This is a genomic window from Ruegeria sediminis (genome assembly GCF_005938215.1).
In the GTDB taxonomy this organism is placed as follows: domain Bacteria; phylum Pseudomonadota; class Alphaproteobacteria; order Rhodobacterales; family Rhodobacteraceae; genus Ruegeria; species Ruegeria sediminis.
The window spans coordinates 222,988-278,643 of sequence record NZ_VCPD01000005.1 but is presented as its reverse complement, the minus strand read 5'-3'; the positions used below and the strand labels follow the sequence as shown (position 1 = coordinate 278,643).

General features: G+C 65.3%; 53 protein-coding genes (2 of these 53 cut by a window edge). 31 read left to right on the top strand and 22 right to left on the bottom strand.

The window, feature by feature from the left end:
* From FGK63_RS15560 to pyrH, 4 genes are all read right to left on the bottom strand, one after another.
* Positions 1 to 1,297, bottom strand: partial view of a cryptochrome/photolyase family protein gene (locus FGK63_RS15560; RefSeq protein ID WP_138843879.1) — the 5' portion only. The gene continues 140 nt to the left of window position 1, outside the view; 1,297 of the gene's 1,437 nt are visible here — the first part of the coding sequence; it begins with the start codon at positions 1,295 to 1,297; its stop codon lies beyond the left edge, outside the window.
* Between the two features lie 48 nt (positions 1,298 to 1,345).
* Positions 1,346 to 2,572 (bottom strand): aminotransferase class V-fold PLP-dependent enzyme, encoded by a 1,227-nt coding sequence (locus tag FGK63_RS15555; RefSeq protein WP_138843877.1) that lies wholly within the window; start codon positions 2,570 to 2,572, stop codon positions 1,346 to 1,348.
* Positions 2,573 to 2,864: 292 nt separating this feature from the next.
* Entirely contained in the window at positions 2,865 to 4,484 is a 1,620-nt protein-coding gene (locus FGK63_RS15550; protein ID WP_138843875.1) for a BCCT family transporter, read from the bottom strand.
* A 223-nt stretch (positions 4,485 to 4,707) separates the two neighbouring features.
* Complete coding sequence (gene pyrH / locus FGK63_RS15545) at positions 4,708 to 5,457, bottom strand: UMP kinase (protein ID WP_138843873.1); 750 nt, start codon at positions 5,455 to 5,457, stop codon at positions 4,708 to 4,710.
* A 98-nt stretch (positions 5,458 to 5,555) separates the two neighbouring features.
* On the opposite strand from pyrH, the gene miaA reads away from it, so the two are divergent.
* Positions 5,556 to 6,446 (top strand): tRNA (adenosine(37)-N6)-dimethylallyltransferase MiaA, encoded by an 891-nt coding sequence (miaA, locus tag FGK63_RS15540; RefSeq protein WP_246044050.1) that lies wholly within the window; start codon positions 5,556 to 5,558, stop codon positions 6,444 to 6,446.
* On the opposite strand, the gene FGK63_RS15535 is transcribed toward miaA, so the two are convergent.
* The gene (locus FGK63_RS15535; RefSeq protein WP_138843869.1) at positions 6,447 to 6,644 is read right to left on the bottom strand and encodes a hypothetical protein; all 198 of its coding nucleotides are present in this window, start codon (positions 6,642 to 6,644) and stop codon (positions 6,447 to 6,449) included.
* Positions 6,645 to 6,793: 149 nt separating this feature from the next.
* On the opposite strand from FGK63_RS15535, the gene FGK63_RS15530 reads away from it, so the two are divergent.
* The 4 genes from FGK63_RS15530 (at position 6,794) to FGK63_RS15515 (ending at position 13,063) form a co-directional block, all read left to right on the top strand.
* Positions 6,794 to 8,464, top strand: coding sequence for an ABC transporter substrate-binding protein (locus FGK63_RS15530; protein WP_138843867.1), 1,671 nt, complete (start codon positions 6,794 to 6,796; stop codon positions 8,462 to 8,464).
* 137 nt (positions 8,465 to 8,601) lie between these two features.
* Entirely contained in the window at positions 8,602 to 9,648 is a 1,047-nt protein-coding gene (locus FGK63_RS15525) for an ABC transporter permease (protein WP_138843865.1), read from the top strand.
* 17 nt (positions 9,649 to 9,665) lie between these two features.
* The gene (locus FGK63_RS15520; protein ID WP_138843863.1) at positions 9,666 to 10,880 is read left to right on the top strand and encodes an ABC transporter permease; all 1,215 of its coding nucleotides are present in this window, start codon (positions 9,666 to 9,668) and stop codon (positions 10,878 to 10,880) included.
* Positions 10,881 to 10,975: 95 nt separating this feature from the next.
* Positions 10,976 to 13,063: a dipeptide ABC transporter ATP-binding protein gene (locus tag FGK63_RS15515; RefSeq protein WP_138843861.1), complete on the top strand. Its 2,088-nt coding sequence runs from the start codon at positions 10,976 to 10,978 to the stop codon at positions 13,061 to 13,063.
* Between the two features lie 104 nt (positions 13,064 to 13,167).
* Here the strand turns inward: FGK63_RS15515 and FGK63_RS15510 are convergent, their stop codons facing one another.
* Positions 13,168 to 13,746, bottom strand: coding sequence for a lytic transglycosylase domain-containing protein (locus tag FGK63_RS15510; protein WP_138843859.1), 579 nt, complete (start codon positions 13,744 to 13,746; stop codon positions 13,168 to 13,170).
* A gap of 203 nt (positions 13,747 to 13,949) precedes the next feature.
* Between FGK63_RS15510 and ssb the strand changes: the two genes are divergently transcribed.
* Together ssb and FGK63_RS15500 are read left to right on the top strand one after the other, a co-directional pair.
* The gene (gene ssb / locus FGK63_RS15505) at positions 13,950 to 14,438 is read left to right on the top strand and encodes a single-stranded DNA-binding protein (RefSeq protein WP_138843857.1); all 489 of its coding nucleotides are present in this window, start codon (positions 13,950 to 13,952) and stop codon (positions 14,436 to 14,438) included.
* A gap of 18 nt (positions 14,439 to 14,456) precedes the next feature.
* Positions 14,457 to 15,527 carry a site-2 protease family protein gene (locus tag FGK63_RS15500; protein WP_138843855.1) on the top strand — a complete coding sequence of 357 codons (1,071 nt, stop codon included), beginning with the start codon at positions 14,457 to 14,459 and terminating at the stop codon, positions 15,525 to 15,527.
* Positions 15,528 to 15,538: 11 nt separating this feature from the next.
* Here the strand turns inward: FGK63_RS15500 and aroB are convergent, their stop codons facing one another.
* Both aroB and FGK63_RS15490 read right to left on the bottom strand, forming a co-directional pair.
* The gene (gene aroB / locus FGK63_RS15495) at positions 15,539 to 16,651 is read right to left on the bottom strand and encodes a 3-dehydroquinate synthase (RefSeq protein ID WP_138843853.1); all 1,113 of its coding nucleotides are present in this window, start codon (positions 16,649 to 16,651) and stop codon (positions 15,539 to 15,541) included.
* Positions 16,652 to 17,239: a shikimate kinase gene (locus tag FGK63_RS15490; protein WP_138843851.1), complete on the bottom strand. Its 588-nt coding sequence runs from the start codon at positions 17,237 to 17,239 to the stop codon at positions 16,652 to 16,654.
* A gap of 79 nt (positions 17,240 to 17,318) precedes the next feature.
* Here FGK63_RS15490 and FGK63_RS20800 point away from each other — a divergent pair, with 79 nt between their 5' ends.
* The 10 genes from FGK63_RS20800 (at position 17,319) to FGK63_RS15445 (ending at position 30,603) form a co-directional block, all read left to right on the top strand.
* On the top strand, positions 17,319 to 17,468 hold the full coding sequence (locus FGK63_RS20800; RefSeq protein ID WP_171052670.1) for a hypothetical protein: 150 nt from the start codon (positions 17,319 to 17,321) through the stop codon (positions 17,466 to 17,468).
* Entirely contained in the window at positions 17,458 to 18,978 is a 1,521-nt protein-coding gene (locus tag FGK63_RS15485) for a hypothetical protein (RefSeq protein ID WP_138843849.1), read from the top strand. Before FGK63_RS20800 ends, FGK63_RS15485 begins: the two co-directional genes overlap by 11 nt.
* Before the next feature lie 2 nt (positions 18,979 to 18,980).
* Positions 18,981 to 19,925 carry a site-specific tyrosine recombinase XerD gene (locus FGK63_RS15480; RefSeq protein ID WP_138843949.1) on the top strand — a complete coding sequence of 315 codons (945 nt, stop codon included), beginning with the start codon at positions 18,981 to 18,983 and terminating at the stop codon, positions 19,923 to 19,925.
* A 63-nt stretch (positions 19,926 to 19,988) separates the two neighbouring features.
* A complete protein-coding gene (locus FGK63_RS15475) occupies positions 19,989 to 21,296 on the top strand; it encodes an HlyC/CorC family transporter (RefSeq protein WP_138843847.1) in 1,308 nt (435 codons plus the stop codon).
* A complete protein-coding gene (locus FGK63_RS15470; protein WP_138843845.1) occupies positions 21,293 to 22,924 on the top strand; it encodes an MFS transporter in 1,632 nt (543 codons plus the stop codon). Before FGK63_RS15475 ends, FGK63_RS15470 begins: the two co-directional genes overlap by 4 nt.
* A gap of 82 nt (positions 22,925 to 23,006) precedes the next feature.
* Positions 23,007 to 25,424 (top strand): GcvT family protein, encoded by a 2,418-nt coding sequence (locus tag FGK63_RS15465; protein WP_138843843.1) that lies wholly within the window; start codon positions 23,007 to 23,009, stop codon positions 25,422 to 25,424.
* 31 nt (positions 25,425 to 25,455) lie between these two features.
* The gene (locus FGK63_RS15460; protein WP_171052669.1) at positions 25,456 to 26,067 is read left to right on the top strand and encodes a nucleotidyltransferase family protein; all 612 of its coding nucleotides are present in this window, start codon (positions 25,456 to 25,458) and stop codon (positions 26,065 to 26,067) included.
* An 860-nt stretch (positions 26,068 to 26,927) separates the two neighbouring features.
* Positions 26,928 to 28,364, top strand: a complete 1,437-nt coding sequence (locus FGK63_RS15455; RefSeq protein WP_138843839.1) for a DegQ family serine endoprotease — start codon at positions 26,928 to 26,930, stop codon at positions 28,362 to 28,364.
* Positions 28,365 to 28,526: 162 nt separating this feature from the next.
* Positions 28,527 to 29,207 (top strand): response regulator transcription factor, encoded by a 681-nt coding sequence (locus FGK63_RS15450; RefSeq protein ID WP_138843837.1) that lies wholly within the window; start codon positions 28,527 to 28,529, stop codon positions 29,205 to 29,207.
* Positions 29,200 to 30,603: a HAMP domain-containing sensor histidine kinase gene (locus FGK63_RS15445; RefSeq protein ID WP_138843835.1), complete on the top strand. Its 1,404-nt coding sequence runs from the start codon at positions 29,200 to 29,202 to the stop codon at positions 30,601 to 30,603. The genes FGK63_RS15450 and FGK63_RS15445 overlap by 8 nt, the downstream gene beginning before the upstream one ends.
* Before the next feature lie 19 nt (positions 30,604 to 30,622).
* Here FGK63_RS15445 and FGK63_RS15440 read toward each other — a convergent pair whose 3' ends face one another.
* Both FGK63_RS15440 and FGK63_RS15435 read right to left on the bottom strand, forming a co-directional pair.
* Positions 30,623 to 32,146, bottom strand: coding sequence for a CHAD domain-containing protein (locus FGK63_RS15440; RefSeq protein ID WP_138843833.1), 1,524 nt, complete (start codon positions 32,144 to 32,146; stop codon positions 30,623 to 30,625).
* 119 nt (positions 32,147 to 32,265) lie between these two features.
* Positions 32,266 to 33,489, bottom strand: coding sequence for a cytochrome P450 (locus tag FGK63_RS15435; RefSeq protein ID WP_138843832.1), 1,224 nt, complete (start codon positions 33,487 to 33,489; stop codon positions 32,266 to 32,268).
* A gap of 128 nt (positions 33,490 to 33,617) precedes the next feature.
* Between FGK63_RS15435 and FGK63_RS15430 the strand changes: the two genes are divergently transcribed.
* The gene (locus FGK63_RS15430) at positions 33,618 to 33,968 is read left to right on the top strand and encodes a TfoX/Sxy family protein (protein WP_138843830.1); all 351 of its coding nucleotides are present in this window, start codon (positions 33,618 to 33,620) and stop codon (positions 33,966 to 33,968) included.
* A gap of 68 nt (positions 33,969 to 34,036) precedes the next feature.
* On the opposite strand, the gene ndk is transcribed toward FGK63_RS15430, so the two are convergent.
* Positions 34,037 to 34,459, bottom strand: coding sequence for a nucleoside-diphosphate kinase (gene ndk / locus FGK63_RS15425; protein ID WP_138843828.1), 423 nt, complete (start codon positions 34,457 to 34,459; stop codon positions 34,037 to 34,039).
* Between the two features lie 142 nt (positions 34,460 to 34,601).
* On the opposite strand from ndk, the gene FGK63_RS15420 reads away from it, so the two are divergent.
* The 4 genes from FGK63_RS15420 to FGK63_RS15405 are packed head-to-tail and all read left to right on the top strand — an operon-like array spanning position 34,602 to position 38,179.
* Entirely contained in the window at positions 34,602 to 36,455 is a 1,854-nt protein-coding gene (locus FGK63_RS15420; RefSeq protein ID WP_138843826.1) for an ABC-F family ATP-binding cassette domain-containing protein, read from the top strand.
* A 35-nt stretch (positions 36,456 to 36,490) separates the two neighbouring features.
* On the top strand, positions 36,491 to 36,940 hold the full coding sequence (locus tag FGK63_RS15415) for a GNAT family N-acetyltransferase (protein WP_246044049.1): 450 nt from the start codon (positions 36,491 to 36,493) through the stop codon (positions 36,938 to 36,940).
* Positions 36,937 to 37,557: a MarC family protein gene (locus FGK63_RS15410; RefSeq protein WP_138843823.1), complete on the top strand. Its 621-nt coding sequence runs from the start codon at positions 36,937 to 36,939 to the stop codon at positions 37,555 to 37,557. Before FGK63_RS15415 ends, FGK63_RS15410 begins: the two co-directional genes overlap by 4 nt.
* Before the next feature lie 40 nt (positions 37,558 to 37,597).
* A complete protein-coding gene (locus FGK63_RS15405; protein ID WP_138843821.1) occupies positions 37,598 to 38,179 on the top strand; it encodes a retropepsin-like aspartic protease family protein in 582 nt (193 codons plus the stop codon).
* A gap of 7 nt (positions 38,180 to 38,186) precedes the next feature.
* Here the strand turns inward: FGK63_RS15405 and budA are convergent, their stop codons facing one another.
* The 4 genes from budA to FGK63_RS20795 are packed head-to-tail and all read right to left on the bottom strand — an operon-like array spanning position 38,187 to position 41,142.
* Positions 38,187 to 38,975, bottom strand: a complete 789-nt coding sequence (gene budA / locus FGK63_RS15400; protein WP_138843818.1) for an acetolactate decarboxylase — start codon at positions 38,973 to 38,975, stop codon at positions 38,187 to 38,189.
* A 48-nt stretch (positions 38,976 to 39,023) separates the two neighbouring features.
* On the bottom strand, positions 39,024 to 39,482 hold the full coding sequence (locus FGK63_RS15395; RefSeq protein ID WP_138843816.1) for a DNA polymerase III subunit chi: 459 nt from the start codon (positions 39,480 to 39,482) through the stop codon (positions 39,024 to 39,026).
* A 6-nt stretch (positions 39,483 to 39,488) separates the two neighbouring features.
* Positions 39,489 to 40,955 carry a leucyl aminopeptidase gene (locus FGK63_RS15390; RefSeq protein ID WP_138843814.1) on the bottom strand — a complete coding sequence of 489 codons (1,467 nt, stop codon included), beginning with the start codon at positions 40,953 to 40,955 and terminating at the stop codon, positions 39,489 to 39,491.
* 10 nt (positions 40,956 to 40,965) lie between these two features.
* Positions 40,966 to 41,142: a hypothetical protein gene (locus tag FGK63_RS20795; RefSeq protein ID WP_171052668.1), complete on the bottom strand. Its 177-nt coding sequence runs from the start codon at positions 41,140 to 41,142 to the stop codon at positions 40,966 to 40,968.
* A 42-nt stretch (positions 41,143 to 41,184) separates the two neighbouring features.
* On the opposite strand from FGK63_RS20795, the gene lptG reads away from it, so the two are divergent.
* From lptG to rsmA, 5 genes are read left to right on the top strand one after another with little or no spacing between them, the layout of a single operon-like run.
* Entirely contained in the window at positions 41,185 to 42,285 is a 1,101-nt protein-coding gene (lptG, locus tag FGK63_RS15385; RefSeq protein WP_138843812.1) for an LPS export ABC transporter permease LptG, read from the top strand.
* Positions 42,285 to 44,444 (top strand): LPS-assembly protein LptD, encoded by a 2,160-nt coding sequence (locus tag FGK63_RS15380; protein WP_138843810.1) that lies wholly within the window; start codon positions 42,285 to 42,287, stop codon positions 44,442 to 44,444. Before lptG ends, FGK63_RS15380 begins: the two co-directional genes overlap by 1 nt.
* A gap of 11 nt (positions 44,445 to 44,455) precedes the next feature.
* Positions 44,456 to 45,688 (top strand): peptidylprolyl isomerase, encoded by a 1,233-nt coding sequence (locus tag FGK63_RS15375; RefSeq protein ID WP_246044048.1) that lies wholly within the window; start codon positions 44,456 to 44,458, stop codon positions 45,686 to 45,688.
* A complete protein-coding gene (gene pdxA, locus FGK63_RS15370; RefSeq protein ID WP_138843809.1) occupies positions 45,685 to 46,647 on the top strand; it encodes a 4-hydroxythreonine-4-phosphate dehydrogenase PdxA in 963 nt (320 codons plus the stop codon). The genes FGK63_RS15375 and pdxA overlap by 4 nt, the downstream gene beginning before the upstream one ends.
* 7 nt (positions 46,648 to 46,654) lie before the next feature.
* Positions 46,655 to 47,497, top strand: a complete 843-nt coding sequence (rsmA, locus tag FGK63_RS15365; RefSeq protein ID WP_138843807.1) for a 16S rRNA (adenine(1518)-N(6)/adenine(1519)-N(6))-dimethyltransferase RsmA — start codon at positions 46,655 to 46,657, stop codon at positions 47,495 to 47,497.
* Positions 47,498 to 47,604: 107 nt separating this feature from the next.
* Here the strand turns inward: rsmA and FGK63_RS15360 are convergent, their stop codons facing one another.
* From FGK63_RS15360 to prfA, 3 genes are all read right to left on the bottom strand, one after another.
* Complete coding sequence (locus FGK63_RS15360) at positions 47,605 to 48,216, bottom strand: DUF4167 domain-containing protein (RefSeq protein WP_138843805.1); 612 nt, start codon at positions 48,214 to 48,216, stop codon at positions 47,605 to 47,607.
* Between the two features lie 238 nt (positions 48,217 to 48,454).
* Positions 48,455 to 49,300: a peptide chain release factor N(5)-glutamine methyltransferase gene (prmC, locus tag FGK63_RS15355; protein ID WP_138843803.1), complete on the bottom strand. Its 846-nt coding sequence runs from the start codon at positions 49,298 to 49,300 to the stop codon at positions 48,455 to 48,457.
* Positions 49,297 to 50,352 (bottom strand): peptide chain release factor 1, encoded by a 1,056-nt coding sequence (gene prfA, locus FGK63_RS15350; protein WP_138843801.1) that lies wholly within the window; start codon positions 50,350 to 50,352, stop codon positions 49,297 to 49,299. Before prfA ends, prmC begins: the two co-directional genes overlap by 4 nt.
* Positions 50,353 to 50,414: 62 nt before the next feature.
* Between prfA and FGK63_RS15345 the strand changes: the two genes are divergently transcribed.
* Positions 50,415 to 50,702, top strand: coding sequence for a hypothetical protein (locus tag FGK63_RS15345; RefSeq protein WP_138843799.1), 288 nt, complete (start codon positions 50,415 to 50,417; stop codon positions 50,700 to 50,702).
* On the opposite strand, the gene FGK63_RS15340 is transcribed toward FGK63_RS15345, so the two are convergent.
* Together FGK63_RS15340 and FGK63_RS15335 are read right to left on the bottom strand one after the other, a co-directional pair.
* Positions 50,637 to 51,053, bottom strand: coding sequence for a DUF1499 domain-containing protein (locus FGK63_RS15340; protein WP_138843797.1), 417 nt, complete (start codon positions 51,051 to 51,053; stop codon positions 50,637 to 50,639). The two genes, FGK63_RS15345 and FGK63_RS15340, sit on opposite strands and share 66 nt — an antisense overlap.
* A 4-nt stretch (positions 51,054 to 51,057) precedes the next feature.
* Positions 51,058 to 52,221, bottom strand: coding sequence for a M20 aminoacylase family protein (locus FGK63_RS15335; RefSeq protein WP_138843795.1), 1,164 nt, complete (start codon positions 52,219 to 52,221; stop codon positions 51,058 to 51,060).
* A gap of 66 nt (positions 52,222 to 52,287) precedes the next feature.
* On the opposite strand from FGK63_RS15335, the gene mazG reads away from it, so the two are divergent.
* From mazG to FGK63_RS15320, 3 genes are all read left to right on the top strand, one after another.
* The gene (gene mazG / locus FGK63_RS15330) at positions 52,288 to 53,154 is read left to right on the top strand and encodes a nucleoside triphosphate pyrophosphohydrolase (protein ID WP_138843793.1); all 867 of its coding nucleotides are present in this window, start codon (positions 52,288 to 52,290) and stop codon (positions 53,152 to 53,154) included.
* Positions 53,155 to 53,217: 63 nt separating this feature from the next.
* Positions 53,218 to 54,159, top strand: coding sequence for a nucleoside hydrolase (locus FGK63_RS15325; protein WP_138843791.1), 942 nt, complete (start codon positions 53,218 to 53,220; stop codon positions 54,157 to 54,159).
* Positions 54,156 to 54,605 (top strand): GNAT family N-acetyltransferase, encoded by a 450-nt coding sequence (locus tag FGK63_RS15320; protein ID WP_138843789.1) that lies wholly within the window; start codon positions 54,156 to 54,158, stop codon positions 54,603 to 54,605. The genes FGK63_RS15325 and FGK63_RS15320 overlap by 4 nt, the downstream gene beginning before the upstream one ends.
* Positions 54,606 to 54,608: 3 nt before the next feature.
* Here the strand turns inward: FGK63_RS15320 and FGK63_RS15315 are convergent, their stop codons facing one another.
* Both FGK63_RS15315 and FGK63_RS15310 read right to left on the bottom strand, forming a co-directional pair.
* Positions 54,609 to 55,127, bottom strand: a complete 519-nt coding sequence (locus FGK63_RS15315; RefSeq protein ID WP_171052666.1) for a GNAT family N-acetyltransferase — start codon at positions 55,125 to 55,127, stop codon at positions 54,609 to 54,611.
* Positions 55,120 to 55,656, bottom strand: partial view of a haloacid dehalogenase type II gene (locus FGK63_RS15310; protein ID WP_171052665.1) — the 3' portion only. The gene runs 150 nt beyond the window's last position; only the last 537 of its 687 coding nucleotides appear in the window; its start codon lies beyond the right edge, outside the window — the gene reads right to left on this strand; the stop codon is at positions 55,120 to 55,122. The genes FGK63_RS15315 and FGK63_RS15310 overlap by 8 nt, the downstream gene beginning before the upstream one ends.

The following is a 55,656-nucleotide window of genomic DNA, read 5'->3' as shown; positions in this document are numbered from 1 at the left end:
GCGCCGTTTCCGGCGGCGCATCCTGACCTTCCGCGATCCAGCGTCGGCGATAGGCTCCGTCCGGATCGAACTTCTTGGCCTGCGTCTCGGGATTGAAGATCCGGAAATAGGGGGCGGCGTCCGGCCCCGATCCCGCCACCCACTGCCAGCCCATCGCGTTCGCAGCCGGGTCCCAGTCGATCAGGCAGTCGGCGAACCAGTCCAGCCCGATTTTCCAATGCGTCATCAGATGCTTGGTAAGGTAACTTGCGACGATCATCCGGGTCCGGTTGTGCATCCGTCCGGTCACGTACATTTCGCGCAATCCGGCATCGACCATGGGAATGCCTGTCCCGGCCTGCCGCCATGCGGCCACGTTCGGATGATCGGCGTCGGTGTTCCATGGAAAATCATCCCATTCCGGCCTCCAGTTGCCGTTGAGCAGCGAAGGGGAATGGTACATCAGGTGATATGAGAACTCGCGCCAGACAAGCTGCCGCAAGAAAGCCTCGGCACCGGGTGCTCCGGTTTCCCTTGCGCGCATTCCGGCATGCCAGACCGTTCGCGGACCTATCTCTCCAAGCGACAGGTACTCGGAAAGGCCCGAGGTCACCGCAAGATCAGGTCTGTCCCGCAAGTCTTTATATCGGTTCACATTTTTATCAACGAAGTGGTCAAGCGCCGCACGGGCCGCAGCCTCTCCCGGCTGTACGTGCGGCCTCAGAACGCTCGCCCCCCGGCGCATTTCGCTGCCGAGCGCCCAATCGCCAGGGTCCTCGGTCCGAGGCCAGGTTTCCGGCGGGATCAGACGGCTTGGTTCCGTCGATGCCTCCGGCACTTCCTGGCTCCGCACCGCCCGCCAATAGGGTGAATACACCTTGAAAGGCCCGCCCGCTTTCGTCGCCACGGTCCAGGGTTCGAACAGAAGATGTCCGGGGGATGAGGCAACCTCGATCCCATCCTCCTTCAGCGCCGCCTTGATCCGCTTGTCCCGCTCGATCGACGCCGGGTCATAGGCGCGTGTCCAATGGACCGAACCCGCCCCCGTTTCGTCAACCAGATCGCGCAGCACCTCCAACGCTTTGCCCTTTCGCAGGATCAGCCGGCTACCGCGCGCGTGGAGTGCGCATGCAAACGCGTCAAGCCCAAGCCCCAACCGCCATTTCGGCGCGGCGCCAAGCGCCTCCACCACCTCGTCGCGGATGAAAACCGAGATCACCGGCCTGCCCGTGGCGGCGGCCGCCGCAAGGCCCGGATGGTCGGACAGGCGCAAGTCGCGCCGGAACCAGAAAATGATGGGTGCGTTATCCGCTTTCATCCGTGCCTCTCGTCTTTTCCCGCGATACGGCGCGGCAACGACAACGGATCACAAAACGCGGTCAAGCGCCCCAAGCAGCTGGTCCATCTCCGCCTCCGAGGTGTAATGCGTAAAGCTCAGCCGCAGCACGCCTTTTTCAGGATTGACGCCCATGGCCTGCAACGGCCGGACGGCATAGAAATCGCCGCCGCCCGCCATGATCCCGAACTTGGCAAGCTCGGCCGCAACAGGCTCGGCCGGCTGGGAAAGCGACAAGGCCACCGTCGACGCCCGCCGGTTCGCGTCCGAGGGGCCGATCAGCCGCACCTCGTTCCGGTCCTTAACCGCGTCCAGCAGCGGCTGCAGCAGCTTGACCTCATGCGCCCGCATCAGGTCATGCACGAACGCTCCGCGCTCGGCGGCGCCCGAGGTCGGTCCGCCGTGGTGGTCGCACAGCAGATCCACGTAATCCGCCATGCCCGCGCTTGCAGCGATCTGCGCATGATCCGGACCCGCGGGCGTGAACCGCTTGTAAAGCACGTCTCCATTGAAGAAATGCGCCTGGTTCGGCAGCAATTCTCCAAGATTTCGGCGGATCACCATGCAGCCCTGATGGGGGCCATAGGTCTTGTAGGACGAGAACAGGTAGACGTCCGGGCCAAGATCACCGACATTCGGAAACCCGTGCGGCGCATAGGACACCCCGTCCACGCAGACGAAGGCGCCTGCGGCATGAGCGATGGCCGTGATCTCGGTCACCGGGTTGATCTCGCCCACGACGTTCGAGCAATGGGGAAAGCACACCAGCCGGACCCTCTCGTCCAGCAGTTCCTCGAGGTCCAGCGGATCGAGCGCGCCTGTATCCGGGTCGATCTTCCACTCGCGTATCTCGATCCCGTCCCCGGCCAAGCGCCGCCACGGGCCCGAATTGGCCTCGTGATCCTGGTTGGTGACCACGATCGCCTCGCCGGGCTGCAGCCAGCCGCGGAAGGCCTGCGCCAGAACATAGGTGTTCTGCGTCGTTGATGGACCAAAGCTCAGTTCGTCGGTCGCAACGCCCAGCAGCGCCGCCATTCGCGCGCGGGCCTCGTCCATTTCCTCGCCGCCCAGACGGCTGGCCTCGTAGGGCGAATAAGGCTGAACCTTGCGCTGGGTGTAGAACCGGGTCAGGCGGTCGATCACCGGCTTGCAAGTGTAGGACCCGCCCGCGTTCTCGAAGAACGCCTGCCCCTGCAGCGTCGGTGCGGCGAAAGCCGGGAACTGGGCCCGAACGAAGTCTATGTCCAAGGTGCTCATGACGCGTCTCTCCTCAATCATGCTCAACGGCTCGGATCGATGCCCGCACATGGTCCGGACATCTCCGAAAACATGGCAGGTCTTCCAGCCGAGCCGCGGCCCCGCACAGGAGTGAGGGAACGTCGGCAGCCCTGCAGACCGGATTGGAACGGCCGGGACACCGGCAATGTGCCGACGGCGCGGGACAGGGTCAAGACGCTGATCCGCCGGCATGTCGATACCGATTGCGGCGGGGCAACGAAAAAGGCCCCGGAGGCGATCCGGGGCCTTTCCAACCGATTGCCGGCTCAGGTTAGCTCCGGCGTTTTTCGCGGGCAAGCCCGATGAAGATCGACACGCACATCAGGACCAGCACGATTGCAAACGGGAAACCGGTCGCGATGGCGGCCGCCTGAAGGGCGCCAAGCCCTCCGCCCAGCAGCAGCACGACGGCGATCGCGCCTTCCAGCACGCACCAGAACACGCGCTGCGCTGTGGGCGCGTCGGTCTTGCCGCCGGCGGTGATGGTGTCGATCACCAGCGAGCCCGAGTCGGAACTGGTGACGAAGAAGATCACCACCAGGATGATGCCGACGAAGGACAGCAGACCGGCCAGCGGGAAGGCTTCGAACATCTTGAACATCTTCAACTCCAGCGCCGCGTCCGACAGGCCCTGGCCGGTGCCCGACATCACCTGATCCAGAGCGGTGCCGCCGAAGACGCTCATCCATAGCGCGCCGACGACCGTCGGAATCAGGATCACGCAAGTGACGAACTCCCGCACGGTGCGCCCGCGCGAAATGCGCGCGATGAACATGCCGACGAAAGGCGACCACGATATCCACCAGGCCCAGTAGAAGGCCGTCCAGCCCTGCAGGAAGTTGGTATCCTCGCGGCCGACCCAGTTGGACAAGGCGGGCAGCGCGACGACGTAATCCACGAGGCCGTTGAAGAACCCGGTCAGGATCGCGACGGTCGGACCGACGATCAGCACGAGGATCAGCAGCGCTGCGGCAAGAACCATGTTGATCTCGGAAAGGCGCTTCACCCCCTTGTCCAGCCCCGCAACCACCGAAATCAGCGCGATGGCGGTGATCAGGATGATCAGCAACACCTTCATTCCGTCCGTCACCGGGACGTCGAACAGGTAGTTCAGTCCGGCCAGCGCCTGCGTCGCGCCAAGCCCCAGGGATGTCGCCAGGCCAAAGATGGTGGCGAACACGGCCAGAACGTCGACGATATGCCCCAGCGGGCCCCAGGTCGCCTCTCCGAAGATCGGGTAAAAGACCGAGCGCATGGTCAGCGGCAGGCCACGGTTGAAGCTGAAGAAGGCAAGCGCCAGCGCCACGACCGCGTAGATCGCCCAGGGGTGCAGCCCCCAATGGAAAATGGTGGCGGCCATCGCCAGATCCTTGGAGGCTTCGGTGTCGCCCAGACCCGCGCCCAGCGGCGCCCAGTCGGTCCGCACGCCACCCTCGCCCACGGCCACGCCGCCCAGCGAGGATCCGTAGTGCGAAATCGGCTCGGCAACGCCCCAGAACACCAGTCCGATCCCCATGCCTGCGGCAAACAGCATCGAGAACCAGCCCGCATAGCTGTAATCCGGCTTGGCATCCTCGCCGCCCAGCCGGATCGAGCCATAGGGCGTCACGATCAGCAGCAGCGAGAACACGACGAAGATGTTGCACGCGATCATGAACACCCAGTCGAACTTGCTGGTCAGCGTCGGGCGCAGCCATTCAAAGAATTCGGTCGACTGCTCACGAAACACCAGCGAAAAGAACACGAACGCTATGATGGTCAGTGCTGAAATTCCGAATACCGGATTGTGAACATCCAGACCCAAGATCTGAACGTTGTCCTGCCCGACCTCATACTCGGTTTCCACGGCATCCGGACCGGCCTCGTAGCCGGCTTCCACATTGTCGGACATTGTCCCTCCTCTTCCTTGTTTTGTTGCCTCCTATTCGGGCAAGGAAGGAATCGACAGCGCGATAAAATAGACCCAATGTTCTCCGAATCCGACCTCGGGGAAAGTTTCCCATCCAGGCCGCCTGCAGCCTTAAGGGTGCCGCCGCGGTTCAACCCGAAGTGGACAAACAAAAATGGCCGAAGCGCCAGGCGCCTCGGCCAAAAACCCATGTTTTAAAGGTGACTCAGCCCTGAACCTTTGTATAGGTCCCCTCTCCGGCCAGGATGCCGCGGAAACCGCCGGGCTCGTCCAGCGAGAACACGATGATAGGCAGGTTGTTGTCGCGCGCCAGCGCGATGGCCGAGGCGTCCATCACCCCGAGGCGCTTGGTCAGAACGTCGTCATAGCTGACGGTGTCATAGCGTTTCGCGTCGTCGAACTTGACCGGATCCTTGTCATAGACGCCGTCCACCTTGGTGCCCTTGAAGATCGCCTCGCAGCTCATCTCGTTGGCGCGCAGCGTCGCGGCGGTGTCGGTGGTGAAATAGGGGTTGCCCGTCCCGGCGGCAAAGATGCAGACCCGCTTCTTTTCCAGGTGACGCACGGCGCGGCGGCGGATGTAGGGCTCGCAGACCTGATCCATCGGAATGGCCGAGATCACGCGGGTAAAGACGCCAAGCCCTTCCAGCGCGGATTGCATGGCGAGGGCGTTCATGACCGTCGCCAGCATTCCCATGTAATCGGCGGTCGTCCGCTCCATCCCCTGCGCCGAGCCCGACAGGCCGCGGAAAATGTTGCCGCCGCCGATGACCATGCAGATCTCGACGCCCAGATCATGCACCGATTTCACCTCGGCGGCGATGCGCTGGACCGTCGGCGGATGCAGGCCGAATCCCTGATCCCCCATCAGCGCCTCACCCGATATCTTGAGCATGACCCGCTTGAACTTGGTCTGGGGCTGTTCCTTGGGGACTGGGGAAAGGGAAGTGGTCATGTTGCGCTCCGCTGCGGCACAGGTTTATTTTCCGGCGCAAAATGAAGCAAAAGCCCGGCAGGTTCAATGCGGGATGGTTCGGAACAAGGCAATCGCCCATGAATGCAAGCACTGCGACCCGGTTGCTGGACGGTCTGCCGCCCATTCCCGCCGACAAACCGGTGTTGATCGCCGGGCCGACCGCCTCGGGGAAATCCGCCCTGGCGCTCGAGATCGCCGAGCGACATGGCGGCGCGATCGTCAATGCCGATGCCAGTCAGATCTACGACTGCTGGCGCATCATCACTGCCCGCCCGACCGCCAAGGACGAAGCCCGCGCGCCGCATCGCCTCTACGGCCACGTCCCCTACGACGCGACCTATTCGACCGGCCACTGGCTGCGCGAGGCCGTTCCCCTTCTCTCGGACGGACCGAGGCCGATCATCGTGGGTGGAACCGGCCTATACTTCACCGCCCTGACCGAAGGCATGGCCGAAATCCCGCCCACACCCGCCGCAGTCAGGGCCGAAGCGGATGCGATGTCCCACGCCGATCTGCTGGCGGGCATCGACGCGGCGACCGCCCGCGGCATCGATACGCTCAACCGCGCCCGGGTCCAGCGCGCCTGGGAGGTGCAGCGTGCCACCGGTCGGCCGCTGGCCGACTGGCAGGCCGACACGCCGCCCCCCGCCCTGCCGCTGAGCCAGGCGGTTCCGCTGGTCTTCGACGTCGACAAGTCCTGGCTGCTGGACCGCATCACCAACCGCTTCGACCAGATGCTCGAACAGGGGGCCCTGGACGAGGTGGCGGCCATGCGCGACCGCTACGATCCGGCCCTGCCCTCGTGCAAGGCGATCGGCGTGCCGGAACTGATGGCCTACCTGAACGGCGAAGCGACCCTGGATGAGGCGCGGGATCGGGCACGAATCGCGACGAGACAATTCGCCAAACGGCAGCGAACCTGGTTCCGCGCGCGGATGAAATCCTGGCATCACATTAATTTGTTTTAACTATTTCGAAATCTGATACGGTTTTTTACGCGGCCGAAACACCATCTCCGGTCCTGAGAAACCGCGCGCGCGACCGGGTTCCAGACCGCTGAACCGGCCGAAATGCTGCCCGCCGTTGCGAAAAAAACGCTGCAAAATCAAGGCATCATTTTTCAGCGTCAATGTCGTTTTTGTGCCATCGATGACGATTCCGATCATTGACGTGACGGAAAATCTGATGCGGAATATTCGCGATGGGGATGTGTAAAATCCATATGAATCGCAGGCGGCGCAGCGAAGGGCGTTTGACGTCCGACGGCCGATCTGAAACCCTCCTCCAATAACACAAGTGTCACAGGGAGACATTCATGACCAATGAGACAATGACCGGAGCACCGGTACACTGGGCAGCCAAGATGCACGCCCAGGAGTATCGGGACGGCAAACTGAGCCGGCGCGAGTTCCTGACCCGCGCCACAAGCCTTGGCGTGACCGCAGCCGCCGCCTATGGAATGATCGGCCTGCCGACGCCCGCCAATGCCCAGAGCGACGCCGCCAAGCAAGAGGGCGGCACCCTGCGCGTCCAGGCCCAGGTCCGCGGCCTGAAGGATCCGCGCACCTACGACTGGTCGGAAATGGGCAACCAGACCCGCGGCACCCTCGAATACCTGGTCGAATACAACTCGGACGGGACGTTCCGCGGCATTCTTCTGGAAGGCTGGGAGATCAACGAGGACGCAACCGAGTACACGCTCAAGGTGCGTCAAGGCGTCAAATGGAACAACGGTGACGACTTCACCGCCGAAGACGTGGCCCGCAACATCGCGCGCTGGTGCGACAAGAGTTCGGAAACCAACTCGATGGCCGGCCGTTTCGCGACGCTGGTCGATGCCGACACCGGCCAGGCTATCGAGGGCGGGATCGAGGTGGTGGACAGCCACACCGTCAAGCTGAACCTGCCAAAGTCGGACATCTCGCTGATCGCGGGCATGTCGGACTACCCCTCCGCGGTCGTGCACAGCTCGTTCAGCGAAACCGACCTGCTGAACAATGTCGGCACCGGCCCCTACCTGATCGAAGAGCTGGAAGTGGGCGTGAAATGCACCCTCGTCCGCAACGAGGATCACGAATGGTGGGGCGAGGCCGTGTTTGGCCGTCCGGCGCTGGACCGCATCGAGTACATTGACTACGGCACCGACCCGTCGGCATGGCTGGCGGCGCTGGAATCGGACGAGGTCGACATGCTTCACGAATCCGTGGGCGAGTTCATCGACGTGATGGATGGCCTCGGCTACGTGAAGTCCGAAGTGGTGACCATGAGCACCATCGTCATCCGCCCGAACCAGCTCGCCGAAGTGGACGGGGTAAAGCCCTATGCCGACAAGCGTGTCCGCCAGGCGCTGCAGATGGCCGTGGACAACGCTGTCTGCCTGGAACTGGGCTATGGCGGACGCGGCGCTGTCGCCGAAAACCACCACATGGGCCCGATCCATCCGGAATACCCGGAACTGCCGCCGCAGACCCACGATCCGGCGGCTGCCCTGAAGCTGATCGAAGAAGCCGGCCTGGCCGATTTCGAGCACGAGATCATCTCGATCGACGACGACTGGCGCCGCAACACCACCGACGCCGTCGCCGCGCAGCTGCGCGACGCGGGCATCAAGGTCAAGCGTACGGTTCTGCCGGGCAGCACCTTCTGGAACGACTGGGTGAAATATCCCTACAGCTCCACGAACTGGAACCACCGTCCGCTGGGCGTGCAGATCTGGGCGCTGGCCTATCGTTCGGGCGAAGCCTGGAACGAATTCGGCTGGTCGAACCCGGATTTCGACGCGATCCTCGACGAGGCGCTGGCCATCGCCGACGCGGACAAGCGCCGCGAGGTTGCCGCAAGGGGCGCCGCGCTGATCCAGGAGGAAGGCGTGACCTGCCAGCCGTACTGGCGCGCGCTTTACCGCCACATGAAGGAAGGTCTCGTGAACACTGACATGCACGTGGCCTTCGAACACCACCACTACAAGTGGGGCTGGGCGGCCTGACCTCCGGCTGAAAAGACATCCGGGGCGCCCGCGCAGGGCGCCCCGATCCAGCCGCAGACACTCCGGCGCATTGCCGGCCATCAGAGGCCAAAAAACGGTCCAATGATCTGCGGAACACCAGAACAACAGGGGCCATCATGGGACTATTCATCCTCCGACGGTTCGGCGTGATGCTGTTGACGGCATTATGTCTTACGTTCGTTGTCTTCTTTCTGACCAACCTCTACCCCAACCTGGAAAAGCTCGCGAAAACGCAGGGCAACCAGCGGATGTCCGACGAACAGGTCTCGGCCTGGCTCGAGAACCGGGGCTACCGGCAGCCAATGCTGGTCAAATACGGACAATGGCTGGGTGTGGCTCCGGGTTTCTCCAAGACGCTGGATGACGGACAATTCGTCGGCACCTGCGTCAGGCCCGGACAAACCAAGGAAGAAACTCCGAACTTCTGCGGCATCCTGCAGGGCGAGTGGGGGTATTCGACGGTGTTCAAGGACGAGGTCGGCGGGATCGTGGCCAAACGCCTCGGCAACACCGGCTATCTCATGTTCTGGGTTCTGGTCCTGATGGTGCCCTCGGCGCTGCTGGTCGGCGTGCTGGCGGGAATGCGCGAGGGGACGGTCATGGACCGGTCGCTCTCGACCTTCTCGATCATCACGACCGCGACGCCGGAATACGTTTCGGGCGTGGTCTTCATCGCCATCTTCGCATCGTCCACGGTGGGCCTGAAATGGTTCAAGGGCACGGCAACGCAGGCGATGGACAACCCGACCTTCGAGAATTTCTTTCTGCCGGTGCTGACCATCGCGCTTTACGGGATGGGCTACATCGCCCGGATGACCCGCGCCTCGATGACCGAGGTGATGACCGCGCAATACATCCGCACCGCGCGCCTCAAGGGCGTCTCGTTTCCCAACATCGTGATGAAACACGCCCTGCGCAACGCGCTGATCGCGCCGTTCACCGTCATCATGCTGCAGTTCCCATGGCTGCTCAACGGCGTGGTGATCGTCGAGACCCTGTTCAACTACAAGGGCTTCGGCTGGGCGCTGGTGCAGGCGGCCGAGAACAACGACATCCAGCTGCTGCTGGCGATCTCGGTCGTGTCCGTCATCGTGGTTCTGGTAACGCAGCTGATCTCGGATATCGGCTATGTCTACCTCAACCCGCGCATCCGCATTTCGTAAGAGAGGAGAATCAAGACATGGAACCTCTCAACGGATTTCAGATCACCCTGCGCATCCTCTACCAGTTCTCGTCGGTCTGGATCGCGCTGCTGCTGCTCTTCGCCCTGTCCCTGGCCTTCAAGCGGCGCCTCGGCCTTTACGGCAAGCTGTTCGACAGCCCCATCGGAATGATCGGCTTTGGCCTGGTGATGTTCTGGGTCTTCACCGGCATCTTCGGAGCCATGGACCTGATCGTGACCCATGACCCGCTGACGCAGGTTTCGGGCATGAAGAACAAGGTTCCCGGAACTCCGGTCCCCGGCGCCGAGGCGGGCGAGTACCCCTGGTACCTGCTGGGCGGCGACAACCTGGCGCGCGACGTGTTCAGCCGCATGATCAAGGGCGCCTGGATCGTGGTGCAGATCGCGCCTCTGGCGACGCTGTTCGCCTTCATGGTCGGCATCACCCTCGGGCTGCCCGCCGGGTATTACGGCGGCCGGCTGGACACTTTCCTGTCCTTCCTCGCCAACCTGATCCTGGCCTTCCCGGTGATCCTGCTGTTCTACCTGCTGGTGACGCCCGAGATCATCGAAACCGGCGTGCCAAGCTACATGGCGGCAGTGCTGTTCGTCTTCCCGATCGTCTTCCTCGGGGTGCTGCTGAACTCGCGCTACTTCACGCGCCCGAATTTCCGCACCCCCCTGCTGATCGGAGTGCTGGGCACCGCCATCTGGCTATACCTGGCGATGATCTCGACGGGCGGCTACATCATCAGCACCAAGACCTATTCGATCCCGGGCCTGCCCGGCGTGCTGGATCCGTTCGACGTGCCGGGCGGCATCCTGGTGGTGTTCGTCTCGGTGGTCTTCGTGAACTCGCCCACCGTGTTCCGTATCGTTCGGGGCCTTGCCATGGACATCAAGACCCGCGACTACGTGGCCGCAGCCCAGACCCGGGGCGAAGGCCCCTGGTACATCATGCTGTGGGAGATCCTGCCCAACGCGCGCGGGCCGCTGATCGTCGATTTCTGCCTGCGCATCGGCTACACGACCATCCTGCTGGGAACCTTGGGTTTCTTCGGACTCGGCCTGCCGCCGGAAAGCCCGGACTGGGGTTCGACGATCAACGAGGGGCGCAAGCTTCTGTCGATCTACCTGCATCCCGCGCTGCCGCCCGCGTTGGCGCTGCTGTCGCTGGTGCTGGGCCTGAACCTGCTGGCGGACGGGTTGCGCGAGGAAAGCCTGAAGGACTGATGTGATCGAGGCCGGGGGCTCTGCCCCCGGACCCCCGGAGTATTTTCGAAAAGATGAAGACGGGTACGCGCCCGACCTCGTCTGGGAGCAAGAAAATGAGCAAACTCGCGGACTATGACGGCCCGATCCTGGAGATCGACAAGCTGTCGATTTCCTTCTTCACCCGGCTGCGGGAGATCCCGGCGGTGATGGACTTCTCGGTCAGCGTACAGCCGGGCGAGGCGGTGGGCCTCGTGGGCGAATCCGGCTGCGGCAAGTCCACCGTGGCGCTTGGCGTCATGCAGGACCTTGGCAAGAACGGCCGCATCGTCGGCGGCACCATCAAGTTCAAGGGCCGCGACCTGAGCACGCTGAGCGCCGAGGAATTGCGCGACATCCGCGGCAACGAGATCGCGATGATCTATCAGGAACCGATGGCCTCGCTGAACCCGGCGATGAAAATCGGCAAGCAGCTGATGGAAGTGCCGATGATCCACGAGGGCGTCAGCAAGGAGGAAGCCTACAAACGGGCGCTGGAAGTGGTGACCGACGTGCGCCTGCCCGACCCCGAGCGGATGCTGAATTCGTTCCCGCACCAGCTTTCCGGCGGGCAGCAGCAGCGGATCGTCATCGCCATGGCGCTGATGTCGAAGCCCGCCCTGCTGATCCTTGACGAACCCACCACCGCGCTCGACGTGACAGTCGAAGCCGCCGTCGTGGAACTGGTCAAGGATCTGGGCAAGAAATACGGCACCTCGATGCTGTTCATCTCGCACAATCTCGGGCTGGTTCTGGAAACCTGCGACCGGCTCTGCGTGATGTATTCCGGCGAGGCGGTTGAACGCGGCTCGATCAAGGACGTGTTCGACGAGATGCAGCACCCCTACACTCAGGCGCTGTTCCGCTCGATCCCGCTGCCCGGCGCCGACAAGAACTCGCGCCCGCTGGTGGCGATTCCCGGCAACTTCCCCCTGCCCCACGAACGCCCGCCCGGCTGCAACTTCGGGCCGCGCTGCGACTATTTCGAGGCGGGACGCTGCGACGCCCAGGACATCCTGATGGAATCCGTTCCGGGCAACGACCGGCACCAGACCCGGTGTCTGAGGTTCCGCGAGATCGACTGGAACGCGCCGCTGACGCTGGCCGCGCAGAAGGAGAAGGGCGAAATCGGCAAGGTCGTCCTCAAGATGGAGAACCTCAAGAAATACTACGAGGTCGCGGCCAACGCGCTGTTCGGCGGCGGTCAGAAGAAGGTGGTGAAGGCAAACGAAACCCTGAGTTTCGAGGCGCATGAATCCGAAACCCTCGCCATCGTGGGCGAATCCGGCTGCGGCAAGTCCACTTTCGCCAAGGTGCTGATGGGGCTGGAGACGGCGACCGACGGGCAGATCCTGCTGGACAACCGCAACATCGAACAGGTGCCGATCGAAGAGCGCGACGCCAAGACCGTGGGCGAAGTGCAGATGGTGTTCCAGAACCCCTTCGACACGCTGAACCCGTCGATGACCGTGGGCCGCCAGATCATCCGCGCGCTCGAGATCTTCGGCGTCGGAAAATCCGAGGCCGAGCGCAAACAGCGGATGCTGGAACTGCTCGATCTGGTGAAACTGCCGCGCGCCTTTGCCGAGCGGATGCCGCGCCAGCTTTCCGGCGGGCAGAAACAGCGCGTCGGCATCGCCCGCGCCTTTGCCGGGGACGCCCGGATCGTCGTTGCGGACGAACCCGTCTCGGCGCTCGACGTGTCGGTGCAGGCCGCGGTCACCGACCTGCTGATGGAGATCCAGCGCAAGAAGAAGACGACACTATTGTTCATCAGCCACGACCTGTCCATCGTGCGCTACCTGAGCGACCGGGTGATGGTGATGTATCTGGGCCATGTGGTCGAGCTCGGGACCACCGATCAGGTGTTCTCGCCCCCCTACCACCCTTATACCGAAGCCCTGCTTTCGGCCGTGCCGATCGCGGACACTTCGGTCGAGAAAAAGCATATCGTGCTCGAAGGCGACATCCCATCGGCCATGAACCCGCCGCCGGGCTGTCCGTTCCAGACCCGCTGCCGCTGGAAATCGCAGGTGCCGGGCAATCTGTGCGATACCGAAGTGCCGCCGTTCAAGACGGTGGCCGAGGGGCATCAGGTCAAGTGCCACCTGGCCGACGAGATCCTCGCCGCGATGGAGCCCGTCATCAAGATCGCGGCCGAGTGACAGCTGCACATGTTGCGACAAAGGGCCGGTCCTGCACCGGCCCTTTTTTCAGGCGGCATTTGAAGATGTTGGAATACGCGGGACCATCTTGATGAACGGCCCGTTCAGCTGCCCCAGATGACCCGGACGTAGTTCTGCGTTTCCTTGTAGGGCGGCACGCCGCCATGCTTTACCACGGCTTCGGGACCCGCATTGTAGGCCGCCAGCGCCAGGCGCCACGACTTGAACTTGCGGTACTGCCAGGACAGGTAGCGCGCGCCGCCTTCCAGGTTCTCTTTCGGATCGTGCGGGTTTACGCCCAGCAGACGGGCGGTCTGCGGCATGAGCTGCGCCAGACCCAAAGCCCCCTTGTGCGACTCGGCATGTGGATTCCAGCCGGATTCCTGCTGCACAAGGCGCAGGAACAGTTCTTCGGGCACGTTGTACATGCGCGCCGCGTTTCGGGCCAATTCAAGGTACTGACCGCGATACTTGCCGGAATAACGCTTCTCGAACCCGCGTTCTGCGGACTTGGGTTTCAGCCGCTCGGAATCCTTGTACTGGGTGGCGGCGCGGGTATCCAACACCTTGGCCTGATTGCGGAAAAGGTCCCTGCGGGCCTTGGATGACAGCATGTCCGCCTGCACTGGTACGGACACCAAGACAAGGGAAACCAACGCAAAACCACCGACGAGCACTCGCATGCGAACAGACCTGCTTTCTAAACCCCCAGCAGCGATTATATTGTTTTCCGATCGAAATGAAAGTGCGCCGGTCTCCGGGCCGGCCAAGCGTGGCTTATCGGTCCCGCAGGAACGGTGTTTTAACCATGGCGCAGGCCGTATAGGGTCACGTGGACGGATCGCTCAGATTCGGGATGCATCGAGACAAAAGAACGGGGAAACACATGGCTGGCTCAGTCAACAAAGTCATTCTGGTCGGAAACCTGGGCCGCGATCCCGAGGTGCGATCGTTCCAGAACGGCGGCAAGGTCTGCAACCTGCGCATCGCCACTTCCGAGACCTGGAAAGACCGCAACACCGGCGAGCGCAAGGAACGGACCGAATGGCATTCGGTCGCGATCTTCTCGGAACCGCTGGCGCGGATCGCCGAGCAGTATCTGCGCAAGGGCTCCAAGGTCTATATCGAAGGACAGCTGGAAACCCGCAAATGGCAGGACCAGTCGGGCCAGGACCGTTACACCACCGAAGTCGTCCTGCGCCCCTATCGCGGCGAGTTGACCCTGCTCGACAGTCGCGGCGAGGGCGGCAGCGGCGGCGGATACGGCGGCGGGCAGTCCGGCGGCGGCTATGACAGCGGCCCGCGCGACGACCCTTACCGCAGTGCGCCTGCGACGGCGTCCAGCGGGATCGACGACGACGAGATCCCGTTCTGATCCCCATGGAGGCATGACATGACATGGTCCTTCTCGCTCGGCCGCCTGTTCGGGTCGGAACTGAGGGTCCATGTCACCTTTTTCCTGCTGCTGGCCTGGGTCGGGTTCGCAGCGTTTTCCGAAGGCGGCTGGCCCGCCGCGGTCGAGAACATCGTTTTTGTTCTGGCGATCTTCGCCTGCGTGGTCGCGCATGAATTCGGCCACGCCCTGATGGCCCGCCGCTACGGCATTCGCACACCCGACATCACGCTGCTTCCCATCGGCGGACTGGCCCGGCTGGAACGGATGCCGGAAAACCCGATCCAGGAGGTGCTGGTCGCCCTCGCCGGACCGGCGGTCAACGTGGTCATCTGGGTGATCCTGGTGACGTTTGGCGCCGGCACCAACCTGGATTCGCTGGCGCAGATCGACTCGGCCCGGATCGACCTCCTCACCCGGCTGGCCTACGTCAACCTGTTCCTGGCGGTGTTCAACATGATCCCCGCCTTTCCGATGGACGGAGGCCGGGTGTTCCGGGCGCTTCTGTGCCTGCGCATGGACCGGGTCAAGGCGACCCGTGTCGCGGCCTCGGCCGGCCAGATGGTCGCCGTGGTGTTCGGCTTCCTCGGGCTAAGCTCGGGCAACCCGCTGCTGATCCTGATTGCAGTGTTCGTGTTCATAGCCGCCAACGCCGAAAGCCAGGATGTCGCCATGCGCGCCGTCGCGCGCCGGGTTCTGGCGCGCGACGCGATGATCACCACCTTCGAGTCGCTGTCGCCCGCCGACACCCTGAACACCGCGGCCCAGGCCGTCATCCACACCACCCAGCACGAGTTCCCGGTTCTGGACGAAGCCGGCCAGCTTTTGGGTTTCGTCACTCGCGGCCGGCTCTTCGCCGCCCTCGCCGGGGAACACCCGCGGTCGGAATCGGCGCTCACCGTCATGGACACCGATATTCCGCGCGTATCGCTGACCTCTGGTCTGGAAACCGTGCTCGACGCGCTGCACAAGGGCGCGCCCGCCATCGCCGTTTGCACCGAAAGCGGGCGGATGGCAGGCTACATCACCCGCGAGAACATCGGTGAGCTGATGGTGATCCGCGGCCGCTGAACCACCAATTTTCAACAGGTTGCCAGCGCATCCTCAAGCACCGAAAGAACCGCCTCTCGCGGGACGTCCGAGGTCACGAAGGCCTGCCCGATTCCGCGCGCCAGGATAAAACGAAGCTGGCCGTCGACCACCTTCTTGTCCTGCGCCATCAACTCGACCAACGCCTCGGCGCCCGGCAACTCGCCCGGGATGTCGGCCAGATCGGTCTTCATCCCCATCGCCTTGAGATGCGCGCGGACCCGGCTGGGATCTTCCTGCGAACACAGACCCAGACGGGCCGAAAGCTCGAAAGCCAACGCGCAGCCGATCGCCACGCCTTCGCCATGCAGCAGGCGGTCGGAATAGCCCGTCGCCGCCTCGAGCGCGTGACAGAACGTGTGGCCAAGGTTCAAAAGCGCCCGGTCCCCCTGCTCGGTCTCGTCCCGGGCCACGATATCAGCCTTCATCTGCACCGAGCGCGTCACTGCCTGCACCCGCGCCGACATGTCGCCGCGCGCCAGCGCCGGGCCGTTCACTTCCAGCCAGTCAAAGAAACCGGCATCTCCCAGCAGCCCGTATTTGACCACTTCGCCGTATCCGGCCAGAAAATCCCGCGCCGTCAGCGTGCCAAGCACCGAAGTATCCGCCAGCACCAGCGAAGGCTGATGAAACGCGCCGATCAGATTCTTGCCCTGCGGCGCGTTGATCCCGGTCTTGCCGCCGACCGAACTGTCGACCTGCGCCAGCAGCGAGGTCGGGATCTGCACGAAACGCACCCCGCGCCGCAGTACCGCCGCCGCGAACCCGGCCAGATCGCCGATCACGCCGCCGCCAAGGGCGACCACCACGTCGCGGCGTTCGACCTTCTCGGCCAACAACCACTCGACCGCGCGCTCGAAATGCGGCCAGCTTTTAGTGGCCTCGCCGGCTGGCAATGCCAGCGACACCATGTCGATCCCGGCCGCGGCCAGCCCGGCGCGCAAGCCCTCCAGGTGCAGCCCCGCCACGGTTTCATCGGTCAGGACGGCCACCCGTGGCCGTTTCAGCAAGGGCGCGATGCGCGCTCCGGCCTCGGCCAGCAGATCCGGCCCGATCTCGACGTCGTAAGAGCGTTCGCCCAGGGCGACATGTACGGTCTGATGCATCTAATTCCGTTCCAACACGTCCGGCCGCGTCTCGAGCGCGGCCAGAACCCGGTCAACCATCCTCTCGATCGTGGTCTCGGAATCCGAGTCCACGGTCAGATCGGCTTCGGCATAGACCGGCACTCGCGCCTCATACAGCGCGCGCAACGTCGCATGGGGATCGGGCGTGCGCAGCAGGGGCCGCGTGTCCTTGTGGCGGACCCGGTTCCACAGCACGTTCAGATCCGCCCGAAGCCACACGGCGACGCCGCGTTCCGAGATCATGCGCCTGTTTTCGGCCGAAAGAAACGCGCCGCCGCCGGTCGAAAGGATCCCCCGCTCCTCGTCCAGAAGACGCCGGATCACCTGGCTTTCCTTCTTCCGGAAGAACGGCTCGCCGTCGCGGGCGAAGATTTCCGGGATCGTCATGTTGGCCGCCGATTCGATCTCGGCGTCGCTGTCGAGGAACGGAACCCCGAGGCGCGCGGCCAGCGCCCGGCCCACCGCGGTCTTTCCGGCGCCCATCATGCCCACCATCACCACCGTTTTGTGCAGCTTCCAGGCCTGCGACCCGGCGGCCGGGCGGGAGTTATGCTTAATTTCGCTCATTCCTCCGTGAATGACGTGATCTTGGGAAAATTGCCAGTTATAACTTGGTCAAAAGATCAAAATGAGGCAGCGTGAGGCAATGGGCCGTCTGATCAAATTTCTCGTCTATCTCGTATGCCTGAGTTTCATCGGGCTTGTCGGGTACGCCTATCTCGGGCCGTTCTTCGGCGTCGACTTTTCCGCACCGCAGAGCGAAGTCCGCCAACCGGTGACGTTGGATGTTGACTAGAACGGCGCTGGTCGCGCTGTGCCTGACCGGCCCGGCTGCGGCGCAGCAACCGCTGTCCGCGATCGACTGGCTGAACGAACCGCCGCAGAACCTGCCGGGAACCGTGCTGCTGGAACCGCCGGTCACCGAGACCGGCTCGCGTCCCGAGGTTGTGGTGACGCCGCTGGAAGACCTGTCGCCGCCGCTGGGACTGGTTTCAACGACCGTCACGGGCCTGCCGGTGGACATGTGGCGGGGCAGCGACCCCGAACATCTGGCGCAGCTTATCGCGCGCACCCCGGTTCGCGACAACCCCGCGATGCAACGCCTGATGTTCACGCTTCTGCTTTCCGAAGCGCGCGCCCCGACCGGCCCCGGCGCCCGCGAGACGCTGCTGCTGGCGCGGCTCGACCGGCTGATGCAGCTTGGCGCGACGGACCCGGCGCAGTCGCTGGTCCAGCTTGCCGGCCCCACCGACTCGCGTGAACGCTTCGCGCGCTGGTTCGACGCGACGTTGCTCACCGGCGACGAGGATCGCAGCTGCTCGGCGCTGATCGCCCAGCCGCACCTCTCGCAGGACTATCCGGCGCAGATTTTCTGCAAGGCCCGGCGGGGCGACTGGGAATCCGCCGCCCTGACGCTCGAGGCCGCGCTGGCCCTTGAACTGCTGTCGCAGGAAGAGCTGGATCTGCTGGACAGATACCTCAGCCCCGACCTGTTCGAAGACGCGCCGCCGCTGCCGCAGCCGGAACACCCCGATCCGCTGACCTTCCGCCTGTTCGAAACGATCGGAGAGCGCCTGCCGACCGCATCGCTGCCGCGATCCTTCGCCACCGCCGACCTGCGCGACGTGGCTGGCTGGAAGGCGCAGATCGAGGCGGCAGAACGCCTGACCCGCATCGGTGCGCTGACCCCGAACCAGCTGCTCGGTCTCTACACCGAACGCGAGCCGGCGGCCTCCGGCGGCGTGTGGGACCGGGTCTCTGCCGTGCAGCGGTTCGAAACCGCCCTGTCGATGGAAAACCCCGCCGCCATCGCCAAGACGCTGCCCCCGGTCTGGGAGGCCATGACTGCCGCCGGACTCGAAGTTCCCTTTGCCGAGCTTTTCGCCGAACGGCTTGCCCCGCAACGTCTGCCGTCGAAGGCGGCCGAGAACCTGCGCTGGCGGGTTTTGCTGCTGTCGGACCGCTACGAACAGGCCGCGGCCTCGCCGCCGGACGACTCGCAGGCCAACTTGTTCCTCGCGGCTCTGGCCAAGGGCGAGCCCGGGCGCGGATTGTCCCCGTCGCCCATGGCTGACGCGATCTCCGAGGGTTTTGCCTGGGGCGCGCAGGTGCCCCCCGACATACGTGCGCTGCTCGACAAGGGCCAGTTGGGCGAGGCTATCCTTACCACCATGCAGCTGTTCGCCCACGGCGCGCGCGGCAACCTCGTCGACCTGACCGGCGCGCTGGCCACCTTCCGCAACGTGGGGCTGGAAGACACCGCCCGCCGCGCGGCGCTGCAACTCTTGATCCTGAACGGGGCCTGATGATGCGCGGGCCGGCCACTCAGGATCTCTGGATTTCCACCTTTCTCGAAGCGCAAGCCGCCGAACTCGGGGCTGCGAACAACACGCTTCTCGCCTATGGGCGCGACCTCAAGGATTTTGCCGGCTGGCTCGCGCGCAAGAAATCGGATCTCGGCGCCGCCGACCGGGATCAGGTCGAAGCCTACCTGATCGCCTGCGACGCGCAGGGGCTGGCGCGCTCGACGCGGGCGCGGCGGCTCTCGGCCATCAAGCAGCTATACCGCTTCGCCTTCGAGGAAGGCTGGCGCGACACCAACCCGGCCATACAGATCAAGGGTCCGGGCCGCGAGAAACGCCTGCCCAAGACCCTCGAGGTGGTCGAGGTTGACCGCCTTCTCCAGGCCGCGCGCACCACCGGGCGCACGCCGTCGGACCGCCTTCGCAACACCTGCCTGATGGAACTTCTCTATGCCACGGGGATGCGGGTAAGCGAACTGGTGTCCCTGCCCGTCTCCTCCGCCCGCGGCGATCCCCGGATGCTGCTCATTCTCGGCAAGGGCGGGAAAGAGCGCATGGTGCCGCTGTCGCCGCCCGCGCGGGACGCCCTTGCGGCCTGGCTCAGGACCCGGGACGAAGCCGAAGCCGAGGTCGTTTCCAATGGCGGTCAGGCGTCGCGATATCTCTTCCCCTCGCGCGGCAAGTCCGGCCATCTGACGCGCCACCGCTTCTATCTTCTGATCAAGGAACTGGCCGTCACCGGCGGGTTGTCGCCCGACAAGGTGACGCCGCACACCCTGCGCCATGCCTTTGCGACGCACCTGCTGGCGAACGGGGCCGATCTGCGCTCGATCCAGACGCTGCTGGGCCACGCCGACGTGGCGACCACTGAAATCTACACCCATGTTCTCGACGAACGCCTGTCCGAACTGGTGCTCGAGCATCATCCGTTGGCCAAGAACAAAGGCTAACCCCTTGATCGGTTTGACCGCCGACCCCATAACGATCACGAGATCAAACATAACGAAGGACCGATGGACCCGACCTCTTCTGCATTTGACGGCGCTTTCTGGATCACCTCCGGCGCCATCCTCTTTCTGCTCGTGCTGTCGGGCTTTTTCTCGGGCTCGGAAACCGCCCTGACTGCCTCGTCCCGCGGCAAGCTGCGGACACAGGCCGACAAGGGATCGCACGGCGCGCAAAAGGCGCTGGAAATCACCGAGGACAACGAACGCCTGATCGGCTCGGTCCTGCTGGGCAACAACCTGGTAAACATCCTGTCGGCCTCGCTGGCCACCGCGCTGTTCACGCGCCTCTTCGGCGAAAGCGGCGTGGCGCTGGCGACGCTGGTGATGACCCTGCTGGTCCTGATCTTTGCCGAGGTGCTGCCCAAGACCTACGCGATCACCAATGCCGAAAAGGCCGCTGCCGCCGTGGCACCGGCCATCAGCGTGATCGTGACCCTGTTCTCGCCGGTCGTCGCCGCCGTGCGCCTTCTGGTGCGCGGCGTGCTGCTCCTGTTCGGCGTCCGGATCGATCCGGACAGCCACATCCTGGCGGTGCGCGAAGAAATCCTGGGCGCGCTGCAGTTGGGCCATTCCGAAGGCGTGGTCGAAAAAGAGGACCGCGACCGCATCCTCGGCGCGCTGGACCTGGCCGAGCGCACCATCGAAGAGATCATGCTGCACCGCTCGAACATCCAGATGATCGACGCCGATGCCGAACCCGAAACCATCCTGGAACAGTGCCTGGAAAGCCCGCACACGCGGCTGCCCGTCTACCGGGGCGAGCCCGAGAACATCATCGGCGTGGTTCACGCCAAGGACCTGTTCCGCGCCATGTATGCGCAGGTTGGCGGCTCCGAGGGAGACACCAACCGGCTGAAGAGATTCGACATCACCAAGGTCGCCAACGCCCCCTATTTCGTCCCCGAGACCACGACGCTCGACGACCAGATGCGGGAATTCCTGCGCATGCGCAGCCATTTCGCGCTGGTCGTGGACGAATACGGCTCGCTCCGCGGCCTGATCACGCTGGAAGACATCCTTGAAGAGATCGTGGGCGAGATCACCGACGAATTCGACCCCGCCGCCGACGCCGAGGTGACGCGGACCGAGGACGGACAGTTCGTCGTCGAAGGCGCCATGACCATCCGAGACCTCAACCGCGCGCTGGACTGGTCGCTGCCGGATGAAGAGGCCAACACGGTCGCCGGGCTGGTGATCCACGAGGCGCAGATGATCCCCACCGTCGGCCAGGTCTTCGCCTTTCACGGCTTCCGGTTCGAGGTCACATCGCGCGAAGGCAACCGGGTGACCGGGCTCAAGATCCGGCCGCTATGACCGCCGCAGCGCGCCTGTGGCACTGGTTCGATGCGGTCGTTCTGGACCTGGGCCGTCAGTTCCGCTGGTCCTTCCTGCCGCCTCTGATGATCTATTTCGCCGCCGGCGCGCAGGGGCTGACAGCCATCGTCGGCACGTTCTTCGTCAAGGAATATCTCGACGTCTCGGCGGCTTTCATCGCGGGCATCGCCTTCTGGGCCGGGTTGCCGTGGGCGCTCAAGATGCCGCTGGGGCATCTGGTCGACCTGATCTGGCGGTGGAAGGCGCTGCTGATCTATGTGGGCGCGGCCCTGATCGCCTGCAGTTTCCTGATCATGTTCGGGCTGGCCACTCGGGTTGCCTGGATGCCCGAGATCATGTCGATGACCGCCTGGTACGTCTTCTCGGTCATCCTTGCGCCCTGCGGATACGTCGTTCAGGACGCGGTCGCCGACGCCATGTCGGTCGAGGCGGTGCCGCGTCACGACGCCGAGGGCCGCCCCCTTGACAAGGACACCGAACGCGCCCTGCACACGACGATGCAGACGCTGGGCCGTTTCGCGCTGATCGGCGGCGCCAGCACCGTGGCGCTGCTCAACATCTGGCTCTTCGCCGGGATCGAGGCCCTTCCGGCTGCGGAAAAAGAGGTCGTCTATGGGGAAATCTACCTGCTGGCCCTGCTGATCCCCTGCATCTCCATCTCGGGCGTCCTGCTTGCCGGGATACAGAAACGGCTCACGATCCGACGCCTGATCCAGCAGGGCATGGATGCCGTCAGGGCGCGGGCGCATTTCGACCCGGATGGCGAGCCGGTCAAGGCCAACCACTGGTATTTCACCGGCGGCGCGGTTTTCGTCGCCATGACCCTGACCGTCGGCCTGATGGACCTGCCCTTTTCGCAAGAGATCGTCTTTGCCGGCTCCATGGCGATCGTGCTGACGCTGATGCGGCAGCTGATCCGCAACCTGACCCCGGCCAAGGCGCGGGCGCTTGTCGGAACCGCGATCATCGTCTTCGTGTTCCGCGCCGTGCCGCTGAACGGCGCCGCCGCGACCTGGTTCGAAATCGACGTCCTGGGTTTCGACCAGCAGTTCCTGTCGGTCCTGTACCTCATCACTTCGGTTCTGACGCTCGTGGGCATGGTGATCCTGCGCCCGATGATGGCGTCAAAGACCATCGCGGACATCGTCATCATCCTCAGCATCGCGGCGGGCCTGTTGTCGCTGCCCGGCATCGGTCTGTACTACGGCATCCACCACTGGACTTCGGCCATGACGGGCGGTGTCGTCGATGCCCGGTTCATCGCCGTCCTCAACACCGCGATCGAATCGCCGCTGGGCCAGATTTCCATGATCCCGATGCTGGCCTGGATCGCCCGAAACGCCCCGCCCGCGCTCAAGGCCACCTTCTTCGCCGTCATGGCTTCGTTCACCAACCTGGCGCTCTCGGCCTCAAGCCTCGGAACCAAGTACCTCAACCAGATCTTCACCGTCACGCGCGAGGTTGCCGGCCCCGACGGCGCCATCACCACCTCCGCCGACTATTCCGAGCTTGGCGTTCTGATGATCACCGTCGCCACGATCACGGTCCTTGCGCCGGTGCTGGCGGTCTGGATCGTGCAGCGCTCGTTTTTGCGCACAACGGACTAGGACAAACGACACCGCTTGTCGCTTACGGGACAGAAACCGGCGGATGCGCCTTGCACCTTCGCCGCAAAAATGGAGGGTTCTCATGAAAACCACATCCCAGGTGGTCGTCATCGGCGGCGGTGTCGTTGGCTGTTCCGTGCTCTATCACCTCACCAAGCTCGGCTGGTCCGACGTCATGCTGCTGGAACGGTCCGAACTGACCAGCGGTTCGACCTGGCATGCCGCGGGGGGGTTCCACACCCTGAACGGCGACACAAACATGGCCGCGCTGCAGGGTTACACGATCCGTCTCTACAAGGAACTGGAAGAGATCACCGGCATGTCCTGCGGCCTGCATCACGTGGGCGGCGTCACCCTGGCCGACAACCGTGACCGGTTCGACATGCTGCTGGCCGAGCGCGCCAAGCACCGCTTCATGGGGCTCGAGACCGAGATCGTCGGCCCCGAAGAGATCCGCAAGATCGCGCCCATCACCAATACGGACGGCATCATCGGCGCCCTCTACGATCCGCTCGACGGCCATCTCGACCCGTCCGGCACGACCCATGCCTATGCCAAGGCCGCGCGGATGGGCGGCGCAACCATCGAAACCCATTGCATGGTGCGCGAGACCAACCAGCGCCCCGACGGCACCTGGGAGGTCGTGACCGACAAGGGCACCATCCACGCCGAACACGTAGTCAACGCGGGCGGCCTCTGGGCGCGCGAGGTCGGCGCGATGGCGGGCATCTACTTCCCACTGCATCCGATGGAGCACCAGTACATCGTCACCGACAACATCCCCGAGATCGAGGCGATCATCGACGCCGGCGGCGAGCATCCGCACGTGATGGACCCCGCGGGCGAAAGCTATCTGCGGCAGGAGGGGCGCGGCCTCTGCATCGGTTTCTACGAACAGCCCTGCAAGCCCTGGGCGGTGGACGGCACCCCGTGGGATTTCGGCCACGAACTTCTGCCGGACGATTTCGACAAGATCACCGACTCGATCGAGTTCGCCTATCGCCGCTTCCCGGTTCTGGCCCGGGCTGGCGTGAAATCCGTGATCCACGGCCCCTTCACCTTCGCCCCCGATGGCAACCCGCTGGTGGGCCCGGTGCCGGGCGTGCGCAACTACTGGTCCGCCTGCGGCGTCATGGCCGGGTTCAGCCAGGGCGGCGGCGTCGGCCTGATGCTGGCGCAATGGATGATCGAGGGCGAGCCCGAACGCGACGTTTCGGCGATGGACGTGGCCCGGTTCGGCGACTGGATCAGCGCGGGCTACACCCGCCCCAAGGTGATCGAAAACTACCAGAAACGCTTCTCGGTCTCCTATCCCAACGAAGAACTGCCGGCCGCCCGCCCCAACCGTACCACGCCGATGTACGACATCTTCACCGATCTCGGCGCGGTCTGGGGCCAGCATTACGGGCTCGAAGTCCCGAACTATTTCGCGCAAGAGGGCGAGCCGACCTATGAAACCCCGTCCTTCCGCCGTTCGGACGCTTTCGAGGCCACCGGCCGCGAGGTGCGCGGCGTGCGCGAGGGGGTGGGCATCAACGAGGTCCACAATTTCGGCAAGTACCTGATCACCGGCCCCGGCGCGCGCGCCTGGCTCGACCGGATCATGGCCGGCCGCATCCCGCAGCCGGGCCGCCTGTCGCTGACCCCGATGCTGTCGCCCAAGGGCAAGCTGATCGGCGATTTCACCGTCTCGTGCCTGGGCGAGACCGAGTTCCAGCTGACCGCCTCCTACGGGTCGCAGAACTACCACATGCGCTGGTTCCTGCAGCACCAGGACGACGGCGTGACCATCGAAAACATCAGCGACAGGCGCAACGGCTTCCAGATCGCGGGCCCCAAGGCCGGCGAGGTTCTGGCCGCCTGCACCCGCGACGACCTTTCCAGCCTGCGCTTCATGGACGTGCGGCGCATGGTGGTCGGCATGACCGACTGCATCGTGCAGCGGGTCAGCTATACCGGCGATCTGGGTTACGAGATCTATTGCGATCCGATGGCGCAGCGCCAGCTCTGGTGGACCCTGTGGGAGGCCGGGCAGCCGCACGGCATGGTCCCCTTCGGAATGCGCGCGATGATGTCGCTGAGGCTGGACAAGTTCTTCGGCTCGTGGCTGCGGGAGTTCTCGCCCGACTACACCGCCGCCGAGACCGGACTGGACCGGTTCATCTCGTTCAAGAAAAGTACAAATTTCATCGGTCGCGCCGCGGCCGAGGCCGAGCGCTCGGAAGGCCCCGCGCGCAAGCTGGTGGCCTTTGAGGTGGACGCCGAGGATGCGGACGTCAACGCGTATGAGCCGATCTGGCTGGACGGCGAGGTCGTCGGCTTCTGCACCTCGGGCGGCTATTCGCACCATGCCGGGAAATCCGTGGCGCTGGGCTTCCTGCCGGTTGGCCGGATTGCCGACGGGCTGGAGGTCGAAATCGAGATCCTGGGTCAGATGCGCAAGGCGCGCGTCGTTTCGACCCCGCTTTTCGATGCCGACGGGGCGCGAATGCGCGGGTGACATCGGCGTTTCCGCGCGCCATGGTGGCGGGATGATGAGCATTCCCATCATCCTGCTCGCCGCCGGCCAGTCGCGCCGCATGGGCGGCGCCGACAAGCTGCTGCAAGAGGTGGACGGCCGCCCGCTGCTGCGCCGCAGTGCCGAGATCGCGCGCAGCGTCGCGCCCGTCATCGTGGCCCTGCCGCCCGCTCCGCACCCGCGCCACGACGCCCTGTCCGGGCTCGACGTGCTGGGCGTCCCCATCGCGGACGCGCAGGAAGGCATGAACGCCAGCCTGCGCGGCGCGGTCCGGGCTCTGCCGCAAGACGCGCAGGCGGTCATGATCCTGCTCGCGGACCTGCCCGACCTCACTGCCGAGGATCTGACCACGGTGATGCGGGCCGTCCGGGACGTGCCGGACAACCTGATCTGGCGCGGCGCGACGGAAGATGGAAAACCCGGTCATCCGGTCGTGTTCCACCGCGACTTGTTCCCGGACCTCGCGAAACTGACCGGCGACGGCGGCGCGCAGACTTTGGTCAGGCGGCACGCGGGCCGGGTGCACCTTGTGCCCCTGCCCGGCCAGCACGCCCGAACGGATCTGGACACGCCGGACGACTGGAACCGGTGGCGCTCCGGGCGGGAAAGACTTCGGGAAAGCTGAATGCGGACTTGCGATCCGCCAAAAAGACGTGCGGCCCGGCTTTGAAGGCCGGGCCGCTTGCCCAATTTAGATTCTTAACACTTCACTGACACTTGGGAACACCGCCGGGAAACCGCATGGGTTGCCCGGTTACGCCGCCGCCGCACAATACAAGACCCCCTCGTTAACATGGCGGCCGGCGTTTCCAGTGACTGAAATAACCAACGGCACCCCCCGGCGCCGACGGTCCCCCTCACTTGGGCAATTTCATCGTCGCCCATCGGTCAAAACCAAACAACGAATAAATTGTTTTAACCATGGATGTTTAGCGGAACACCTGTGCTTTTCCGCAACAGGCCCACACACCCTCACTCAACCCCAAGGAGATTTGCAAAACCGCGTCTCCTGGGCCCCTGGGCGCGAGGATTTGAATATGTCGATGGCAACCCTGCCACGCGCATGACAACAGGAATAGCCGATGCGTCCCGACGGCAGGCCACCACTCAACCCAAGATAGATCAAATTGAGACCGGGAATCTGCCGGGCCCGCCCGTTTCCCACATGACGACAATCGTGCCATTGGGACGAAAACTATTTTGCACTGTGGCAACAATGCCAGATTGCAGCCATCAGCTTACCTAGGGGAAGTTTCCAGCGATTCTGTCGATTCGCTCCGACCCCTCCGACGACACCCGGCAGACCGGTCTGAGAAGGCCGGACGACCGCCAGCGACCGGGCAAAGCTAAGGCCGTATGAGGCGGCATGAAATCATTAAGCAAGATGAAAAAATCTTAATCCTGCGGACAGGAACCACAAAACTTGCGGGGGCATTTCCTTGTTCAAACCCGGAACCAAACCGGGTCGGATCACAGGAGACCCAAATGAGCAACCGAAACACCATCCCCCATCTGCGTTCACTGACCGGCTGGACCGGCGCAACCGCGCTGGGCGCCGCGCTTCTGACGACGACCGCCCTTCCCGCCCTCGCGGACGAAGCCCTTGCGGACCTGGTCGAACAGGTATCCCCCTCGGTCGTGACCATCGTCGCCGAACACAAGGCCAAGCCGGGCAAGGCCAATTCCGAAGGCTTCGACCTCGAAGGCAACCCGTTCGGTGAATTCTTCCGCCGCTTCGGCCCGCCCGAAGGGTTCGAGATGCCGCATCGTGGCCCGGGACAGGGGCTGGGCTCGGGGTTCATCCTCGACGAAACCGGCCACATCGTCACCAACCACCATGTGATCGACGGCGCCGACACCGTGACCGTGCGCCTCAGCGACGACCGCTCGTACGAGGCCGAGGTCATCGGCACCGATCCCTTGACCGACATCGCGCTGCTCAGGATCGACGCGGACGCAACGCTGCCCGCGGTGACGCTGGGCGACAGCGACGAAATCCGCGTGGGCGAAGACGTGGTCGCCATCGGCAACCCCTTCGGCCTCAGCTCTACCGTGACCACCGGCATCGTCTCGGCCAAGGGGCGCAACATCTCGGAAGGCCCCTATGCCGAATTCCTGCAGACGGACGCGGCAATCAACAAGGGCAACTCGGGCGGCCCGCTGTTCAACATGGAAGGCGAAGTCGTCGGTGTGAACTCGGCCATCTATTCGCCCACCGGCGGTTCGGTCGGCCTGGGCTTTGCCGTCACGTCGAACATCGTGGAAACCATCGTCGAGGATCTGCGCGAGGACGGCCAGGTCGATCGCGGCTGGCTCGGCGTCTCGATCCAGACGCTCAGCCCTGAAATCGCGGCGGCCATGGGGGTCGAGGAAGCCTCGGGCGCGCTGGTCTCGGACGTCGTGAACGACAGCCCGGCCGACGGCGCGCTGCAGCAGGGCGACGTGATCCTCGCCTTCAACGGAACCAAGGTGAAGTCCAGCCAGGACCTGCCCCGCCTTGTCGGCGCCGCCAAGGTCGGCTCGGACAGCAAGATCACCGTACTGCGCAACGGCAAGGAGCAGGAGGTCAACGTCACCATCGGCAAGCACCAGATGGCCGCCGCCGACACGGGGCAATCTTCGGACCACGACACGTCGTCCGCGCCGCTCGGAGTGACCGTGGCGCCGCTGACCGAAACCGCCCGCGCCGAGATCGGCGTCGACGAAACCGTGTCCGGTGTGGTGGTCACCTCGCTTGACCCCGACAGCCCGGCCGCCGAGGCCGGCCTCAGACGGGGTGACGTGATCGTCAGGATCGGCAGCCAGGAAACCGACAACCCGAACGCGCTGAAGGAAGCGCTGCAAAACCAGAAGACGGATCCGGCGCTGGTCCTGATCAACCGGGGCGGCAACCAGATCTTCGTTGCGGTCAACATCGCCTGATCCGGACACGCGCGCGCAGAGAATGGGGAGGATCTGCGCGCGCAATACCCGGCGATCTCGGATTGTCCCCCTGTCGTCGGGTCGCCGGGTGCGGGTAACCGCACCCGGCACGTGCATTTCCGGATGCGTGCGCTAATATCTGACGGAAAGGGATTTCCAATCATGAGCCGACGCATTCTCGTCGTCGAAGACGACACCGAAACTCGCGAATTCATTGCCAAGGGCCTGGCCGAGGAAGGCTATGCCGTGGAATGCGCCGCGGATGGGCGCGAGGGTCTGTATCACGCGACCGACGGCGGCTTTGACGCCATCGTGCTGGACCGGATGCTGCCGGGTCTCGACGGGCTGTCGCTGGTCAAGTCCCTGCGGGCGGCCGGTCTCAGGACACCGGTGCTGATGCTGACGGCGATGAGCGCGGTTGACGAACGGGTCAAGGGCCTGCGCGCCGGAGCCGACGACTATCTCGTCAAACCCTTTTCGTTCCAGGAACTGCACGCCCGGATCGAAGCCCTGCTGCGCCGCCCGCAGGAAACCGAAGAGGCATCCACCCTCACCTGCCGCGATCTCGAGATGGACCTGCTGGCGCGGCGCGTGTCGCGGGGCGGGCGCGACATCACCCTGACCCCGCGCGAGTTCCAGATCCTCGAGTATTTCATGCGCCGCAAGAACCGCGTGGTGTCGCGCACCATGCTGCTCGAGGGCGTATGGGACTATCACTTCGATCCGAACACCAACGTGGTGGATGTCCACATCTCGAAATTGCGCCGCCAGCTCGACGAAGGTGGCGAGGAGCCGCTGATCGAAACGGTACGCGGTGCCGGTTACATGATGTCCGATGGCTAGACCACTGCTTTCGCTCAGAAATGCGCGCACAAGACTGGTCCTGACCAGCATGGTCCTCAGCACGCTGCTCACGGCGGCGGTGCTGACACTCGTCTACGTCACCGCGAACCGGACCATCGCCGGCGAGACGCGGTCGGTCGTCACCGCCGAACTCACCGGCCTTGCCGACGAATACGAACGCCGCGGCATGATCGGGCTGCTCACCGCCATCGAACGGCGGCTCGAAAACGCTGCCGAGCGCGACGCGCTATACCTGCTCACCGGGCCTCGGGGAACGGTTCTGGCCGGCAACATGCTCAGATGGCCGCCGGGCGTCGAACCGGGCAGCGGCTGGGTGGAGCTGGACCTCATCAAGACCGACTCGAACGAATCCGTTCCGATCTCGGCCGCCTCGATCCGCCTGCGGGGCGGCGAGCGGCTGCTGGTCGGGCGCGACGCCTCGGCCCGGCGGCAATTCGACCGGGTGCTGATCCGTTCGGGCGCGCTGGCGCTGATGGCCGCGCTGGCGCTCAGCCTGCTGACCGGCTGGCTGCTGACCCGGCTGGTGTTCTCGCGCCTCAAGGACATCGCGCGCACGGCGGACGACATCGTGTCGGGCGACCTGACGCGCCGCATCCCGATGCGCGGAACGGGCGACGAGTTCGACCAGGTGGCCGGCACGCTGAACGAGATGCTGGACCGGATCGAGGAATTGGTCAGCAACCTGCGCACAACCTCGAACTCCATCGCGCATGACCTGCGCTCACCGCTGTCGCGCCTGCGCCAGCGGGTCGAGGCGCTGTCAGACCCGGCCCTGAGCGCCGACGACCGCGAGACGGACGCCCTCCGCGCCCTGGGCGAGGTGGACCACCTTTTGCGGGTGCTGGGGCAACTCACCGAAATCTCCCGCGCCGAGGCCGGGCTGGGCCGCGAACAGTTCGAACCGGTCGATCTGGCGCAACTGGCCGGCGACGTGGTCGAACTTTACGAGCCCGTCGCCGCAGATCAGGGCGTGAAACTCCAGCTGACCGGCGCCGCGGACCCGATCCCGGGCCACCGCCCGCTATTGTCCCAGGCGCTGTCAAACCTCGTGGAAAACGCCCTGCGCTACGCACCCGAAGGATCGACCGTCGCCGTCAACCTCGGCGGCAAGGACGGCTACGCGATCCTCAGCGTCAGCGATCAGGGTCCCGGCGTGCCCGACACCGATCTTCCGCGGCTGGAACAGCCCTTCGTCACGCTGGACCCCTCGCGCAGCAGCCGCAACTCGGGCCTCGGCCTGGCGCTGGTCGCCGCGATCGCGCGGATGCATGGCGGCGCGTTTTCGGCCCGCAACCGCGATCCGGGGCTTGAGGCCACCTTGACGCTTGCCCGCTCGCGCCGGGCACATGCCGCCCGGCCGCCGCTCCCGTCCTGACGCCGGGTTGCGGCCAGCGTCATCCCCTGATTCCCCGGTCGCGGAACAGGCGGCGGAACACCCGCTGGACCTTGCCGCGATCGAACCGAGAGAAACTGTCGACGACCCGCGCCCGCTCGGCCCATTGCCGCTGGTTCAGAATGGCGATCAGCCCGCCGACGGCCATGGCCATCGACGCATCCGCGCGGCCGTTACTGTCGCTGTGGCTTTCCAACAGCGCCATCAGCGAACCCTGCTGCACCGTGTAGTCGTTGAATGCGCCAAGATTGTTCTGAAGCCTTTTCAACGGCTTGATGATCGTCTTGAATGCGTCTTCGTCGAACAGCGGCGCGAAGAACTCCATCAGGTAGCGCAATTTCTTGCACTGTATCCGCAGGTGGTGGACATCCGCATCCGGGGTGTCGTCCGTGATCGAACGGGCAAGCTTGCAGACCTTTCGATACCGCTTCCAGATCAGCCGGCAGGCATAGTCATAGGCGCCGAGTTCGGCATTCTGTCCGGGGCTCGGTCCCTTGCCGCGCTCGAAAAGCCGGACAAGCTCCGAGATCGAATTGCCATAGCTCTTGCTGCGCAACCGCCGGACCATCTTCTTTTGCTCGGCGGTCCTCTCCTTGCGGAACCGGTCGAACATCACCCTCAGCCCGTCATGCAGGCTTTCGGGTAGCAACTCGAAATACTTGTCTTGTTCCAGAAGGTAGACATCCAGATCCCGCAACCGCCCCGTCGCCGCCATGTGCGCGGAAAAATCCTGTTTCAGCGCCTCCGCCTGATCCGGGGAATAGACCCCCTTGAACAGGCTCAGAACCGAACGGATCCTGCGCAGCGACACGCGGTAATCATGCAGGAACTCGGTGTCGATATCCGCGATCACTCCACCCTCGTTCCGCCGCGCGACGTTCAGATAGGTGCGGATGATGTCGTTGGCGGCCTGAAAGGCAGGTTCCCTCTTTCCAAGGGCGATGTCCGGCGTGGCTTCATAGGGCTGGGCGTCCGGCATCAGCAAGGCCCAGACCGGGCTGATGCCCTGACGGCCGCCCAGTTCGGACAGCGCCTCTTCAAGCGCCGCGCCGTCCTTTCCGCGATCGGGCGCACGCCGCAGCGCAACCAGCGTCACGGCTCCGCCTTCCGCCCGAAGCGTTGTAATTCTCGCGCCGGCCCGGACCTTGCCGCGCTGGTCCAGCAAGGCCAGCTCCCGCTTCTCAAACTGCCCTTCGCAGACAGGCATCAGGGCGCGCAACGCCGGAAAATCCGCCAGCGCCTTGCGCACCGGTCCCGGCGCCAGATCCGCGACGAAATTCCCCGGCCGCTCCGCAGGCTGCGTGCCGATCAACCCGTCATCGCCCAGCAGATGCAACTCACCCCCGGTCTCCAGCAACACGCGCCCCGACTGGCGCAGCGACTGATCGAAACAGTCGAGAAGGGCGAAGGGCTGCGTTCCCGCCGGCGGGTCAAGCTTCACCCGCAGCTTGCCGAGCCCGGCCCCCAGCGCATCGAAATCCGCTGTGCCCGGAACGACCAGCATCCTGCCTTGAACGCGTTTCATGGCTGTCTCTCACATACCGACCCGGGAAGTTACCTTACCAATGTCACGCAAAAATCACGAATTCCGGCCCCGCCGCATCCGGGCGGTTTCCCATGTCCATTGCGTCACTGGCCCGCCCGTCAAAGCTCCGCCGGCAGCGACGCATATCCGCGGAACCGGATCCGGCCGCCGCGCACCCGCCCCTCAAGCAGCCGGTAATCGGGAAATCGCGCAAGCAACCGGCCGATGGCGATGCGGCCTTCCATCCGCGCCAGCGTCAGGCCGACGCAGACATGCGGGCCGCCCGCGAAGGCCAGGTGCCGGTTCGGCTTGCGCCCGATGTCGAAGCGGGTCGGGTCCTCGAACACCTCGGGATCGCGGTTCGCAGCACCTATGCAAAGATGCAGGTTGGACCCCGCGGGTATTCGCAGCCCGTCCAATTCGATCTCTTCCGTCGTCTCACGGTTGCCGAACTGGTTCGGCGAACGGAACCGCAGAACCTCCTCGACCGCCGGGGTGATCAGTTCGGGATCGTCCAGCAGCCGCCGTTTCTGGTCCGGATTGTCGTTCAGCAGCGCCAAGCCGTTGCCGATCAGGTTGGTCGTGGTCTCGTGCCCGGCATTCAGGATGAAGATGCAGTTCTGCAAAAGCTCGATCTCGCTCAGCTTTTCGTCCGCACCGTCGCCCCGGATCAGCCGGGTCAGCACGTCGGTCTCGGGATCGCCCGGCGCGGCGCGGCGGCGCGCGACCAGATCCGAAAGATACGCCTTGAACTCCTCGACCGCCCTGTGTCCCCGCGCCAGTTGCTCGTCGGTCAGCGCCGGTTCCAGCGCGCCCAAAATGGCCAGCGACCAGTCCCTCAGCGGCCCGCGCTCGTCCATCGGCACGTCCAGCAGGTTGCCGATGATCTGGATCGGAATGGTCGAGGCGAAATCCTCGATCAGGTCCACCCGGCCCTTCGCCTCCATCGCGTCCAGCAGGTGATCCACCGTCTCGATCAGGCCCGGCTCCATCCGCGCGATTGCCCGCGGCGTCAGGGCCGAGGTCATGATCTTGCGAACCCGCGTGTGCAGCGGAGGATCGGAAAACACCAGCGAGGTCGTGTGATGCTCGAACAGCGGCGAACCGACGCCGAATTTCGGCCCGAACGCCGCCTTCTTGTCCGAGGAATACAGCCCGGTGTCGCGATAGATCCGGTCCAGATCCCGGTGCCGGCTCAGCAGAACCGATCCGTCAGGCTGCGGCAGCACCGGCGCGTGGGCAAGCAGCGCGTCGTAGAACGGAAAAGGGTTGTCCACGAACCCTTCGGGCGGATCGGTCAGATCCAGCTGCCGCGCCGCCGAGGCGATGTCCAATGCGTTCATGTCGGCCTCCTCTGCCCGCGTGGTGCGCTGTCACCCTCATGCGTATCGCAGGCAGCAAAGCCCGGCAAGCCACAGGCCCCCTTGCGCGGCCTGATGACAGGGCCGAAAAGCGGCGCTAGAACAGGATCATGCCCGATCCCGTTTCCTCGATCCGCAATCTCGGCCCGGCCTTCGAACAGGCCTGCGCCCGCGCCGGCATCCACTCGGCGCAGGAGTTGCGCGACCTCGGACCGGACGAGGCTTACACCCGCGTTCTGCGCGCAGGCGCGCGCCCGCATTTCATCGGCTACTACGTACTGGTGATGGGGCTGCAGGGCCGCCCGTGGAACGATTGCAAGGGCGCCGAGAAAAAGGCCCTGCGCGAAAGGTTCGACCGGATCAAGGCCAGCGTCAGCGCGGCGCCGGCCTTGCAACTGGTCTCGGAACTCGACGCGATCGGCGTGCGCGTCACGCCGGCGGATCTGAAGCCGGATCGGTGATCCGCCGCCGCGACGAAAAAGGGCCGCCCCAACAGGGCGGCCCTTTTCGATTTCAACCGGTTGACGGATCAGCCGACCAGTTCGATGCCCGAGAAGAAATAGGCGATCTCGACAGCGGCGGTTTCCGGCGCGTCCGAACCGTGGACCGAGTTTTCGCCGACCGATTCCGCGAATTCCGCGCGGATCGTGCCGGGTGCCGCGTCCGCCGGGTTGGTGGCGCCCATCACTTCGCGGTTCTTGGCGATGGCGTTCTCGCCTTCCAGAACCTGCACCACGACCGGAGCCGAGGACATGAATTCGCACAGTTCGCCGTAGAACGGGCGTTCGGCATGGACTTCGTAGAACTTGCCGGCCTGCTCCTTGGTCATGTGAATGCGCTTCTGCGCGACGATGCGCAGGCCCGCTTCCTCGAACTTGGCGTTGATCTTGCCGGTCAGGTTGCGACGGGTTGCATCGGGTTTGATGATCGAGAACGTGCGTTCCAGTGCCATTCGGGCCTCTCCTTGCTCTGAAGGCGCGGACCGCTCCGCGCCGAAACATATCGCGCGCCGCGTAACACGGTCCGGCAAGGTTGGAAAGCCTCTTGTTGCCTGTGCGATTGACACTCCTTCGGGCCTGCGTCACACCGCAGCCATGCTACGGATCGAGAACATAACCTACGCCGTCGAGGGCCGCCCCCTGTTCGACGGCGCGTCGGCCACAATCCCGACCGGCCACAAGGTCGGCCTCGTCGGCCGCAACGGCACCGGCAAGACCACGCTGTTCCGCCTGATCCGGGGCGAGCTGGCGCTGGAATCGGGCGACATCGCCCTGCCCCGCCGCGCCCGCATCGGCGGCGTCGCGCAAGAGGCGCCGTCGTCGGACGTGTCGCTTCTGAACACTGTGCTGGCTGCCGACACCGAACGCACCGCGTTGATGGCCGAGGCCGAGACCGCCGCAGATCCCGCCCGCATCGCCGAGATCCAGACCCGCCTGGCCGATATCGACGCCTGGTCGGCCGAGGCGCGCGCTGCCTCGATCCTCAAGGGCCTCGGCTTCGACGACGAGGAACAGCAGAAACCCTGCTCGGATTTCTCGGGCGGCTGGCGGATGCGCGTGGCGCTGGCGGCGGTGCTGTTTTCCCGGCCCGACCTGCTGCTGCTGGACGAACCGACCAACTATCTCGACCTCGAAGGGGCGTTGTGGCTGGAAAGCTATCTGGCGCGGTATCCCCACACGGTCATCATCATCAGCCACGACCGCGACCTGCTGAACCGGGCCGTGGGCGCGATCCTGCATCTCGAGGACCGCAAGCTGACCCTCTACCAGGGCCCCTACGACCAGTTCGCCCGCCAGCGCGCCGAGAAACTGGCGCAGGCCGAGGCGATGGCCAAGAAACAGGAAGCGCGGCGCGCGCATCTGCAATCCTACGTGGACCGCTTCCGCTACAAGGCGGACAAGGCCAAGCAGGCGCAGTCGCGGCTCAAGGCGCTGGCCCGGATGCAGCCCATCACCTCGCCGCAGGAGGCCGCGCTGCGCGCCTTCACCTTCCCCGCGCCCGAGGAACTGGCGCCGCCGATCATCCATCTCGAAGGTGGCGTCACCGGCTATGGCGAAACCGAAGTGCTGCGCCGCCTGAACCTGCGCATCGACCAGGACGACCGCATCGCGCTTCTGGGCAAGAACGGACAGGGCAAGTCCACGCTGTCGAAACTGCTTTCGGACCGCCTGCCGCTGATGGCGGGCAGGATGACCCGCAGTTCGAAACTGCGCATCGGCTATTTCGCGCAGCATCAGGTGGACGAGTTGCGGGTGAACGAAACCCCGCTCGAACATCTGCGCCGCCTGCGCCCCGCCGAAGCCCCCGCCAAGTGGAGGGCGCGTCTGGCCGGGTTCGGGATGGGCGCGGACCAGGCGGAAACGCAAGTGGGCCGGCTGTCGGGCGGGCAGAAGGCGCGCCTGTCGCTGCTGATCGCCACGATCGACGCGCCGCACATGCTGATCCTCGACGAACCGACGAACCACCTGGACATCGAAAGCCGCGAGGCGCTGGTCGAGGCGCTGACCGCCTATTCCGGCGCGGTCATCCTCGTCAGCCACGACATGCACCTGCTCGGCCTCGTGGCCGACCGACTGTGGCTGGTGTCCGACGGCACGGTGAACCCCTTCGAGGGCGACCTCGAAGCCTACCGTTCCTTGTTGCTGGCGCGCGACAAGCCCGAAGCGCGTGAGAAACAGCAGGCCGCCCGCGCCCGGCGCCCCTCGCGCGAGGCGCTTCTCGCCCTGCGCGCCGAGGTACGCAAATGCGAGGAACGTGTCGAGAAACTGACCGACATGCACGACAAGCTGTCTGCCAAGCTCGCCGACCCCGCCCTTTATGGCGAGGACAGGCTCGGCGATCTCGAGACGTGGAACCGCAAGTTCGCCGAGGTGGTCGAAGCGATGCAGCGCGCCGAGGCGCTGTGGATGGCCGCCCAGGACAAGCTGGACAAGGCAGAGGCGACATGATCATCCGGCAGGCCAGTCCCTCGGATGCCACCGGGATGAGCCTTATTCTCACGCCCATCCTCGCCTCGTGGAAAAGCACCCGCAAAGGCGATCCCGATGTGGTTCTCGATCATTACGTCAACCATCCCGACAGGATCAGCTGCGTCGTCGTCTGCGACCCAAACTCTGGCCGGATATTGGGCTTCCAATCGCTCAAGCTGGCGCGCGAAAACAACGACTACGATCTTCCGCAGGGCTGTGGAATCATCGGAACCTACGTAGCGCCCGACGCAGGCCGCCGCGGCATCGGCCGGGCGATGTTCGCCCAATCGCTCGCCGCCGCGCAAAGGGCAAACCTTGCCCGTATCGACGCTACGATCGGGGCCGACAACACCAGCGGACAACGGTATTACGAGGCAGTTGGGTTTTGCACCTACCGATCCCTCCACGGTGCGGTAGGGAAAAAGTTTGATGTCCGCATAGATAGAAGGCCAAGGGACGAATGATCGACACCGCCTTTCTGATCACCGCCTTCACCACGCTGTTCGTCGTCATCGACCCGCCGGGGCAGACCCCGATCTTCATGGCCCTGACCGACGGCATGAGCGCCAGGACCCGTCGCGGCATCGCCATCCGCGCCTGCCTGACCGCTGCCGGCATTCTGGCGATGTTCGCCGCCTTTGGCGAGGCGGTGCTGGGTTTCGTCGGCATCTCGATGCCCGCCTTCCGCGTTGCCGGCGGCGCGCTGCTGTTCCTGACCGCGCTCGACATGCTGTTCGAGCGCCGGAACAAGCGCCGCGAGGACCGCGCCGAGGAAGAGGACCATCCCGACCCCTCGGTCTTTCCGCTCGGCATTCCGCTGATCGCCGGGCCGGGGTCGATCGCGACCATGATCCTGCTGACCGGCCAGCAGCCGGGCATCCATGGGCTGGCCCTCGTGATCGGGGTGATGCTGACGGTGATCGCTGTGGTGTTCCTGCTCTACCTGTCCTCGGGCGCCCTGGGCCGGCTTCTGGGCAAGACCGGGCTGAACGTCGTCACCCGCCTGCTGGGGATGCTCTTGGCCGCGCTGTCGGTTCAGTTCATCCTCGACGGCCTCAAGGCCTTTGGATTCGCGGCCTGAATCCCCATATTCCTTTCAGGCAAGGAGGTGAGGAAACCCGATGGACGCAGACAACATCGCCCGCATGACCTATCTGGTTCTGCTCGGCGCGGCCGTGCTGATGTGGTTCATCACCCAGAACCGGCAGAACCTCGGCAAGACCCTGCAGCAGGCGCTGGCCTGGGTGTTCATCTTCGTCGGCGTGCTTGCGGTCGTGGGCCTATGGGAGGACATCCGCAGCACCGTCAGCCCGACCGCGCAGGTGGTGGTGACGCAGGACTCGGTCGAGGTGCCGCGCAGCGCCGACGGCCACTATTACCTGCAGCTTCTGGTCAACGGAAAGCCGTTGACCTTCATGGTGGACACAGGCGCCAGCCAGGTGGTTCTCAGCCATCGCGACGCAGAGCGGCTGGGCATCGACACGGCCGACCTCAACTATTTCGGCCGCGCCCAGACCGCGAACGGCCAGGTCCGAACCGCGCCGGTCAAACTCGACACGGTCGAGCTTGGCGCCTTCTCCGACCGAAACATCACGGCCTGGGTGAACGAGGGCGAGATGGATGACTCCCTCCTCGGCATGGACTACCTGCAGCGGTTCCCGAGCATGACCTTTTCCGGCGGCAAGCTGATCCTGTCGCGGTGACGCGCGTTCACTCGCCCTCGGCGCTCCGGATATCCGCCGCCGCTGCCCCCGGCGCGATGTCGGTATCCAGGAACGATCCCGAGTCCGGCAGTTCCAGATGCAGCGAGGCGGTGTGATCGATCTCCAGCCGGCCGGAGACCAGCGAATAATTCAGGACATGGCCGCCGGTCGTCAGATCCTCGGATATGAAATGCAGATGATAGCCCGGCACGCCGATGCCGACCGCGTAGTCGGGGCACCGGAATCCCAGAATCGTCCCCGAAACATCCTCAAGCTCGAACTCGGCCTGGGTCTTGACCACTTCCAGCAGCGGTTTGTAGGGCGGCTCCTGACGCGAGACGTTGCGGTACTTGATGTGCCCGATCCGGCCGGTGAACCGCACCGCGTAGAACAGGTTCGGCGACTGGGCGATCTCGTCCAGCCCGCGCTCGAACTCGGCCTTGTCGACGGGCGCCATCACCGCCAGCGACAGATCCGGCTCGAACGGCAGAACCGCGGCATAGGGCGTCAGGTCGTCATCCGAGGCCCGCGCCGCCTTGCCATCCGCCGTCAGGCGATAGGCGACGCCCTCATGCACGATCATCTCGCCATCCAGCGCGTTGAAGGTGCCAAGTCCGAAATCGCCGTGCTTCAGCAGCTCTCCGATGGTCAGCTTGCCGTCATAGACGCCCTGCATCACCGCGCTCAGCAGCGATGCCTGGTAATACTCGTGCGCGTGATCGTGCGGCCTGAATTCGCGATCCCGGTTATGGGCTGCGACCGCCGCCGCAAAGGTCAGTTCCCCTTCGCCTGACATCCCGTGCTCCCTTGGTGGCACTCTGCCAGCCTACAGGAAAACCGGCCTTCACGCTTCGGCCTTTTTCTCCCACCGCCCGGATTCCTCGGACCAGTACTGCGCCGGACAGCCCGCCCCGGTCAGCGTTTTCCACTGGCCGCGCGCCTTCTGCACCGCTTCTGCGTCCGCGCCGTCGAACAGGATGCACACCCGTTCCAGCCCGGCGACCTCCTCGGGATCTACCTCGGCCCCGTCCACCGCCATCACGCAGACCGCCTGGTTCGCGGCCTCCGCCCCGGTGGTCAGCAGGATCGGCTGCAGCGCATCGTGCGGCCCGCCCGCGCGTCCGTGCGGCAGGAACCGGTCCTCGGGCCCCAGCCACAGCTTCTCGTCCAGCCAGTCAAGCCGCCCCGGATCGGTGCCCCGCACCGCGATCCGCCACCCGGCCTGCCGCGCCTTGTCCAAAAGGACCTGCAGGGTCTCTTCCAGCGGCCGGCGCGTCAGGTGGTAGAAATAGACGGCCCCCATCCGGACTTACTCGAAATTGTCCTGCACCAGCCGGCTCAGCGCCCGGACGCCCCAGCCGGTCGCGCCCTTGGGCGCATAGGATGTCTCGGACTTGACCGAGGCGACACCCGCGATGTCCAGATGGATCCAGGGCGTTTCGTCCTTGACGAAGCGCTGCAGGAACTGCGCGGCGGTGATCGAACCGGCAGGACGCCCGCCCACGTTCATCATGTCCGCGATGCGCGATTTCAGCATCTCGTCATAGGCCTTGCCCAGCGGCATCCGCCACGCCCCCTCGTCCTCGGCCTTGGCCGCCTTGAGGAAGGCGTCGCACAGCGTGTCGTTGTTCGAGAATACGCCCGCGTTCTCGTGCCCCAGCCCGATGATGATCGCGCCGGTCAGCGTCGCGAGGTCGATCATGCCCACCGGTTTGAACCGCTCCTGCGCGTACCACATCACGTCGCACAGGACCAACCGGCCCTCGGCGTCGGTGTTGATGATCTCGACCGTGTCGCCCTTCATCGACCGCACCACGTCGCCCGGACGCGTGGCCCGGCCCGAGGGCATGTTCTCGACCAGCCCGACAAGCCCCACGACGTTCGCCCTGGCCTTGCGCAGGGCAAGTGCGCGCATGGTTCCGGCGACGACGCCCGCGCCGCCCATGTCCATGGTCATGTCCTCCATGCCCGACGCCGGTTTCAGCGAGATGCCGCCGGTGTCGAACACCACGCCCTTGCCGACCAGCGCCAGCGGCGCGTCGTCCTTGTCGCCGCCTTTCCACTGCATCACCACGACCTTGGACGGGCTTTCCGACCCCTGCCCGACACTCAGCAGCAGGCGCATACCCAACTCGGCAAGTTGGTCCTCTTCCAGCACCTCGACCTCCAGCCCGATCGCCTCCATCTCCTTGAGGCGGTTGGCGAACTCGGTCGTGGTCAGCACGTTCGCCGGCTCGTTCACCAGGTCCCGCGTCATGTGCACGCCCTCGGCCACCGCGATCATGGGGGCGAAATCCTCGGCGGCGCGTTCCGCCTTGGTGTGGTTGATGACGACCTCGCCCCGCTCCTCCGGATCCTTGGTCATGTGCGCGTCGAAGGAATAGGCCCGCAACGCAATCCCCATCGCCAGGTCCTCGACCCGGTTCTGGTTGCCCGCCATCACAAGCATCGGCTTGCCTTCCGCCGCCTTGGCCAGCGCCGCGCCCGCCTTGCGGGTCTCGTCCTCATCCGCCCGGCGCGGCAGCATCAGCACGTCCAGCGCCTCGGCGGCCATGCCCACCGGCCAGGCCAGCGAGATCACTTGCCCCGGCTTGGCCTTTTCGAACCGCTTGCTTTCCATCAGCCGCACGACTGCGCCCTTGGTCAGCCGGTTCGCGCGCCGCGCCGCCGGATCCAGTTTGCCCTCGGGCGGCACGATGATCGCCACCCGCCCTTCGGCGGTCGCCATTTGATCAAGGTCGGTGGGCTGGAAACGGATCGGGGTCAGACTGCTCATTGCGGGCTCCTCAATTCTTGCCGCACCAGAGGTAGCCTGCCCTGCCCGGCTTGACCAGATAGCAGTTTTCCCCGGCCTTCAATTCGACTAAGGTCCCCCGAAAACGACGGACAGGCACCGAGGGGATCGCAGTGAAACCACACAGCAGGCATATGCGGTTGCGCATGATGCGCTGTTTCTGCGCCATTTCCCCGATTCTCGCCTCCGTCGCGAGGGCGGAGACGGGCTCGTGATCCTAGACCGCTATTTCGCCCGCAGGTTCCTGCAAAGCTTTCTGGTCATCGGCTGCGTTTTCCTGACGCTGATCATCCTGATCGACCTGATCGAACAGGTCCGCCGCTTCGACGAGGTGGATCTGAGCTTTGGCAGGCTGCTGCACCTGACCCTGCTCAACGCGCCCGCCGCGATCAGCGAGATTCTGCCGCTGCTGATGATCCTCGCGACCATCGCGCTGTTCGTCGGCCTCGCCCGCAGTTCCGAACTGGTTGTGACCCGCGCCATCGGCCGGTCGGGCATCCGCGCGCTGGTGGCCCCGGCGCTGGTGGCGCTGTTGATCGGCCTGTTCGCCGTCACCATCCTCAACCCGATCGTCGCCGCGACGTCCGAGCAGTACAAGCGCCTCGCCGACAGCTACCGCAACAACGGCAGCTCGGCCCTGTCGATCAGCAGCGAAGGTCTGTGGCTGCGCCAGGGCGGCGCGGACGGGCAGTCGGTCATCCATGCGACCGGCACCGGAGAACAAGGGGAATTCACGCTGCTCGACGTGACCATCCTGACCTACAGCGCCGACGGCGCCCCGGTCCGCCGGATCGTCGCGGACAGCGCCCGGCTGGGAGACAAGGTCTGGATCCTTGAAAACGTGAAATCCTGGCCGCTGGAGGGCGGGCTCAACCCCGAAACCAACGCGACCTCCCACGCGACGTTCGAGCTTCCGACGACGCTGACGCAGGACCGGATTCTCGACACGCTCGGACAGCAGGACACTGTTTCGGTCTATGACCTGCCGCAGCTGATCCGCGATCTGCAACAGGCCGGGTTTTCCACCAAGCATTACGAGGTTTGGCTGCACGTCCAGCTGGCCCGGCCGATCTTCCTGGTGTCGATGGTCCTGATCGGCGCCGTCTTCACCATGCGCCATGTCCGTTTCGGCGGCACCGGCATCGCCGTGTTGACCGCCGTCCTGCTGGGCTTCGGGATCTATTTCATCCGCAACTTCGCGCAGATCCTGGGCGAAAACGGCCAGTTGCCGATCTACCTGTCGGCCTGGGCCCCTCCGGTGGCGGCGATCCTGCTCTCCATCGGCCTGCTGCTTCACGCGGAGGACGGGTGATGCGGCGCGTCCTGGCGGCACTTCTGACGGGCGTTGCGGCCTTCGGGCTGCTCACCCCCGCCCATTCGCAAGGCGCGCGGCCCGACTCCGCCGAAAGCGGTGAGCAGCAGGACCAGCCCGCCCTGCTGGTGGCGGACAGCGTCTTCATCACCACCGACGGCAAGCTCGTCGCCCAGGGCAATGTCGAGGTCTTTCAGGGCGAGGCGCGTCTGAAGGCGCGCAAGATCACCTATGACCGGACCAGCGGCCAATTGTCGATCGAGGGGCCCATCCGGCTCGACCAGGGCGGCGCGTCCACGATCCTCGCGGATGCGGCCGAACTGGATGACGGGTTGAACAACGGCATCCTGCTTGGCGCGCGGATGGTGTTCGACCAGCAGGTCCAGATCGCCGGAACGCAGATGACGCGCGTCGGCGGGCGTTACACGCGGCTTTACAAGACGGCTGCAACCTCCTGCCAGGTCTGCGAAAACGGCAGGCCGCCCCTCTGGCAGATCCGGGCGCAGAAGGTCACGCACGATCAGCTCGAACGGCAGTTCTATTTCGAGAACGCGCAGTTCCGCATCCTCGATGTGCCCGTCTTCTACTTCCCCGTGATCCGGCTGCCCGATCCGACGCTTGATCGCGCGACGGGTTTCCTCGTGCCGTCGATCCGCACCACGTCGCGGCTCAAGACCGGCATCCAGGTTCCGTATTTCTTCAAGCTGGGCGATCACAAGGACCTGACCCTCACGCCCTACATCTCGCCGCGCACCCGGACCCTCGGCTACCGCTACCGGCAGGCGTTCCGCAACGGCCGCATCGTGATCGAAGGCGCGCAAACCCGCGACGACCTGCAGCCCGGCCAGGATCGCGGCTACCTGTTCGCGAACGGCTGGTTCAACCTTAAGAACGACTTCAAGTTCACCTTCGATCTCAAGAACACGTCGGACAACGCCTATCTCGTGGATTACGGCCTGCCCGATCTCGACCGCCTGCGCAGCGAAATCGCCCTGACGCGGATCAAGCGCGACACCGCCTTCCGCACCAGCTTCATCCACTACAAATCCCTGCGCGACAGCGAGAACGAGGACGAGATTCCCTCCAGGGTCTTCGACCTGAACTATGAAAAACGCTTCTTTCCCACCGGCATAGGCGGCGAAGCTCGACTGGCCTTCATCAGCCACGCCCACGAGCGTACAAGCGACCAGGACGTCGTCGGACGCGACGTCGCCCGCGCCACGCTCGATGCCGAATGGCTCAGAAGCTGGACCCTCGGGCCGGGCCTGCGCGCCGAGTGGCAGCTGGGCGCTTCGGTCGACACCTTCGACATATTCGACGACAGCAACTACCCCGACCGGATCACGCGGTACACGCCGCGCACCGCCTTCACCCTGCGCTACCCGATGATCAGGCGCGAAGGCAACGGCGCGACCCAGTACATCGAACCGATCGCGCAGGTCGGCTGGACCCACGTCTCGGACACAGACGTGCCCAATGACGAAAGCAACTTCCAGGAATTCGATCACGGCAACCTGCTGTCGCTCTCGCGCTTTCCGGCCGAAGACCGGCGCGAGGACGGCGCCACCGCCGTCGCCGGTCTGAACTGGTCCCGCTACGATCCCGACGGCTGGCAGGCCTTCGCGACCATCGGCCAGGTCTACCGGGAAACGGCCGATCCCGATTTCACCATCACGTCGGGCCTGCGGGGCACGTCCTCGGACCTGCTGCTCGCCGGTCAGATCAAGACCAACGACGGCATCGCGCTGACCGCCCGCGGCCTGCTCAACGGCGATTTCGATTTCTCGGCGGCGGAACTGCGCGGCTCGTGGCGGACCGACCGCGGCAGCCTGGCGGGTTCCTACGTCTGGCTGCCGGAAGATCCGTCCATCAACCGCAGCGCCGCCTTTTCCGAGGTCTGGTTCGGCGGCCGCTATGAAATCAACCGGAACTGGACGACCAGCGCCAGCGCCCGTTACGACCTGGAAGCGTCCAGCGCCATCAACGCGGGCGTCGGCCTTACGTACCGGAATGAATGCGTGACGGTTAACATGTCGGTCAGACGGCGCTATACGACGACATCAAGTATTGAGCCCTCCACCGATTTCGGCTTTACCGTTGCCCTGACCGGTTATGCCATTGAAGGCGGGGCAAAGAAACACAGGCGAACATGCAGCTGAGACACGTTCATATGAAATCCCGCCTCCGCCGCTGGCTCAGACCCGCGGCGCCCGTTCTGGCGGCCGCGATTATGGCCGCGACCGCCCTGCCGGCGGCGGCGCAAAGCCTGTTTTCGCCCGCCATCCGCGTCAATCAGGACATCGTGACGTGGTACGAGCTGAACCAGCGCATGCAGTTCATGGAGTTTCTGCGCATCCCGGGCAGCTCGGACAAGGAAGTCCGCCAAGAGCTCATCGACGACCGTCTGCGGCTGCAGGCGCTGCGCGAGGCCGGGATCGAGGTTCCGCCCGAAGATGTCCAGCAGGGCATCGACGACTTCGCCGCGCGCGGTCAGGTTTCGACCGACGAATTCCTGCAGATCCTGGGCGACGCCGGCATCGCGCCGGAAACCGTCCGCGATTTCATCCGGGTCCAGATCGGCTGGCGCGACTACATCGGCTCGCGCTTCCTCTCCCGTGCGCGCCCGACGGAAGCCGAGATCGACCGCGCCATGGGTCAGGCCGGCGGCAGCGGGCTCGAAGTGCTGCTGTCGGAAATCATCATTCCCGTGACCCAGCAGACCGTCGGACAGGTCGAGGCGCTGGCCGAAGAACTGGCGCTGATCGAAAGCTTTGACGAATTCTCCGCCGCCGCCGAGCAGTATTCGGCGTCGGATACGCGGCAGAACGGCGGCCGGCTGGACTGGCTGGCCCTCAGCAACCTGCCGCCCACGCTGCAACCGGTCATCCTCGCCCTCAACAACGGCGACGTTTCCGAGCCCCTGACCCTGCCCAACGCCATCGCCCTGTTCCAGATGCGCGGCGTGCGCGAAGTGTCCGGCGGCGCGCCGAGCTATTCCCAGATCGAATACGCCGCCTATTACATGGCCGGCGGCCGCAACCCCGACACGCTGAAGGCCGCCGCCGAACTCGCCGCCCGCGTCGATACCTGCGACGACCTCTATGGCGTGGCCCAGGGACAGCCGCCGCAGGTGTTGGACCGGATCACAGCCAAGCCGGGCGAGATTCCGCGAGACGTTTCGCTGGAACTGTCCAAACTCGATCCGGGCGAAATATCGACCGCGCTGACCCGCAACAACGGCCAGACGCTGATGTTCCTGATGCTGTGCAACCGGACGCGCGATCTGGGCGAGGAGACTTCGCGGGTCGACATCGCCAACGCCCTGACGCAGCAGCGCCTGCAGGCCTTTGCCGACAGCCTGCTGGCACAGTTGCGCGCCGACGCCGTCATCATCGAAGAATGACGGCGCCAATCGCCCTGAGCTGCGGTGAACCGGCCGGCATCGGCCCGGAAATCGCGGCGCAGGCATGGCAGCACCTGCGCGCCGACTGCCCTTTCTTCTGGCTCGGCGATCCCCGGCACCTGCCGCAAGGCACACCCGTGGCCCTGCTGGACGATCCCGCCAAAGCCGCCGACGCCTGCGCCAGCGCGCTGCCGGTCCTGCCCATCCCCTTCGCGGCCGAAACCCGACCCGGCCACCCCGATCCCGCCAATGCGCCCTTCGTCATCCGCGCCATCGAACGCGCGGTCGAACTGGTGCAGACCGGCGCCGCCTCGGCGCTCTGCACCGCGCCGATCCACAAGAAGGCGCTGATCGACGGCGCGGGTTTCGCCTATCCAGGCCATACCGAGTTCCTGGCCGCGCTGGCGGGGCGCGACCGCGTGGTGATGATGCTCGCCAGCGACCAGCTGCGAGTGGTGCCCGCGACCATCCACATTGCGCTCGCCGACGTGCCCCGCAGGCTGACGCCGGACCTCCTGCGCGAAACCATCGAGATCACGGCCGCGGGCCTGCGCGACCAGTTCGGCATCGCGCATCCCCGCCTTGCTGTGGCCGGCCTGAACCCCCATGCGGGCGAAGGCGGCGCAATGGGCCAGGAAGAGATCGCCTGGATCGCCCCGCTGCTGGACTCGATGCGGTCCGAAAACTACACCCTGACCGGGCCGCACCCGGCCGACACGCTGTTCCACGCCGCCGCCCGCGCCCGCTATGACGCGGCCATCGCCATGTATCACGATCAGGCGCTGATCCCGATCAAGACGCTCGACTTCGACCGCGGCGTGAACGTCACGCTGGGCCTGCCCTTCATCCGCACCTCGCCCGACCACGGCACCGCCTTCGACATCGCGGGCCAGGGCATCGCCAACCCCACCAGCCTGATCCAGGCCCTGAAACTTGCGCAGCGCATGGCGCAGCGGTGACCGAACCATGAGCGCCATCGACAACCTTCCCCCCCTGCGCGAGGTCATCGCGACGCACCAGCTTTCGGCCCGCAAGTCTCTGGGCCAGAACTTTCTGCTGGATCTGAACCTCACCGCCAAGATCGCACGGCAGGCAGGCGACCTGGCGGCCTGCGACGTGCTGGAGATCGGCCCCGGCCCGGGCGGCCTGACCCGCGGCCTGCTGTCCGAGGGCGCGCGCAAGGTGGTGGCCATCGAAAAGGACACCCGCTGCATCGCCGCCCTGCAGGACATCGCCGCGGCCTATCCCGGACGGCTCCAGATCATCAACGGCGACGCCCTTGAAATCGACCCTTTGCAGCATCTGACACCGCCGGTGCGCATCGCCGCCAACCTGCCCTACAACGTCGGCACCGAACTGCTGGTGCGCTGGCTGACGCCGCCTGACTGGCCGCCCTTCTGGCAAAGCCTGACCCTCATGTTCCAGCGCGAGGTGGCCGAACGGATCGTGGCCCAGCCCGGCGGCAAGGCCTATGGCCGCCTCGCGATCCTGGCGCAATGGCGCTGCGAGGCGCGCATCGCCATGTCCCTGCCGCCCGAAGCTTTCACCCCGCCGCCCAAGGTTTCCAGCGCCGTGGTGCATTTGACGGCCCTGCCCGAACCCCGCTACCCGGCGGACGCCGCGACACTGTCGCGCGTGGTGGCTGCGGCCTTCAACCAGCGGCGCAAGATGCTGCGCGCTTCGCTGAAAGGCATGGCTCCGGACATCGAAGACCGGCTGATCGCGGCCGGGATCAAACCCACCGACCGGGCCGAACAGATCTCGCTCGAAGGCTTCTGTGCGCTGGCGCGGGAATTGCGGCGGCCGTAACCCCGCGAACCGCCGGGCCACCTGAGCTTCGCCCTGCATCGACCTGAGACAAAAGAAAAACCCCGGCGCACAGGCCGGGGCTTTCCATCGAAACTGTCTTTCGCGCTTTATTCGGCCGCTTCCGGGGTATCGCCACCGCCAGTCGGCGCAACACCGTCTTCCGAGCCCTCTCCGGGCGTCTGCTTGGGCTTGCGCACGCGCGGGCGACGCGGAGCCTTTTCCGGTTTCGCCTTGCCGTCCGGCGCATCGCCCTTGTCGGCCTTCGCCACCTGGCTTTCCGGCGTTTCCACCAGCCCGCTTTCCTGACCGCCGCTGTCCGGTCCGAAATCCAGAACGTCCGGCTGCGGCGCTTCCGACGGGTCGTTGTGGCGGGCGGCGGCTTCGCGTTCCTGGCGCTCGGCGCGCTCGCGGTCGCGTTCGGCCTGGCGCTCGCGGTTCTGGCGTTCCTGCTCCTCGCGGCGGGCGTCGATCTCGCGCTGCGCCTCGCTCAGCATACGCAGGTAGTGCTCGGCGTGCTGCTGGAAATTCTCGGCCGCCACGCGGTCGTTGCTCAGCTGCGCGTCACGGGCCAACTGGTTGTATTTGTCGATGATCTGCTGCGGGGTGCCGCGCACCTTGCCTTCGGGGCCCGAACTGTCGAACACCCGATTGACGACGTTGCCGCCTGTGGGACGGTTGCGGTTGCTCTTCGCCCGCGAGCGGGATTTGGACGATCTCATCTTGTTTGTCTTCAGCCTTGTATTTCGCTGTCGATCAACCTGCACTTCACGCCATCTGATGTCGTATCCGTGACGCGTGGTCGACTTTTTGGGCTTGGCGTCGGAGGTGCGCTGACAACAGCGTCAACCTCGTCGACTAACCTGAGTAAACACGTCCTGACGGCCCAGACAAGAGGGTTGGCAGGATTTTCGCAGCTTTTTTACCGGAAACGGCGTTTTTCTGCCGCAGTATCGGCAATCAGCCCGGCATCCGGGCCACGACGACCCGGTCGCGGCCGTCCAGATCCTGAACGACCCGGATATCCGACAGCCCGGTCGCATCGAACAGGGCCGAGACCTGCTGCGCCTGCATCGGACCAATCTCGACGACGATCCGCCCGCCCGGCATCAGGAAATCCGGGGCGCCGGCGGCGATCCGGCGATAGGCGCCCAGCCCGTCGCCCTCGTCGGTCAGCGCCAGCCGCGGCTCGTGTTCCCGCACTTCCTCGGAAAGACCGTCCATCTCGTCGCGGGCGATATAGGGCGGGTTCGACACGATCAGGTCGAACCGTCCCTCGACCGCATCGAACCAGTCCGACCCTGCGATATCCGCCCGCTCCTGCACCCGGTGCATCACCGCGTTGGCTCCGGCCTGCAGGCAGGCGCCTTCGCTCACGTCGACGCCAAGCCCCGTCGCGCTCGGCCGTTCCGCCAGCAGGGTGACGAGGATGCAGCCGGACCCGACGCCAAGATCCAGAACCCGGTCGAACGGCTCGGACAGCGCCACTTCGATCAGCGTCTCGGTCTCGGGCCGCGGGTCCAGAACATCCCGGCTGACCTTGAATCGGCGGCCGTAGAATTCCCGCTCGCCCAGCAGGTGCGAGACCGGAACCCGGATCGCCCGCAACGAGACAAGCTGCTCGTATCGCTCGGAAATTTCCGCCGACAGCTCGTCCGGCGCGATCAGGGTCACGCGGCTGGCCTCGATCCGGGCGGCATGGGCCAGCAGCAGCCGCGCATCCCGCGCCGGATCCGCCACCCCCGCCGCGCGCAGCCGCGCGGTCGCCGCGACCATGGCCTGCGCCGCTGTCTGCGCGCCGGTCATTGCGCCATCTCCGCCAGCAGCCGCGCCTGATCGTCGGCGGTCAGCGCGTCGATGACCTCGTCCAGATCGCCCTGCATCACCTGATCCAGCTTGTAGAGCGTCAGGTTGATCCGGTGATCGGTCATCCGCCCCTGCGGAAAGTTGTAGGTGCGGATGCGCTCGGACCGGTCGCCCGAACCGACCTGGCTGGCCCGGTTGGCCGAGCGTTCGCTGTCGATCCTCTGCCGTTCAAGGTCATAAAGCCGTGTCTTCAGCACCTGCATCGCGATTTCGCGGTTGCGGTGCTGGGATTTCTCGGAACTCGTGACGACGATCCCGGTGGGCAGGTGCGTGATCCGCACCGCCGAATCGGTCGTGTTGACATGCTGGCCGCCGGCCCCGGAACTGCGCATCGTGTCGATGCGTAGGTCGCCCGCGTCGATATGGATGTCCACGTCCTCGGCCTCGGGCAGCACCGCCACCGTCGCCGCCGAGGTGTGGATGCGCCCGCCGCTTTCGGTCTCGGGCACCCGCTGGACCCGGTGCACGCCGGATTCGTACTTCAGCCGCGTAAAGACGTTGTCGCCCTTGATATGGGCCACCACCTCCTTGATGCCGCCCAGTTCGGTCTGCTGCTCCTCGATGACGTCAAAGGCCCAGCCCCGCTCCTCGGCATAGCGCTGATACATGCGCAGCAGGTCGCCCGCGAACAGCGCCGCCTCGTCCCCGCCGGTGCCGGGCCGGATTTCCAGGATCGCGGGGCGGGCGTCGGCCTCGTCCTTGGGCAAAAGCGCCAGTTGCAGCGCATGTTCCGCCTCGGGCAGCCGCGCCTGCAGGGCCGGGATCTCTTCCTCGGCCAGTTCCTTCATGTCCGGGTCCGCCAGCATCGCCTTGGCCTCGGCCAGGTCCGACACCAGTTGCCGCCACGCCCGGATCTGATCGACCACCGGCTTCAGTTCCGAATACTCCCTCGCGAGTGCCGCGATGTTTCCGCCCGCGGCGCCATCGGCCATCGCGGCTTCGAGGTACTGAAACCTCTGCGTAATCTGTTCTAGGCGTTCTTCGGGAACCATTGCGGCGGTGTCTATTATCCAGAGGCTTTGGTCAAGTGTCCAAGCCGTGTTAAACTATGCGCATGAGACGCCTTGTCGTGATCCTCAGCCTCGTGGCGACGCCCGCCTTTGCCGATGTCGTCGGCCCCGGCGGCAAGCTGCGCGATTGCTACTGCACCGACAGCACAGGCAGCCGCGTGGAGCTGGGCGAAACCATCTGCATGCAGGTGGACGGGCGCATGTTCATGGCGCAATGCCAGATGTCGCTGAACGTGCCGATGTGGCGCGAGGTGCAGCAGGGCTGCCTATCCTCCCGCCTGCAGCCGGCCGAGCCACCCGTCGATCCGCTGCTTGTTCACCCCAAGATCTGAGCGGCCGAACCGTGACCGGGCAAGGATGCGCAGGGTGCCGCCATCCTGCACCGCCGTGGTGTAGTCCGGAAACCCCATCACCTTCGTGCGGGTGACATAGGTGACCATGCCGTCCTCCACCGACCCGGCCAGAACCCGCGTCCGCGGCGCGTGGATCGCGATCGCATCGAACCGTTCCAGCCCGTCCGGCCCGGTCTCGACGACGCGCAGAACGCCGCTCTGGAAATCCTTGTCCGCATCGCCCGCCGGCGCCACATGCCAGCGCGCCGGATCCGAGGGCGCCAGCCGCACGTAACCCAGGCCCAGCACCGCAAGAACGACCAGCAGCCAGAACAGGTTCATGCGCCGCATCCCGTCATATCACCGGCAGCGCCCGCTCCACGATCCTCGCAAAGAACGAAGCTCCGATCGGCGCGATCTCGTCGTTGAAATTGTACTTCGGGTGGTGCAGCCCGGCGCTGTTGCCCTGGCCGAGGAACAGATAGGCCCCGGGCCGCGCCTGCAGCATGTAGGAAAAATCCTCGGCTCCCATCTCGCGCCCCGCATTGTCCACCACCCGGTTCTTCCCCGCGATCTCGCGAGCGACCTCGGCGGCAAAGGCTGCCTTGGCCGGATCGTTGACCGTGGCGGGATAGTTCACGTGGTAGTCCAGCTTGGCCTCCACCCCGTAGGAAAAGGCCTGCCCCTGAACGATCTGCCGCATCCGCTCCGTCACCATCTCCTGCACCCGCGGATCAAAGGTGCGCACAGTGCCGTTGATGTAGGCAGTGTCGGGGATCACGTTGTTGACGGTGCCCGCATGGATCTGCGTCACCGAGATGACCAGATCGTCCAGCGCATAGCTGTTGCGGCTGACGATGGTCTGGATCGCCTGCGCGATGCCGCAGGCCGCCATCACCGGATCGCGTGTCTCGTGCGGCATGGCCCCGTGGCCGCCCATGCCCTGGATGTGGATGTCGAACGTGTCCACCGCCGCCATGATCGGGCCCGGCGTGGTGAAGAACGCCCCCACCTCGTTGCTCGGCGCGTTGTGCAGCGCAAAGACCGACGAGATGTCGAAACGGTCCATGATGCCCTCCTGCACCATGGCATTGGCGCCGCCGCCCTCCTCCTCGGCCGGTTGAAAGATCAGCGCGACCCGGCCGCCGAAATTCCGCGTTTCCGCCAGGTAGCGCGCCGCGCCCAACAGCATCGTCGTATGCCCGTCATGGCCGCAGGCATGCATCCGGCCGGGGTTCTTCGAGGCATAGGTCAGCCCGGTCTCTTCGGTCACCGGCAGCGCGTCCATGTCCGCGCGCAGGCCGACCGTGGGCCCCTCGCCCTGCCCGTTGATGATCGCGACGACCCCGGTCCGGGCAATGCCGCTGTGGATTTCATCGACCCCGAACTCGCGAAGCCGCTCGGTGACAAAGGCCGCGGTCTCGACGCAATCGAACTCCAGTTCCGGGATCGAATGCAGATGCCGTCGCCATTCCGCCATGTCGGCGGCAAAGTCGGCAATTCGGTTCACGACGGGCATTGTGGGTGGACTCCTGATCCAAGCTGCGGGATGGATGCATCTGACACCGGAAAGAGGGCCTTCGCAATGCCAGAAAACCCGCTCATCCACGACTCTGACGCAGGGATGGAGCGCCTGCTCGAAATCATGCGCCGTTTGCGCGACCCTAAGACGGGCTGCCCCTGGGATATTGAGCAGGATTTCGCCACCATCGCCCCCTACACGATCGAAGAGGCCTACGAAGTGGCCGACGCGATCGAGCGCGAGGCCTGGGACGAGCTGAAGGGCGAGCTGGGCGATCTTCTGTTCCAGTCCGTGTTCCACGCCCAGATGGCCGAGGAAGCCGGCCATTTCGCCTTTCAGGACGTGGTGCGCGCCATGTCCGACAAGATGGTGGCCCGCCATCCGCATGTCTTCGGCGACGAATCCCGCGACAAGTCCGCCGAGCAGCAGACCCACGACTGGGAGGCGATCAAGGCGGCCGAGCGCAAGGACAAGGCGCAGAAAGGCGCGCTGGACGGCGTCGCGCCCAACCTGCCCGCCCTTCTGCGCGCCTACAAGCTGCAGAAACGCGCCGCGCGGGTCGGATTCGACTGGCCCGACGCCAGCCACGTGCTCGCCAAGATCACCGAAGAGGCCGCCGAACTGGAAGAGGCGCGCGACACGATGGACGCCGACGCGCTCGAGGACGAATTCGGGGACCTGCTTTTCGTGATCGTCAACCTCGGCCGGCACCTGGGCGTCGAACCCGAGGCGGCGCTGCGCCGCACCAACGCCAAGTTCACCCGCCGTTTCGCCAAGGTCGAGGCGCGCCTCGCCGCCCGCGGCCGCGCCCCCGAGCAAAGCACGCTCGAAGAGATGGACTCGCTCTGGGACGAGGTGAAGCACGAGGAACACGCCGCCAACGGCAAACTCCCGCGCGCCGGCGCGCGCAAGCAACGGCACCAGGCATAAAGCAGGTGGACAAGTCGGGCGGCGCTTGCGACTGTCCGGCCTCGACCACCGCGGAAAGATCCCATGAGCGCACGCAAGATCATCATCGACACCGATCCCGGCCAGGACGACGCGGTCGCGATCCTGCTGGCGCTGGCCAGCCCCGAAGAGATCGAGGTGCTTGGGATCACCGCCGTCGCCGGCAATGTGCCGCTGGCCCTGACCGCCAAAAACGCCCGCATCGTCTGCGAACTTGCGGGCCGGACGGACGTGCCCGTCTATGCGGGCTGCGACGCACCGCTGAAGCGCAAGCTCGTCACCGCCGAACACGTGCATGGCAAGACCGGTCTCGACGGCCCCGACCTGCCCGACCCGTCGATGCCGCTGGCCACGGGCCATGCCGTCGACTTCATCATCGACACCCTGCGCGCGCATGACCCCGGCACCGTGACGCTCTGCCCGCTGGGGCCGCTCACCAACATCGCGACCGCCTTTCAAAAGGCGCCGGACATCGTTGAAAAGGTTCGGGAAATCGTCCTCATGGGCGGCGCCTATTTCCAGGTCGGCAACATCACGCCCGCCGCCGAGTTCAACATCTACGTCGACCCGGAAGCCGCTGAAATCGTGTTCAAGTCCGGCGTTTCCATCGTGGTCATGCCACTCGACGTCACGCACAAGGCGCTGGTCACCAAGCCGCGCAACGACGCCTTCCGCGCGCTCGGCACAAGGGTCGGCATCGCCGTGGCCGAGATGACCGATTTCTTCGAACGCTTCGACAGGGAGAAATACGGCAGCGAAGGCGCGCCCCTGCACGACCCCTGCGTCACCGCCTACCTGATCCGGCCCGAGCTGTTCTCGGGGCGTCACATCAATGTCGAGATCGAGACGCTGTCCGAACTGACGCTCGGCATGACCGTGGCCGACTGGTGGCGCGTCACCGACCGCGCGCCCAACGCGCTGTTCATGGGCGACGTGGACGCCGACGGCTTCTTCGCCCTGCTCACCGAACGTCTGGCCCGGCTATGACCGCCGCCCTCCGCCTTGCCCGCCCCGAGGATCTGGACCGGCTGATGGCGATGGTCGCCGGTTTCCACGCCGAGGAAGGCATCGAACAGGATCAGGACCAGCGCCGCGAGGCGCTGCTGCCGCTGCTCCAGGGCATCCCGCATGGCTGCGTCTACCTGATCGGCCCCAGCCGCGCGCCGCTGGGCTATGTCATCATCACCTTCGGCTGGTCTGTCGAATTCGGCGGCATGGACGGGTTCGTGGACGAAATCTACATCCGCCCCGCCATCCGCGGGCGCGGCATCGCCACCGAGGTCCTGCATGAACTGCCCAAGGCGCTGGCCACCGCCGGGCTCAGGGCGCTGCATCTGGAAGTGGACCGCGAAAACGAGACGGCGCAGCGGCTGTATCAGCGGTCCGGCTTCAGGCCGCGCCAGAACTACATGCTGATGACCAAGGCGCTCTAGGCGTCACAGGTCGCGGCCGAAGAACATCAGGTGTTCGGCCAGGTCCGCAGGCGGGTCGTAGAACGGAGCGATCTCGTGGAACCCAAGCTTCCGGTAAAGCCCGATCGCCTCGGTCAGCCGGGTCGTCGTGTCCAGCACCATGCGCGAATACCCGTCGCGCCGCGCCTGCGCCATCGCCGCCCGGAACAGGGCGGCGCCCGCGCCAAGCCCCCGCGCCGCGTCGCCAACGAAGACCCGCTTGATCTCGCAATCCCCGGGACCGACGCGATGCGTCATGGCGCAGCCCACCACCTTGCCCCCGACCCGCGCGACAAAGATCGCCCCGTCGGGCGGGCGGTGAAGTTCCGGCAACCGCCGCAACAGGTCTTCAAAGGTCGCGGCATTGTAGTAACGGTCCAGAAAGGCCGGAACGTCCGGCCAGCGTTCACGCAGCAACCTGCGGTAATCGCGGCACAATTGCCGGACGGCCTCCATTTCGCCCTCGCCTCCGGCCGGCGCAACGACAAGTTCTCGCTCAGCCATGCCCGGCCACCTGATGCGCCAGATCGGCAAAATCCTTAGCCACGATGTCCCAATCCCCCGTGGGTTCCAGGTCGGTCGCCTGATCCGGTCCATGCTCGGTCAGCCGCGGCACGAAGGCGGTGCGCAACCCTGCCGCACGGGCGGCCAACAGGTCGTCGTTATGCGCGGCCACCATCATCACCTGATCGGGCGGCAGCCGCAGCGCGGCGCAGCTGACACGGTAAACCGCGGCCTGCGGCTTGTAGTCCCGCGCCAGCTCGGCCCCCAGAATGCAGTCCCACGGCAGCCCCGCATAGCGCGCAAGCCGGGTCATCAACGCGATCGAGCCGTTCGAACAGGGCGCGATGATGCGCTCCTGCCTCAGCAGTTGCAGTCCGCCCACCACGTCCGGCCAGGGCTCCAGCTTTTCCCAGGCGGCGTTCAGCCGATCCGGCGCCTCCAGCGTCACGCCGAAGGCTCGGCACACGGTGTCCAGGTTCTCCAGGTGCAGGTCGTCCAGCGGGACATAGCCGCGCGCGCCGTCGCGGAT

Excerpts from the sequence above, each read along its gene's own strand:
- FGK63_RS15555 (WP_138843877.1), bottom strand. The coding sequence starts at position 2,572 with ATGAGCACCTTGGACATAGACTTCGTTCGGGCCCAGTTCCCGGCTTTC.
- FGK63_RS15550 (WP_138843875.1), bottom strand. The coding sequence starts at position 4,484 with ATGTCCGACAATGTGGAAGCCGGCTACGAGGCCGGTCCGGATGCCGTG.
- pyrH (WP_138843873.1), bottom strand. The coding sequence starts at position 5,457 with ATGACCACTTCCCTTTCCCCAGTCCCCAAGGAACAGCCCCAGACCAAG.
- miaA (WP_246044050.1), top strand. The coding sequence starts at position 5,556 with ATGAATGCAAGCACTGCGACCCGGTTGCTGGACGGTCTGCCGCCCATT.
- FGK63_RS15535 (WP_138843869.1), bottom strand. The coding sequence starts at position 6,644 with ATGATCGGAATCGTCATCGATGGCACAAAAACGACATTGACGCTGAAA.
- FGK63_RS15530 (WP_138843867.1), top strand. The coding sequence starts at position 6,794 with ATGACCAATGAGACAATGACCGGAGCACCGGTACACTGGGCAGCCAAG.
- FGK63_RS15525 (WP_138843865.1), top strand. The coding sequence starts at position 8,602 with ATGGGACTATTCATCCTCCGACGGTTCGGCGTGATGCTGTTGACGGCA.
- FGK63_RS15520 (WP_138843863.1), top strand. The coding sequence starts at position 9,666 with ATGGAACCTCTCAACGGATTTCAGATCACCCTGCGCATCCTCTACCAG.
- FGK63_RS15515 (WP_138843861.1), top strand. The coding sequence starts at position 10,976 with ATGAGCAAACTCGCGGACTATGACGGCCCGATCCTGGAGATCGACAAG.
- FGK63_RS15510 (WP_138843859.1), bottom strand. The coding sequence starts at position 13,746 with ATGCGAGTGCTCGTCGGTGGTTTTGCGTTGGTTTCCCTTGTCTTGGTG.
- ssb (WP_138843857.1), top strand. The coding sequence starts at position 13,950 with ATGGCTGGCTCAGTCAACAAAGTCATTCTGGTCGGAAACCTGGGCCGC.
- FGK63_RS15500 (WP_138843855.1), top strand. The coding sequence starts at position 14,457 with ATGACATGGTCCTTCTCGCTCGGCCGCCTGTTCGGGTCGGAACTGAGG.
- aroB (WP_138843853.1), bottom strand. The coding sequence starts at position 16,651 with ATGCATCAGACCGTACATGTCGCCCTGGGCGAACGCTCTTACGACGTC.
- FGK63_RS15490 (WP_138843851.1), bottom strand. The coding sequence starts at position 17,239 with ATGAGCGAAATTAAGCATAACTCCCGCCCGGCCGCCGGGTCGCAGGCC.
- FGK63_RS20800 (WP_171052670.1), top strand. The coding sequence starts at position 17,319 with ATGGGCCGTCTGATCAAATTTCTCGTCTATCTCGTATGCCTGAGTTTC.
- FGK63_RS15485 (WP_138843849.1), top strand. The coding sequence starts at position 17,458 with ATGTTGACTAGAACGGCGCTGGTCGCGCTGTGCCTGACCGGCCCGGCT.
- FGK63_RS15480 (WP_138843949.1), top strand. The coding sequence starts at position 18,981 with ATGCGCGGGCCGGCCACTCAGGATCTCTGGATTTCCACCTTTCTCGAA.
- FGK63_RS15475 (WP_138843847.1), top strand. The coding sequence starts at position 19,989 with ATGGACCCGACCTCTTCTGCATTTGACGGCGCTTTCTGGATCACCTCC.
- FGK63_RS15470 (WP_138843845.1), top strand. The coding sequence starts at position 21,293 with ATGACCGCCGCAGCGCGCCTGTGGCACTGGTTCGATGCGGTCGTTCTG.
- FGK63_RS15465 (WP_138843843.1), top strand. The coding sequence starts at position 23,007 with ATGAAAACCACATCCCAGGTGGTCGTCATCGGCGGCGGTGTCGTTGGC.
- FGK63_RS15460 (WP_171052669.1), top strand. The coding sequence starts at position 25,456 with ATGATGAGCATTCCCATCATCCTGCTCGCCGCCGGCCAGTCGCGCCGC.
- FGK63_RS15455 (WP_138843839.1), top strand. The coding sequence starts at position 26,928 with ATGAGCAACCGAAACACCATCCCCCATCTGCGTTCACTGACCGGCTGG.
- FGK63_RS15450 (WP_138843837.1), top strand. The coding sequence starts at position 28,527 with ATGAGCCGACGCATTCTCGTCGTCGAAGACGACACCGAAACTCGCGAA.
- FGK63_RS15445 (WP_138843835.1), top strand. The coding sequence starts at position 29,200 with ATGGCTAGACCACTGCTTTCGCTCAGAAATGCGCGCACAAGACTGGTC.
- FGK63_RS15440 (WP_138843833.1), bottom strand. The coding sequence starts at position 32,146 with ATGAAACGCGTTCAAGGCAGGATGCTGGTCGTTCCGGGCACAGCGGAT.
- FGK63_RS15435 (WP_138843832.1), bottom strand. The coding sequence starts at position 33,489 with ATGAACGCATTGGACATCGCCTCGGCGGCGCGGCAGCTGGATCTGACC.
- FGK63_RS15430 (WP_138843830.1), top strand. The coding sequence starts at position 33,618 with ATGCCCGATCCCGTTTCCTCGATCCGCAATCTCGGCCCGGCCTTCGAA.
- ndk (WP_138843828.1), bottom strand. The coding sequence starts at position 34,459 with ATGGCACTGGAACGCACGTTCTCGATCATCAAACCCGATGCAACCCGT.
- FGK63_RS15420 (WP_138843826.1), top strand. The coding sequence starts at position 34,602 with ATGCTACGGATCGAGAACATAACCTACGCCGTCGAGGGCCGCCCCCTG.
- FGK63_RS15415 (WP_246044049.1), top strand. The coding sequence starts at position 36,491 with ATGAGCCTTATTCTCACGCCCATCCTCGCCTCGTGGAAAAGCACCCGC.
- FGK63_RS15410 (WP_138843823.1), top strand. The coding sequence starts at position 36,937 with ATGATCGACACCGCCTTTCTGATCACCGCCTTCACCACGCTGTTCGTC.
- FGK63_RS15405 (WP_138843821.1), top strand. The coding sequence starts at position 37,598 with ATGGACGCAGACAACATCGCCCGCATGACCTATCTGGTTCTGCTCGGC.
- budA (WP_138843818.1), bottom strand. The coding sequence starts at position 38,975 with ATGTCAGGCGAAGGGGAACTGACCTTTGCGGCGGCGGTCGCAGCCCAT.
- FGK63_RS15395 (WP_138843816.1), bottom strand. The coding sequence starts at position 39,482 with ATGGGGGCCGTCTATTTCTACCACCTGACGCGCCGGCCGCTGGAAGAG.
- FGK63_RS15390 (WP_138843814.1), bottom strand. The coding sequence starts at position 40,955 with ATGAGCAGTCTGACCCCGATCCGTTTCCAGCCCACCGACCTTGATCAA.
- FGK63_RS20795 (WP_171052668.1), bottom strand. The coding sequence starts at position 41,142 with ATGGCGCAGAAACAGCGCATCATGCGCAACCGCATATGCCTGCTGTGT.
- FGK63_RS15380 (WP_138843810.1), top strand. The coding sequence starts at position 42,285 with ATGCGGCGCGTCCTGGCGGCACTTCTGACGGGCGTTGCGGCCTTCGGG.
- FGK63_RS15375 (WP_246044048.1), top strand. The coding sequence starts at position 44,456 with ATGAAATCCCGCCTCCGCCGCTGGCTCAGACCCGCGGCGCCCGTTCTG.
- pdxA (WP_138843809.1), top strand. The coding sequence starts at position 45,685 with ATGACGGCGCCAATCGCCCTGAGCTGCGGTGAACCGGCCGGCATCGGC.
- rsmA (WP_138843807.1), top strand. The coding sequence starts at position 46,655 with ATGAGCGCCATCGACAACCTTCCCCCCCTGCGCGAGGTCATCGCGACG.
- FGK63_RS15360 (WP_138843805.1), bottom strand. The coding sequence starts at position 48,216 with ATGAGATCGTCCAAATCCCGCTCGCGGGCGAAGAGCAACCGCAACCGT.
- prmC (WP_138843803.1), bottom strand. The coding sequence starts at position 49,300 with ATGACCGGCGCGCAGACAGCGGCGCAGGCCATGGTCGCGGCGACCGCG.
- prfA (WP_138843801.1), bottom strand. The coding sequence starts at position 50,352 with ATGGTTCCCGAAGAACGCCTAGAACAGATTACGCAGAGGTTTCAGTAC.
- FGK63_RS15345 (WP_138843799.1), top strand. The coding sequence starts at position 50,415 with ATGAGACGCCTTGTCGTGATCCTCAGCCTCGTGGCGACGCCCGCCTTT.
- FGK63_RS15340 (WP_138843797.1), bottom strand. The coding sequence starts at position 51,053 with ATGCGGCGCATGAACCTGTTCTGGCTGCTGGTCGTTCTTGCGGTGCTG.
- FGK63_RS15335 (WP_138843795.1), bottom strand. The coding sequence starts at position 52,221 with ATGCCCGTCGTGAACCGAATTGCCGACTTTGCCGCCGACATGGCGGAA.
- mazG (WP_138843793.1), top strand. The coding sequence starts at position 52,288 with ATGCCAGAAAACCCGCTCATCCACGACTCTGACGCAGGGATGGAGCGC.
- FGK63_RS15325 (WP_138843791.1), top strand. The coding sequence starts at position 53,218 with ATGAGCGCACGCAAGATCATCATCGACACCGATCCCGGCCAGGACGAC.
- FGK63_RS15320 (WP_138843789.1), top strand. The coding sequence starts at position 54,156 with ATGACCGCCGCCCTCCGCCTTGCCCGCCCCGAGGATCTGGACCGGCTG.
- FGK63_RS15315 (WP_171052666.1), bottom strand. The coding sequence starts at position 55,127 with ATGGCTGAGCGAGAACTTGTCGTTGCGCCGGCCGGAGGCGAGGGCGAA.